Source organism: Pseudomonas sp. NFR02 (genome assembly GCF_900119375.1).
Classification (GTDB): Bacteria; Pseudomonadota; Gammaproteobacteria; order Pseudomonadales; family Pseudomonadaceae; genus Aquipseudomonas; species Aquipseudomonas paracarnis.
Genome location: NZ_FPJJ01000004.1, coordinates 515,962 through 563,119 on the forward strand (window position 1 = coordinate 515,962; position 47,158 = coordinate 563,119).

The 47,158-nt window shown below is 61.4% G+C and carries 44 protein-coding genes (1 of these 44 cut by a window edge); 16 read left to right on the forward strand and 28 right to left on the reverse strand.

Features of this window, described 5'->3' with window-relative positions; all coding sequences use genetic code 11:
• On the forward strand, nucleotides 1-448 hold the 3' portion of the coding sequence (locus tag BT199_RS15705) for a DUF4136 domain-containing protein (RefSeq protein WP_014716741.1). Its footprint begins 110 nt before the window's first position; the window shows 448 of its 558 coding nt (coding positions 111-558); its start codon lies beyond the left edge, outside the window; its stop codon occupies nucleotides 446-448.
• Between the two features lie 139 nt (nucleotides 449-587).
• Nucleotides 588-2,531, forward strand: a complete 1,944-nt coding sequence (locus tag BT199_RS15710) for a pilus assembly protein TadG-related protein (RefSeq protein ID WP_072434924.1) — start codon at nucleotides 588-590, stop codon at nucleotides 2,529-2,531.
• A 477-nt stretch (nucleotides 2,532-3,008) separates the two neighbouring features.
• Here the strand turns inward: BT199_RS15710 and BT199_RS15715 are convergent, their stop codons facing one another.
• Nucleotides 3,009-5,759 (reverse strand): PAS domain-containing sensor histidine kinase, encoded by a 2,751-nt coding sequence (locus BT199_RS15715; protein WP_072434926.1) that lies wholly within the window; start codon nucleotides 5,757-5,759, stop codon nucleotides 3,009-3,011.
• On the reverse strand, nucleotides 5,756-6,199 hold the full coding sequence (locus tag BT199_RS15720; RefSeq protein WP_014716745.1) for a TadE family protein: 444 nt from the start codon (nucleotides 6,197-6,199) through the stop codon (nucleotides 5,756-5,758). Before BT199_RS15720 ends, BT199_RS15715 begins: the two co-directional genes overlap by 4 nt.
• Nucleotides 6,200-6,270: 71 nt before the next feature.
• On the opposite strand from BT199_RS15720, the gene BT199_RS15725 reads away from it, so the two are divergent.
• Together BT199_RS15725 and BT199_RS15730 are read left to right on the forward strand one after the other, a co-directional pair.
• Entirely contained in the window at nucleotides 6,271-6,774 is a 504-nt protein-coding gene (locus tag BT199_RS15725) for a prepilin peptidase (protein WP_014716746.1), read from the forward strand.
• A gap of 71 nt (nucleotides 6,775-6,845) precedes the next feature.
• Entirely contained in the window at nucleotides 6,846-7,631 is a 786-nt protein-coding gene (locus BT199_RS15730; protein WP_072434928.1) for a response regulator transcription factor, read from the forward strand.
• 47 nt (nucleotides 7,632-7,678) lie between these two features.
• Here the strand turns inward: BT199_RS15730 and BT199_RS15735 are convergent, their stop codons facing one another.
• Genes BT199_RS15735 through cpaB form a run of 8 tightly spaced genes read right to left on the reverse strand, consistent with a single transcriptional unit; the run spans nucleotide 7,679 to nucleotide 15,102 of the window.
• On the reverse strand, nucleotides 7,679-7,948 hold the full coding sequence (locus BT199_RS15735) for a DUF3613 domain-containing protein (RefSeq protein WP_003188221.1): 270 nt from the start codon (nucleotides 7,946-7,948) through the stop codon (nucleotides 7,679-7,681).
• 10 nt (nucleotides 7,949-7,958) lie between these two features.
• Nucleotides 7,959-8,684 (reverse strand): tetratricopeptide repeat protein, encoded by a 726-nt coding sequence (locus BT199_RS15740; protein WP_019818344.1) that lies wholly within the window; start codon nucleotides 8,682-8,684, stop codon nucleotides 7,959-7,961.
• Between the two features lie 10 nt (nucleotides 8,685-8,694).
• Nucleotides 8,695-9,582 carry a type II secretion system F family protein gene (locus BT199_RS15745; RefSeq protein WP_019818343.1) on the reverse strand — a complete coding sequence of 296 codons (888 nt, stop codon included), beginning with the start codon at nucleotides 9,580-9,582 and terminating at the stop codon, nucleotides 8,695-8,697.
• Nucleotide 9,583: 1 nt separating this feature from the next.
• Nucleotides 9,584-10,465 carry a type II secretion system F family protein gene (locus BT199_RS15750; protein ID WP_072434930.1) on the reverse strand — a complete coding sequence of 294 codons (882 nt, stop codon included), beginning with the start codon at nucleotides 10,463-10,465 and terminating at the stop codon, nucleotides 9,584-9,586.
• Between the two features lie 9 nt (nucleotides 10,466-10,474).
• The gene (locus BT199_RS15755; protein ID WP_014716751.1) at nucleotides 10,475-11,746 is read right to left on the reverse strand and encodes a TadA family conjugal transfer-associated ATPase; all 1,272 of its coding nucleotides are present in this window, start codon (nucleotides 11,744-11,746) and stop codon (nucleotides 10,475-10,477) included.
• On the reverse strand, nucleotides 11,743-12,936 hold the full coding sequence (locus BT199_RS15760; protein ID WP_014716752.1) for a CpaE/TadZ family protein: 1,194 nt from the start codon (nucleotides 12,934-12,936) through the stop codon (nucleotides 11,743-11,745). Before BT199_RS15760 ends, BT199_RS15755 begins: the two co-directional genes overlap by 4 nt.
• On the reverse strand, nucleotides 12,933-14,138 hold the full coding sequence (locus BT199_RS15765; RefSeq protein ID WP_072434933.1) for a type II and III secretion system protein family protein: 1,206 nt from the start codon (nucleotides 14,136-14,138) through the stop codon (nucleotides 12,933-12,935). The genes BT199_RS15760 and BT199_RS15765 overlap by 4 nt, the downstream gene beginning before the upstream one ends.
• A gap of 19 nt (nucleotides 14,139-14,157) precedes the next feature.
• The gene (gene cpaB / locus BT199_RS15770) at nucleotides 14,158-15,102 is read right to left on the reverse strand and encodes a Flp pilus assembly protein CpaB (RefSeq protein WP_072434935.1); all 945 of its coding nucleotides are present in this window, start codon (nucleotides 15,100-15,102) and stop codon (nucleotides 14,158-14,160) included.
• A gap of 336 nt (nucleotides 15,103-15,438) precedes the next feature.
• Between cpaB and BT199_RS15775 the strand changes: the two genes are divergently transcribed.
• Together BT199_RS15775 and BT199_RS15780 are read left to right on the forward strand one after the other, a co-directional pair.
• Complete coding sequence (locus BT199_RS15775) at nucleotides 15,439-15,636, forward strand: Flp family type IVb pilin (protein WP_003188231.1); 198 nt, start codon at nucleotides 15,439-15,441, stop codon at nucleotides 15,634-15,636.
• Nucleotides 15,637-15,689: 53 nt separating this feature from the next.
• Entirely contained in the window at nucleotides 15,690-16,094 is a 405-nt protein-coding gene (locus BT199_RS15780; protein WP_072434937.1) for a response regulator, read from the forward strand.
• Between the two features lie 382 nt (nucleotides 16,095-16,476).
• Here BT199_RS15780 and BT199_RS15785 read toward each other — a convergent pair whose 3' ends face one another.
• The 4 genes from BT199_RS15785 to BT199_RS15805 form a co-directional block, all read right to left on the reverse strand.
• Nucleotides 16,477-18,159 (reverse strand): ShlB/FhaC/HecB family hemolysin secretion/activation protein, encoded by a 1,683-nt coding sequence (locus tag BT199_RS15785; RefSeq protein ID WP_020302458.1) that lies wholly within the window; start codon nucleotides 18,157-18,159, stop codon nucleotides 16,477-16,479.
• A gap of 186 nt (nucleotides 18,160-18,345) precedes the next feature.
• Complete coding sequence (locus tag BT199_RS15790) at nucleotides 18,346-20,190, reverse strand: collagen-like triple helix repeat-containing protein (protein ID WP_083535078.1); 1,845 nt, start codon at nucleotides 20,188-20,190, stop codon at nucleotides 18,346-18,348.
• Nucleotides 20,191-20,492: 302 nt separating this feature from the next.
• Nucleotides 20,493-21,341 (reverse strand): MaoC family dehydratase, encoded by an 849-nt coding sequence (locus tag BT199_RS15800; RefSeq protein WP_072434939.1) that lies wholly within the window; start codon nucleotides 21,339-21,341, stop codon nucleotides 20,493-20,495.
• A 2-nt stretch (nucleotides 21,342-21,343) separates the two neighbouring features.
• Nucleotides 21,344-22,696, reverse strand: coding sequence for a 3-oxoacyl-ACP reductase (locus BT199_RS15805; protein ID WP_072434941.1), 1,353 nt, complete (start codon nucleotides 22,694-22,696; stop codon nucleotides 21,344-21,346).
• A gap of 113 nt (nucleotides 22,697-22,809) precedes the next feature.
• On the opposite strand from BT199_RS15805, the gene BT199_RS15810 reads away from it, so the two are divergent.
• Both BT199_RS15810 and BT199_RS15815 read left to right on the forward strand, forming a co-directional pair.
• Nucleotides 22,810-24,087, forward strand: coding sequence for an acetyl-CoA C-acetyltransferase (locus BT199_RS15810; RefSeq protein WP_032902907.1), 1,278 nt, complete (start codon nucleotides 22,810-22,812; stop codon nucleotides 24,085-24,087).
• A gap of 134 nt (nucleotides 24,088-24,221) precedes the next feature.
• Nucleotides 24,222-25,121 (forward strand): PA4780 family RIO1-like protein kinase, encoded by a 900-nt coding sequence (locus BT199_RS15815; protein WP_014716761.1) that lies wholly within the window; start codon nucleotides 24,222-24,224, stop codon nucleotides 25,119-25,121.
• Nucleotides 25,122-25,339: 218 nt separating this feature from the next.
• Here BT199_RS15815 and cueR read toward each other — a convergent pair whose 3' ends face one another.
• The 3 genes from cueR to BT199_RS15835 all read right to left on the reverse strand — a co-directional run bounded on the left by cueR (nucleotide 25,340) and on the right by BT199_RS15835 (nucleotide 28,386).
• Nucleotides 25,340-25,741 (reverse strand): Cu(I)-responsive transcriptional regulator, encoded by a 402-nt coding sequence (gene cueR / locus BT199_RS15825; RefSeq protein WP_014716762.1) that lies wholly within the window; start codon nucleotides 25,739-25,741, stop codon nucleotides 25,340-25,342.
• Nucleotides 25,738-27,939, reverse strand: a complete 2,202-nt coding sequence (locus tag BT199_RS15830; RefSeq protein ID WP_072434945.1) for a heavy metal translocating P-type ATPase — start codon at nucleotides 27,937-27,939, stop codon at nucleotides 25,738-25,740. The genes cueR and BT199_RS15830 overlap by 4 nt, the downstream gene beginning before the upstream one ends.
• 66 nt (nucleotides 27,940-28,005) lie before the next feature.
• Nucleotides 28,006-28,386, reverse strand: a complete 381-nt coding sequence (locus BT199_RS15835; RefSeq protein WP_014716764.1) for a hypothetical protein — start codon at nucleotides 28,384-28,386, stop codon at nucleotides 28,006-28,008.
• Nucleotides 28,387-28,533: 147 nt separating this feature from the next.
• Between BT199_RS15835 and BT199_RS15840 the strand changes: the two genes are divergently transcribed.
• Both BT199_RS15840 and BT199_RS15845 read left to right on the forward strand, forming a co-directional pair.
• Nucleotides 28,534-28,731, forward strand: coding sequence for a heavy-metal-associated domain-containing protein (locus BT199_RS15840; RefSeq protein ID WP_014716765.1), 198 nt, complete (start codon nucleotides 28,534-28,536; stop codon nucleotides 28,729-28,731).
• 87 nt (nucleotides 28,732-28,818) lie between these two features.
• Nucleotides 28,819-30,012, forward strand: a complete 1,194-nt coding sequence (locus BT199_RS15845) for a multidrug effflux MFS transporter (RefSeq protein ID WP_014716766.1) — start codon at nucleotides 28,819-28,821, stop codon at nucleotides 30,010-30,012.
• 8 nt (nucleotides 30,013-30,020) lie between these two features.
• Here BT199_RS15845 and BT199_RS15850 read toward each other — a convergent pair whose 3' ends face one another.
• The 3 genes from BT199_RS15850 to BT199_RS15860 form a co-directional block, all read right to left on the reverse strand.
• Nucleotides 30,021-30,200 carry a hypothetical protein gene (locus BT199_RS15850; RefSeq protein ID WP_014716767.1) on the reverse strand — a complete coding sequence of 60 codons (180 nt, stop codon included), beginning with the start codon at nucleotides 30,198-30,200 and terminating at the stop codon, nucleotides 30,021-30,023.
• Nucleotides 30,201-30,346: 146 nt separating this feature from the next.
• The gene (locus BT199_RS15855; RefSeq protein WP_072434946.1) at nucleotides 30,347-31,360 is read right to left on the reverse strand and encodes a zinc-binding alcohol dehydrogenase family protein; all 1,014 of its coding nucleotides are present in this window, start codon (nucleotides 31,358-31,360) and stop codon (nucleotides 30,347-30,349) included.
• Between the two features lie 139 nt (nucleotides 31,361-31,499).
• A complete protein-coding gene (locus tag BT199_RS15860) occupies nucleotides 31,500-31,793 on the reverse strand; it encodes a putative quinol monooxygenase (RefSeq protein ID WP_003188253.1) in 294 nt (97 codons plus the stop codon).
• A gap of 117 nt (nucleotides 31,794-31,910) precedes the next feature.
• On the opposite strand from BT199_RS15860, the gene BT199_RS15865 reads away from it, so the two are divergent.
• From BT199_RS15865 to BT199_RS15875, 3 genes are all read left to right on the forward strand, one after another.
• Complete coding sequence (locus BT199_RS15865) at nucleotides 31,911-32,840, forward strand: LysR family transcriptional regulator (protein ID WP_032902910.1); 930 nt, start codon at nucleotides 31,911-31,913, stop codon at nucleotides 32,838-32,840.
• A 135-nt stretch (nucleotides 32,841-32,975) separates the two neighbouring features.
• Nucleotides 32,976-33,662 (forward strand): ArsR/SmtB family transcription factor, encoded by a 687-nt coding sequence (locus tag BT199_RS15870; RefSeq protein ID WP_072434948.1) that lies wholly within the window; start codon nucleotides 32,976-32,978, stop codon nucleotides 33,660-33,662.
• A gap of 201 nt (nucleotides 33,663-33,863) precedes the next feature.
• The gene (locus tag BT199_RS15875; RefSeq protein WP_014716771.1) at nucleotides 33,864-35,234 is read left to right on the forward strand and encodes an MFS transporter; all 1,371 of its coding nucleotides are present in this window, start codon (nucleotides 33,864-33,866) and stop codon (nucleotides 35,232-35,234) included.
• Nucleotides 35,235-35,360: 126 nt separating this feature from the next.
• Here the strand turns inward: BT199_RS15875 and BT199_RS15880 are convergent, their stop codons facing one another.
• Nucleotides 35,361-36,314: an adenosine deaminase gene (locus BT199_RS15880; RefSeq protein WP_038448751.1), complete on the reverse strand. Its 954-nt coding sequence runs from the start codon at nucleotides 36,312-36,314 to the stop codon at nucleotides 35,361-35,363.
• Between the two features lie 193 nt (nucleotides 36,315-36,507).
• On the opposite strand from BT199_RS15880, the gene BT199_RS15885 reads away from it, so the two are divergent.
• On the forward strand, nucleotides 36,508-37,599 hold the full coding sequence (locus BT199_RS15885) for a calcium:cation antiporter (RefSeq protein WP_003188263.1): 1,092 nt from the start codon (nucleotides 36,508-36,510) through the stop codon (nucleotides 37,597-37,599).
• A 135-nt stretch (nucleotides 37,600-37,734) separates the two neighbouring features.
• Here the strand turns inward: BT199_RS15885 and BT199_RS15890 are convergent, their stop codons facing one another.
• The 6 genes from BT199_RS15890 to BT199_RS15915 all read right to left on the reverse strand — a co-directional run bounded on the left by BT199_RS15890 (nucleotide 37,735) and on the right by BT199_RS15915 (nucleotide 43,727).
• Complete coding sequence (locus BT199_RS15890; RefSeq protein WP_072434950.1) at nucleotides 37,735-39,093, reverse strand: 8-oxoguanine deaminase; 1,359 nt, start codon at nucleotides 39,091-39,093, stop codon at nucleotides 37,735-37,737.
• Nucleotides 39,094-39,239: 146 nt separating this feature from the next.
• Nucleotides 39,240-39,926, reverse strand: a complete 687-nt coding sequence (locus BT199_RS15895) for an SDR family oxidoreductase (RefSeq protein ID WP_003188266.1) — start codon at nucleotides 39,924-39,926, stop codon at nucleotides 39,240-39,242.
• Between the two features lie 56 nt (nucleotides 39,927-39,982).
• Nucleotides 39,983-40,564, reverse strand: coding sequence for an IMPACT family protein (locus tag BT199_RS15900; RefSeq protein ID WP_014716775.1), 582 nt, complete (start codon nucleotides 40,562-40,564; stop codon nucleotides 39,983-39,985).
• Nucleotides 40,565-40,576: 12 nt separating this feature from the next.
• Complete coding sequence (locus BT199_RS15905) at nucleotides 40,577-41,236, reverse strand: TetR/AcrR family transcriptional regulator (protein ID WP_014716776.1); 660 nt, start codon at nucleotides 41,234-41,236, stop codon at nucleotides 40,577-40,579.
• A gap of 87 nt (nucleotides 41,237-41,323) precedes the next feature.
• On the reverse strand, nucleotides 41,324-42,718 hold the full coding sequence (locus BT199_RS15910) for a uracil-xanthine permease family protein (RefSeq protein WP_019817935.1): 1,395 nt from the start codon (nucleotides 42,716-42,718) through the stop codon (nucleotides 41,324-41,326).
• A gap of 88 nt (nucleotides 42,719-42,806) precedes the next feature.
• Nucleotides 42,807-43,727, reverse strand: a complete 921-nt coding sequence (locus BT199_RS15915; RefSeq protein ID WP_003188270.1) for a LysR family transcriptional regulator — start codon at nucleotides 43,725-43,727, stop codon at nucleotides 42,807-42,809.
• A gap of 126 nt (nucleotides 43,728-43,853) precedes the next feature.
• On the opposite strand from BT199_RS15915, the gene BT199_RS15920 reads away from it, so the two are divergent.
• Complete coding sequence (locus BT199_RS15920) at nucleotides 43,854-45,203, forward strand: omega-aminotransferase AptA (protein WP_003188272.1); 1,350 nt, start codon at nucleotides 43,854-43,856, stop codon at nucleotides 45,201-45,203.
• 39 nt (nucleotides 45,204-45,242) lie between these two features.
• Nucleotides 45,243-46,736: a CoA-acylating methylmalonate-semialdehyde dehydrogenase gene (locus BT199_RS15925; protein ID WP_014716778.1), complete on the forward strand. Its 1,494-nt coding sequence runs from the start codon at nucleotides 45,243-45,245 to the stop codon at nucleotides 46,734-46,736.
• 112 nt (nucleotides 46,737-46,848) lie between these two features.
• Here the strand turns inward: BT199_RS15925 and BT199_RS27305 are convergent.
• Nucleotides 46,849-47,158: hypothetical protein (locus tag BT199_RS27305; RefSeq protein WP_218189592.1), on the reverse strand; the 310-nt coding region annotated here is incomplete at its 5' end.

The window sequence follows — 47,158 nt, forward strand, 5'->3', positions numbered from 1 at the left end:
TTGGGCCTGGAAAGACCCGGCGTTGCAGTACCGTCCCGATGACCCGCGAATCAAGAGCGACCTCACCGAGCAACGCATCCGCCAGGCCGTGGGCGAACAGCTGGATCAGCGCGGTTTGCGTCCTGCGGCGGCGGGTACCAAGGCAGACCTGAATGTGCAGGCCTATTTGATTGTCGAAGACCGCCAGCAGCAAGTCACCACCAACTATGGCGGTGCCTGGGGCGGCCCGTGGAATGGTTATTGGGGCGCGCCGATGTACAACGAAACGCGCAATATCACCTACAAAGTGGCGACCATCCAGATCGACCTGCTCGACGGCAAGGACGGCAAACTGGTGTGGCGCGGCAGCGACGAACAAATGATGGCCAGCACGCCAAACCCCGAGGATCGCAACAAGGCCATCCGCAGCACTGTGACCAAGATCCTCTCCAACTACCCGCCGCGCTGATCTCCCTGTAGGAGCGAGCAAGCTCGCTCCTACAGTACTAGGGCATCTCCGCCAGTCGCCAATGTGGCGAGTTGCCAGCAACCTGTCGAAGCCTTGTCTACACTCCAGTGCAACGGAGAGTTAGCGCAGGAGTGCTTCGATGTCTCCCCGATTCGGTTCCAGACAGCGTGGTGCAATAGGCTTGATGGCGGCAGGCACCTTGGCCTTGGCTCTGGTGTTCACGTTGCTGGCGGTCGACAGCGGGCGCTTGTATCTGGAAAAGCGCAAGCTGCAATCCGTCGCCGACACCTCGGCGTTGGAAGCCGCTGGTCTGGGTGGCCAGTGCGGTACCAACACCACCGCGAACGCCTATGCCACGCAAAATGCGGCGCGCAACGGTTTTGTGGTCGGTAATGGCAGCACCCTGGCGGTGACATGCGGCACCCTGGCGACCAACGCCCTCAACACCCGTGTGTTCAGCGCCGATGCCACCAAGAGTGACGCAATCCGCGTGGTGGCCTCGCGCACCGTCCTGACCAGCATCGCCAATGGCCTGTGGAACCTGTTCAGCGGCGCGCCGATCAACCCGCAGATCAACTTGAGCGCCACCGCCGTCGCGGCGACACCGCCGCCCGTGGCGCAGTTGTCGATCCGCAGCAGCCTGGCCAGCGTCGATTCAGGCAAATCCCCGCTGCTCAACCTGGTGATCGGCAACCTGCTCGGCGGCAACCTTTCGCTCACGGCGGCGGGTTGGAACGGCTTGCTGCAGACCAACGTCAACCTGCTCAGTTACCTCGACCAACTAGCGATCAACCTGAACGTGAAGGCCGGTGACTACGATGCCTTGCTCAGTACCGCGGTCTCGGCGACTCAACTGATCGACGCTGCTGTGAAGGTCTTGCAGAAAAACGGCGCGGCGGCCACGGCGGTCATCAATGACGTGATTTCGATTCAAGCCATTGCACCTAACAGCAAGCTGTTAACGGTGGGAGACCTGGTCGACATCGCCACCGGCACGCCGACAGCGGCGCTGAACAGCAACGTGCAATTGTTTCAACTGCTGGAAGCGGTAGCGCAGTTGTCCAGTAGCAAGAATGCGGTGAGTGCGGCGGCGCAGGTCGCGATTCCGCTAGTGGGCAATGTGTCGATCCAGACCAAGGTCATCGAACCGCCGCAGCTGTCGGCCATTGGCAATCCAGCGTTGGCGAAGAAGGGCTTATTGAATACCCCGCCGACCGATCAGATTTTTGTACGCACTGCGCAAGTGCGTACGTTGGTGACTGTACAGGCGCCGATCATCAAGGCGGTTTCTGGCGTGGCGTCCATATTGTCAGGCCTGGGCACGCCGGTGTCCCAGGTGGTCAAGGGCTTGTTGAATCTCAACCTGCCGGCGGTGGTTGGCGGTGTGTTGTGCCTGGTGGCCTGCAATGTGGCTGACGTCGATGTCACAACATCGCTAGGCATTTACATCGAAGCCGGCAGTGCGCAAACCAATGTCACGGATTTCAATTGCGACTCGCCGGCTTCCAAGTCCTTGACAGTGAAAACCACCACGTCCCTGGCTACCTTGGCCGTCGGTACGGTGGATCCGGCGGCGGCTTTTTCTTCCTCCGCAGCAGTCAATGTACAGCCCGTCAGATTGATCGATTTTGGCGAGCGCTACTGCGTCGTCCTGACGCTGCTGTGCAGCCCCAACCGTACACCCAATGTGGGTGGCGGTTTGCTGTTGAAAGCCAACTCCACCATTGCCGCGCAAACCAGCACGATGGTGTTTGCGCCGGTGGCCGAGATGAATGCGCCGCCCACCTACAAGTTCGCGCCGGGTACCGCCAATATCGTCGGCAGCCTGGCGGCGACCCTTAATGGCTTGCAGGTGACTTATGCACCGCCCAGCGGCAGTGTTTCCAATGGTGCGCTGGCAGGGGTTGCCGGGCTGTTGGCGACTATCACTACGGCGGTGGTGGGGTTGATCCAGAACGTGCTGTCGCCGATTCTCGACCCTGTCGTCAACACTTTACTCAGCGCCTTGGGCATCAACCTGGGTAACGCCGAAGTCGGTGCCAATCTCTCTTGCCATATGGGCCGGGCTTATCTGGTGATTTAGCCTGTTGGTCTATCTGACGCGCCGCGTTCCAAATGTGGGAGCTGGCTTGCCTGCGATGGCGGCCTGACAGCCGACGCCGATCTGGCTGACACCCCGCGTTCCAAATGTGGGAGCTGGCTTGCCTGCGATAGCAGCCTGACAGCCGACACAGGTATACCGAGTACATATCCATTCCCGCGGTAACGGCCACTTATGGTTCCGCTTTTACAGCGGCTCACTTTTGAAAAGCCCAAAAGTAAGCAAAAGGCTCTTGCCCCACCACTCGGCACCTCGCTTAGGCTCGGTGTGCCCGCAATCCGCCAGTGATTTGGGGGGGCGCCGCCACGCGCCATCCATGGCGCGGGGCGGCTAAACCGGCATCCCTGCCGGTTTACCCCCCAAATCCCTGTCGAATTCCGGCCAGCGTGGTTTAACGGGGCGCTTCAGATCAAAAGCAGAGCAAGAGCAAGAGCAAGTGCGGCTCACTTCGCATCGTGGTTAGCTGATTGAGTTCTGCGCGATGGGCAACTCGACGCAGAATTTCGCGCCGGCCTCGCCGTTGGTAACGCTCAAGCGCCCACCCATATTTTCCACAATCCCATAGCTCACCGAGAGCCCCAGCCCGGTACCGACGCCGATTGGCTTGGTGGTAAAGAAGGGCTCGAAAATCCGCTCCAGCAAGCGCGGGTCTATCCCGCCGGCGTTGTCTTCGACCCAGATACGCACATGGCGGCTGTCGTGCTCGCTGTGCAGGGCAATCCAGGGGCGCAGGGCAGGGTCTTTTTCTCGCTGGCTGAGCAGGGCGTCGCGGGCGTTGACCATCAGGTTGATCAGTACTTGTTCCAGCTGGTCGACATAGCCTTTGACCTGCACCGAGAAGTCCGCAGGGCTGATGCGCACGTCCACACCTTTGCCGCGCAGGCCTTCGCTGAGCAGGGACAGAGTGCCCTCCAGCGCCTGCGCCGGGTCGAACGGTTGCTGCTCGATTTCCGAGCGGCGGCCGAACACGCGCATATGGTCGACCACCCGTGCTGCACGTTGCACTTGGGCGTCGATGCGCTGGAGTTTTTCCGTGAGGTAGTCGATTTGCACATCGCCATTGCCCAAGCGCTTGAGCACGTTGACGACGGCCATGTGCATCACGTTCAGCGGTTGGTTGATCTCATGGGCCAGGCCGGTGGCCATTTCGCCGAGGGTGGCCATTTTCGCGCTTTGGGTCAGTTGCTGCTGGGAGCGGCGTACTTCGGTGTTGTCGCGCCCCACGGCCTGCACCTCGATCAGGGCGCCGTGTTCATCGAAGACGCCACGGTCCGACCACACCCACCAGGCATGTTCGCGCCCCGGCAGTTGCAGGCTGATTTCCGCCGTGCTCACCGGGAATTCCGGGGTCAGTTGCTGGATGCGCTGTACAAAGGCGGCGCGTTGTTCATCCGACAGCCACTGGCCCAAGTCGATGCCTGGCAATTGCTCGGGCCGACATTCCAGGTAATTGGCCAGCGGCGTGTTGCCGAAGGTGAGGATCAGGTCGGGGCGGTAGCGACAGATCATCGCTGGCGAGTCTTCTACCAGGATGCGGTAGCGTTCTTCACTTTGGCGCACCTGCTCGGCGGCCAGGGTCGCTTCGGTGACGTCCAGCCACAGGCCTACGGCTTCCACCGGCAGGCCGAGGTCGTCGCGCAAAAGCTTGGCTTCGTCGAGCAGCCAGTGGTAGTTGCCTTGTTTGTCGCGCAGGCGGTAGCGGCTGCGCACGTTGCCTTCGCGCAGCAGTTGGCGGGTGCGTTCGAAGTAGCGTTCTCGGTCGTCGGGGTGGATCAGCGCCGCCAGGGTGTCGTGGTTGCAATCGGCCAAGGTCCAGCCCAGCAGCGGCAACAGGCTGGCGCTGAAAAACGCCGGGTGCAGCGCGCCGTTGACGTAGCGCTGCACATAGATGACGGCCGGTGAGCTGGCGATCAGGTTGTCCAGGCGCGCATGGGCGGCGGCGGCTTGCAGTTGCTGGTTCTGGATGTCGCTGATGTCGAGCATGAAGCCGATCCAGCGCCGTTCATTGCCGGCGCCCAGCACTTGGCCTTGTATGCGGTACCACAGGGGCGACTGCTCGGACTCGGTGCGTTGCAGGCGCACGCTGGTCAGCAGTGGCTTGCCCAGGGCTTGCAGGTCTTTCAGGCGGCTGTCGAGGGCCTGGCGGTCGGCGGGGTGGATAAGTTCGAGCCAGGTGCCGAGAGGTTGGCGGGTGGGGCCTTCGTCCAGGCTCAGGTTGCGCAGCAATTGTGGCGCCAGCTGGATCTCCTGGGTGGCGGGCAACAGTTCCCACCAGCCAGTGCCGAGCAGGCCTTGCAGGGCTTCAACCCGTTCCAGTTGCTGGTGGTGACGCTGTTCGCGCAGGCGGCCCAGCAGCGGCGCGGCGAGTGCTGCGCACAGGTTCAGCCAGTCACGCTCGCCGGTGTGGTGTGCCTGGCCGTTATAAAAACCACACAGCAGCCACGCGGCGGCGCCATGGCTGTCGCGGTACGGCACCAGGAAGCCGTCGGCATTGCCAAATACACCGTGCAGGCGCGGGTTGTCGCTGCGCCCCTGGACAATGTCCAGGCTCAGTGGCGTGTTGCCGTTGATGCTGTCTAGGCTGGTGCCCAGGTGTTGCCCGGTTTGCCATAAGGCCGGGGCGTCGTGGGCGGCGTAGTGGCTGTAGATGCGCCAGCCCTGGTCATCTTCGTCGAGCAGTGCCATGGCGACGCAGGGGATGCGCCAGCGCTGGGCCACGCTGCGCAGGTGTTCGCTGAACACCTGGGGTAAGCGGTTGAGGCTGCACACGCGCAGCTGTTCGCTCATCAGGGCGGCGAGTTGGTGGTTCTGTTCGCGTTGCTGCACCCGTACTCGGTCGGCCAGCAGGTCAGTGATGTCCAGCAGGTGCAGGGCCCAGCCGTCACCCTCCGGCTCGATCCAGCCGCGGGTATGCAGGACCTGGCCGGCAGCGCCCTGAAAGTCGAGGTCCAGGCCGTGTCGTTGCCACTCCTGCGGCGTGCCCTCGACACTCAGTGCGCTATCGGCACACAGCAAGGTCTGCAAGGGCGGGTTGGGCGCGTTAGCAAGATGCTGGGCAAGCAAAGGCCTCAAGGTGCCTGAGATGCTCAGCACCCGACCCAGGTTGTCCAATTGCACTTGCAGGCCCGGCGCGGGTGTTGCTGGCGCGTCCAAGGCCAGGGCGCTGCTGCGTCCGCGCAGGCGTGCGAACAATTTATCCCCCGTCGTCAAAACTGAAGGCTCGAGGTAGCAGTGAGGTTGGTGGGCAGGTTGGGTACGGTGCCCACCCCGGGCAATACCAGGGCCGGCAGGACCGCTTTGATATTGGCCGAGGGGTAGGTGATCTTCACCGTCAGCAAATTATTGGTGTAGGTGGCGGTGATATAGCCGGGCAAGAATTTCAATGAGCCGGGGATCCAGTTCAATTGGGCCTGGGTCGCATCCTTGGCGCGTTGCACAACCAGGGCCGAATAGCCTGCACCTGCAGTGATTGGGTCCAGGGACACACTGCGGCGTACCCCTTCAGCCGCCGCCTGGTGAAATGACTGCATCAACAGCAATGGCAAGCTGTAGCTGAGCATGCCGTAGAACACCGCAAAGAAAATTACGAAGACCAAGGCAAACTCGATCGCCGCAGCACCTTTTTGCTTTCTCGGGAGGCTCGATTTCATGACTGCGTCTACCCTGAGGCGAGTACTTGATATCAGCATAGAATCATTCAGCCAAAAGGGATGTTTTTTACGTGATCCAGACGCTAGTGATTGTGCTGTGGTTGGGCGTATGTGCCGTGCAGGATATTCGCCAGCGCCAGATTGCCAATACGCTGACCCTGGGCGTTGGGCTGCTGGCGTTGATCTACCTGCTGTGGGCGGGGTCGACGTGGCTGGGCGCGCCTCGCAGCGAGGGGGGGCTGGCCTTGGCCTTGGCGTTGGTGCTGACTTTGCCGGGTTATGCGTTGGGCCGCTTTGGCGCGGGAGATGTGAAGTTGCTCGCCGCCCTGGGGCTGGCCTCCAATATCGAGTACCTGCTGGGGGCGTTGATCGGTGCGGGCATCGCCATGGTGGCCTGGACACTTATGCATCAAGGGCTTAGCTCAAACCGCGTTGAACGGGGAGGGCAAGCGTCAACAAAACAGCCTTTTGCGCCCTTCGTTTTGACAGGTTTTGCCGGCAGCTGGTTTTGGATCCATCAGTCGCGCGAGTTGATTAATGCTATGTACATAGTCGGAAAGTACGTCTACGTTTAATCAGGAGTTGTGTAGGAATTTTCGTCAGAAAGGATAGGTCATCATTTGGCTTGCCAGGCATGGAGTAGCGCGTGAACAAGCTTACGTCCGCAGTAAAAGTGCTCGTAGTCGACGATCAACCCTTAATCGTAGAGGAGCTCTGTGAATTTCTTGAAAGCAGCGGGTACCGTTGTGTCCCGTGCGAGTCCAGTGAGCAAGCTGTCCAGCGTTTCAAGGAAGACCTTCAGATCGGTTTAGTGCTGTGTGACCTGCATATGCCGGACATGGACGGCATCGAGCTGGTCCAGGCGCTGCAACGCATCGCCGGCAAACATCGCGCGTTCGAAGCGATCATGCTTACCGGGCGCGCCGACAAGCAGGATGTGATCAAGGCCCTGCGTGCGGGCATCGCTGATTACTACCAGAAGCCGATCAACCTCGATGAATTGCTCGAGGGCCTCAAGCGCCAGGAAGCGGCATTGGAGGAGCGGCAGAAAGACCTGCAGCTGGGCACGCTCAACCAGAAGTTGCAGTACCTGTCCGAATCCATCAACGACTTGTATATGGACTTGGACAAGGTACGCCGAAACCCGACGCCTCAGGACCATGACGGGGACCCTTCGGCCGATGAAGCCGGGCCGTTGGAGATCCCGGCGATCTTCAATCAACTGTCACCGCGCCAGTTGGACGTGGCCCGCCTGGTGGGCAAGGGCCAGACCAACTACCAGATTGCCTGTGAGCTGGGGATTACCGAGAACACGGTCAAGCTGTATGTGTCCCAGGTATTACGCCTGACCCATATGCACAACCGCACGCAGTTGGCGCTGGCGTTGTCACCGAACAACTCGGCGATGCGCCAGCGAGTAACGGCGCACTAGCACCGCCCCCTGTAGGAGCGAGCTTGCTCGCTCCTACAGGGGGGATTTTATTTGCTGCCCTGCGCAGTCCCGCCTACTTTCTGATCAAAAAACTCCGGGATTGGATGCTTGTTGCTGTCCAGCCAGCGCTTGAGCGCCTGTTCGCGTTCTGCCGGCGTGGTTTTTTGCGGGTTGGCCGAGGCTGCACGCCCGCTCAGTTGCAGCGCCATCCAGTTTTCCGTTTCTGCCTGCCGGGGTGAAGATGGCCCCGCTTCGATGGCCGAAGCAAGGAGGGGCAGGGCCAGGCAGGCAAGGCCGGCAAGGTGGTGGAATTTCATCATCGACTCCCTATTTCACAGAGGCCGGCAGCGTGTCGCTGACCGCCGCTACCTGATCTTTGACTGGACGCTGCGGTGCCGTGCCAGCCTCCTTGAGGTGTTGCGCCCGTGCCTGGGCCCGGGTCACCTGATCAGGGCTCAACCCGAGTTGGCCGACCACTTTCGCGGCCTGCTCCCAATTGTCCTGATAGATCAGCAAGGTCACCAGGTTCACTGCCGCCAGTTGATCGCTTTGCTTGAGCTCGATGGCGGTCATGAATTCAAAGCGTGCGTCGTCCAGGCGCCGTTGATCGAGGTACACCACGCCCAGGTCATTGCGGATTTTTTCGTCGGTGGGCGCCAGCCGTGCCGCACGTTGCAGGTGAGCCATGGCCTGGCCGTTGTCGCCCTTGGCCGATGCCAGTTGCCCCAGGCCGTGCTCACCGTCGGCGGCCAGGCAGGTGCCCAGCAGGCTGCGGTACAACGGCTCGGCGTCAGCACGGCCCAGCAAGCGATAGGCACGGGCCTGGCGTTGACGAACCTGGGGCAGGGTGCTGGGCAGGTTCTGCAGGTTGGCGAGGCTGGCGTGCAGCTTGCCTTCGTTGGCCATGTCATCGGCCAGGTTCAGCGACAGCTCCTGGTCGGCGCTGGGCTTGGGGCAACTGCCCGGCGCCAGCAACCCGGCCCACGGAACCTGGCCATTGCTGGCACAACCGCCCAGCATCAGCAGGCTCAAGGCGACGATCAGTGGTTTCATGGCAGGCTCCTCAAAAATTATTCAAGGCTCGGGAGATGGCGATCATGGCCGGCCCCCCCAGCACGATCAGCAAGGCGGGAAACAGGAACACCATCATCACCACGGACATCTTCGCGGACATCTTCGAAATGTATTCCTGCAGGCGGGTCAGGCGGCGGTCGTCGAGCAACTGCTTGAGGGCCAGCAGGGATTTCATCGCACCGCCGCCTTGGTGGATCAACTGCTGAAGGATGATGCAGGTGTCGGTGAACTCATCCACGGCCAGCAGGCGTGCGGTCTTGCCCAACTCTTCGGACAGCTCCAGACCCGAGTCGACCCTTGCCAGGACCAGCCGCAGTTCATGGGTCAGGTCTGGCAGCAAGCGCTGGGCTTCGGTGCTCAACACCCGCAGCGATTGCTCAACTGCCATGCCGGATTCGAACAGGATGCGCAGCAACGGAATGAAGGTGGAAATTTCCCGAGCGATGCGCTCCTGGCGGTATTTCGCGCTGAGGGCCAGGATGCGTTTGGGCAGCAGGTAACCGATGCCCAGGGCAATTGCCGGGGCAATCCAGGGCGAGCCAGCATGGGGGAACAGCAGTTGCTGGCCGAGCAGGGTCAAGCCCAGTAGCACGATGGGCACACCGATCTGGAAAGCCGCAAACATGGAACGCTGGTTGGCTTTGCGCCAGCCGACGCGGTTGAGCAGGGTCTGGGTTTCGTTGTCCAGGCTGACCGAGCGCTGGGCCACGGCGCTGGCGCCCAACTGGCGCATCAGGCTGCCGAGTTTGTCCTCGCGGGTCAGTTGGCCTTGCAGGCGTTGGCTGACCAGGCGTTGACGGCGCTTCTGCTCCAGCAGGTTGCCGACGATCAAGGCGACGGCGGCGAGCGACAGCAGGATGCAGATCAGGATGGCCATCTCAAATACTCCGCAACATGCGCCACATGACGAAGGTGCCCGTGATGTCGAGCGCCACCGCGGCCAGCAGCAGGTAGCGCCCTGTACCGTCGTTCCACATGCTCATCAGGTAGCCTGGGTTGACCATCAAAAAGTAGCCGACCATGGCGATGGGCAAGCCCGCCAGCACATAGGCGGTCATGCGCGTTTCGCCGGTCATGGCCTTGAGTTGGCGCGCACCCTGTTCGCGCTCGCGGATCATCTTGATCAGGTTTTCCAGCAGCTCGCTGGCGTTGCCGCCGTAGCGGTGGTTGACCTTCAGGCCCAGGGCAAACAGGCGGAACTCATCGCGTTCGTAAAACTCGGCAAAGTCGCTGACCGACTCCGGCAGGCTCACGCCCATTTGCACGTTACGCTGGATGCGGCTCATCGCCTGTTTGAGCGGCGCTTCGGTGCTGTCGATCGCACCCAGCACAGCGTCCGCCAGGGTGCGCCCAGACTTGAGGCTGCGCACGCTGTGGTCCAGCAGCTGCGGCAATTGTTCGACCATGCGCTGCACTCGCCGTTGGTAGCGCCAGGCGATATACACCCGCAGCAGCAGCGGCGGCAGGATCAGCATGGCCAACAGTCCCAGCCCGCCGGCCAGCAGATAGCCCAGCAACATGCCCAGCGCCCAGCCGCTCAACCACAAACCCAGGCGGTCGGTGGGTTTGCCCAGGCCGGCGCGCTGGAACATGCGCTCCAGCGCGACCCAGCTGCCGTTCGGCTCCTGGGGCACCGGCTGGCCGTCGCTGAGCCGCTCCAGCACCCGATCGGTACCGGCCTGGCGCAGCCCTCGCTGGAACAGCCAGACGGACAGGCTGATCAACAGGATGCAAATGAGCAGCAAGACAAGTCCGGTCATAAGCCCTCTCTACAACGGCAATGCCGATTCACGCCGCAGCTTGTCGCCGGCCGGGTTGAGCGCTTCGCGCAGGAAGCCAAAACCGGTACGGCGGTCGAGGCGGAACAGGGTGTTGGTGACATACACGTCGTCGCGTACGCCCACCACTTCTACCACCTCGCTGACGCAACGGCGCCCATCGGGCAGGCGCGTCAGTTGGATCACCACATCCAGTGCGGCGCAGATCATCTGCCGCAGGGTTTTCTCCGCCACCACACGGCCGGTCAGACCCACCAGGGTTTCCAGGCGCAATAGCGCGTCCTGGGCATTGTTGGCGTGCACCGTGCTCATGGAACCGTCATGACCGGTGTTCATGGCCGTCATTACGTCGAGCACTTCGACGCCACGGATCTCGCCAAGGATGATGCGGTCCGGGCGCATCCGCAGGGCGTTGCGAATCAGGTCGCTGGCCTTGACCTCGCCATGCCCCTCGGCATTGGGCGGGCGGGTTTCCAGGCGCACCACGTGGGGGTGGCCCAGTTGCAGCTCGGCCACGTCTTCGATGGTGACCAGGCGTTCGTGGGGGTTGATCAATTGGCTGAGGATATTGAGTAGCGTGGTCTTGCCGGTGCCTGTGCCGCCACTGATGAGGATATTGCAGCGCTTGCCCACCGCTTCCTGGAAGAACTCGAAAATAGGGTGGTCGATGGTCTGCATCGCCACCAGGTCGCTGCTCTTGAGCATGTCCTTGCGAAACTTGCGGATCGACAGGCAGGGGCCGTCCAGGGCAATCGGCGGGATGATCGCATTGACCCGGCTGCCATCTGGCAAGCGCGCATCGACCATCGGTGACGACTCATCCAGGCGCCTTCCAAGGGGCGCGAGAATGCGCTGCATGACGCGTTCTACATGGTGCGCGTCGATAAAACGCAGATCGCTCTGATGGAGTACTCCGTCACGCTCGATAAACACCCGGTGCGGGCCGTTGACCAGAATCTCGGTGATCGACACATCGCGCAGCAGCACTTCCAGCGGGCCGAAGCCAGTCAGCTCGTCGACGATTTCCTCGGCCAGGCGCTCCATTTCATAGCGCGAGATCGCCAGGTGCATGCGCGTGATGTATTCGGCTACTTTGTCGATGACAAATTGCGCCAGGGATTGGCGCGAGCCTTCCAGCAGATTCTGGCCCGACTCTTCGATGGCATCGATGATGTAGCGATGCAGCACCAGTTTCAGGCCATCATGGTCGTTGTGCGCGGCGCTTCCACGGGCCGGGGCGCCGAAGAGTTTTTCGCCGTTCATCGACTCGCCCCCAGCAGGCGTTCGAACCAGCGTGTCGAGGGTTTATCCAAGCCTTCGGTACGTTTGGCCAGGCGCTCGCCCAGGTGACGCAGGGCTTGGGTCAACGCTTCGCGGGGGGCCAGGGTGAACAGGCTTTGCCCCTGGTTTTTGGCGTTCAGGCGCACTTCTGGGCTCAGGGGCAGCACGGCGATGCACTCCAGGCCGAAGCTTTTTTCCAGGGCTTCGGTGTCGGGGGCACAGCCTTTGATGTAGCGATCGACGAGCAGCTTGGCATGGTCGAGCTTCATGCCTTTTTCGCGCCACAGGTTCAGCACCGCCAGGTTACGCCGACAGTCGAGCACGCCCTGGTCGGTGCACCACAGCAACTTGTCGCAGTGGCTGACAAAGGTACGCAGGGCTTCGCTGTCCGCTTGCCCGGTGAGGTTGACCACGATGTGCTGGAAGTGCTGGCGCAAGGCGCTGAGCAACATGTACAGCTCGGCGGCGCTGGTCATTTCCAAGGGTTCATCGCTGGCGGCGTAGGCAAGGATCCGCAGGCCGTCGTCGGTGCTGGTGAAGGCGCTGTTGATGAGCGTGGCGTCCAGGCGGCGCAGGTGGCGCAAGGCGTCGCCGAAATTGAAGGTGCTGTCCAGGCCCAGCAGCGCCAGGCTGTCGCCCCTGGGCAGGCCGAGGTCGAGCATCAGCGTCTGCTGGCCGCTTTTTTGCACCACCATCGCCAAGTGGCTTGCCAGCAAGGCGCCATCGGTGTTGCCCTGGGCTCCGTAGAGCACGGTGAGGCCGCCGAGGTGGGCGTTCGGCGCGGTGGGCGGCAAGCGCTTGCTCAGGCGCCGCACCAGCCCGGCCACTTCGCTGGAGCGCGAGCCATAGGCGACAAAATCCCGGGCACCGGCACGCATGGCGTTGAGTACCAACTGGTTGTCCATGCCGTCGCCCAAGGCCACCACCGCCAACATCGGCTTGGCTTCCAGGGCGCCTTCGATCAAGGCGCTCTGAGCCACCAGGTGTTCACGGTCCAGGCCCACGAACACCAGGTTGGCGAAGGTCACGTCCACCAGTGCCAGCAATTCATCGAGGCTGCCGCCGCCCACGCTGATCACTTGGCCAAGGGGCGCCAGCGCGCCCTGGAGCCATTCCAGGTCGGTGCTGTTGCGGGTGATTGCCAGGAAGGTCTGGCTCAGGCTATCGCTCATTGGGAAAGTCCACTGCGACGGTCGAAGTTGCCGTTTTCCAGGAAGAACAGCCGGAACCAATTCGGGTCATAGGTGCGCAGTTTTTCGCCGGGCAGCGACGGCAACTGCGCATTGGCAGCCAGTGGCTGGACCAGATGCGGCGTGACAATCATCAGCAGTTCTTTTTCTTCGCTGTTGATATTGGAGTCGCGGAAAAACGCACCAAGGATCGGGATATCGCCCAGGCCCGGGAGCTTGGCGATGGTGGAGCGGTTGGTGCTGCTGATCAGGCCGCTGATCACAAAGCTTTCGCCATCGGCCAGTGACACACTGGTGTCGGTGCGCCTGACGGTCAGGGCAGGCACCTGGATGCCCTCAATCCGGATCGCGTTGTTGTAGTCCAGCTCGCTGACTTCCGGGGCGACCTTCAAGGCGATGCGGTTGTGGTCGATGACCGTGGGCGTGAGGGTCAGGCGAATGCCGAACTCCTTGTACTCAATGGTGATGGTATCGCTGCCGGCACTGGGCACCGGAATCGGCACTTCGCCGCCGGCCAGGAAGGTTGCGCTCTGGCCGCTCATGGCCACCAGGCTCGGGCGTGCGAGGGTGTAGGCGAAGCCACTGCTTTCCAGGGCGTTGATCAGCGCCTTGACCCGGCCACCGCCAAAACCGATGTTGAAGCTCTCAGCGCTCACCGGCAATTTGAAGATGCCCTCTGAAGGGGACAGCAAGCTTGGGCTGCCGAGGAAGAAATTGTTGCCCATGCCCAGGATCTTGGTGCTGGCTTCCTTGAGCTTGGTGCGGCTGACCTCGACGAAGCGAATATCGGTCTGCACCTGGCTGGGCAGCGTCGGGTCTTCGGAGGGCGATAGCGATTGGCTGGTCAGCGCCGAGGTGGCCTTGCCTTTAACGAACACCATGCTCTGACGCGGCGTGGTCGAGCAGCCGGTCCACACCATCAGGCTGGTGGCACCGCTGCCGACACCGGTGAGCAGAAAGTGGCGGTCGCCGTTGACCCGCACGTCGGCGATTTTCGGATCGCCGATAGCCAGGCGCGTAATCGCTACCGGCGATTGCAGTTCGGTTTGCAAGCCTTCGCCCACCTCGATCACAGCGGGCAGTTGGCCCAGGGTGTTGCAGTTGCCCGATGCGCCCATCGCCATGCCCAGGGGCAGGCACGGCAGCATCAAGGCCAAGGCCAATTGAGCGTAGCGTTGGCTCATTCAAGGCATCCTTGTTCAATCAGGGGGTAGGTTGTGCCGCCGCCGCGCCGCGAATCACTTCGACGCCCCGACGCTGGCCGGTGTCGGCCATCGCGGGGGGGATTTTTTTTGGCGGGCCGCTGAGGGCCAATTGGGTGAATTGGTAGAGGTCGCGGTTGGCGCTTTGCACCTTGTCCGGGGTGTCGCTTTCGCCGGCCCAGTAGCGGCTGAGCAATTGTTCGTCGGCACTGCGCACGGCCAGGCGCAGCGTGCCGGCTTGGGAGGCGAGCATCAGCCGGCTCAGCAAGGGTTCGGGCACCGCCAGCACCACACTGCGCGCGGCAGTGCGGCGTTGGGCAGCCTGGGCGCGTTCTTCGGCGGTGGCGGGTGGCGGCACGGCCGGGGTGCCGTCGTTGGCCAGTCCCAACTGGTCGCCGACGCTGAGCAGGCGAATCGCTGGGATGACCACCTGCGCCGACTGCTCGGCATTGGCATTGTCCTGGCGCAAGAACAGCAAGACATCGACGTAATCGCCGGGGCTCAACTGGCCACCGGCACCGATGACCTCATCGACGGCGACGGCCAGTGCGCGTTCGTTTGTACGAATCATGCGGGCCAGGGGGCCGCCGGCGGTGAAGCTCTCATCATTGAGCCAGGTGCCGGCACCCAGGGCCCGCAAGGGCGTGCGGCCGATGGCCTGGTCAACGCTGGTCAGGCTGCCAGCCGGCACGGTGCGCAGTTTTTCCACGGCGACATCGGCAGCGGTGAGGGGCACAAAAGGCGCAACCGCGTGCACCAGCACCACGACCGGCTGGCGGGTCTGGTCTTCCACGACAGCAACGGTTTTTTCAACGGAAATGACAGGTGCTGGCGAGGGCGCTACGGCGGGTGCCTGCGGACGGCTCAGCACCAGGCCCCAATACCCTGCAACCAGGGCTCCGATAAGCAGCAAGCCAGCCAGGACCATGCTGATACGACTGTTCATGACGGCGCTCCCTATCCTGTTGCACTGCTTTTATTCCCGTTAATCCAAACGAGTTAAATTCGCAACTGGGCTGTGATGAACAACTAACGATTTGGCTATTTGAAGGTAGCCCAGCTAGGACAAATTGCCATTACTGAATGAAAAATTTATCTGCGCGGTTAAAGCAGGGGCTGTAAATAACGGATTTGTGGGGCTGACGCGGCGACTAATACTTTATGATTAATTCGTTCTTACAGTTGTGAGTGTTAAATTTGTTGACAATGCTCTAGTGGCACACGGCAATCATTGTGCGGGCCAGCTGTATCGGCGCTTTGTGGCGCATGAAGGAGATCTCATATGATCCTTGACCTGTTCTTGAAATTTTACATTCACGCTCAGTTATTCCTGCGCCGTAGAGACGGGGCGTCGGCCATTGAATATGTGATTATTGTGGCGATAGTTGCGTTGGTTATCATTGGCTTTGGCACTGGACTTGGCGATAAAATCAAAGGTGTCTTCCAGAAAGTGTCAGACGCCTTGCCGGCGGCGACTTAACATGCAGCGTTGTCTGTAATTGTTTTGGCGATTCTCTTTATAAGGTACCGCCCATGACCCACCCTTCGTCATCCCGCCAACAAATCCTATTGGTGGATGACGAGGAGGATGCGCTGATCGAGTTGGCCGAATCCCTCGAAAACGAGGGATTCGTCTGTTTTACCGCGACTTCCGTCACCTTCGCCTTGCAAGAATTGACACTTCACCCCGATATCGCCCTGGTCATCACCGATCTGCGCATGCCCGAGGAAAGCGGTATCTCCTTGATCAAGCGCCTGCGCGAACACACCTCACGCTCGCATTTGCCTGTGATCGTGATGTCGGGTCATGCAGAAATGGACGATGTCAGCGATATGCTGCGCTTGCAGGTGCTGGATCTGTTTCGCAAGCCGATTTACCTGGCTCGCTTGCTCGATACCCTCAATAGCCTGTTTCCCCTCTCTACACCTGGTCGGTAACGGACCGGCACCGCTTATTAAATGTGGGAGCTGGCTTGCCTGCGATAGCGGTGGCTCAGTTAAAGATTCATTGACTGACACACCGCCTTCGCGAGCAAGCCCGCTCCCACATTTGGCTCGTGGGGTGCCAGGCACTTAGTCGTCGACTGTCCGGCCGTCATCGCAGGCAAGCCAGCTCCCACCGTTTGATCGCGGGGGCTCAGGTAGAGGGGGTTCGGCTGTCAGGTCGCTGGGATCTGTGTCGGGCACTGATTCTGTGAGCAACACAGACCCTTGTGGGAGCTGGCTTGTCTGCGATAGCGATGGTTCAGTTAAAGATTCATTGACTGACACACTGCCTTCGTGAGCAAGCCCGCTCCCACGTTGATTACAGGTGCCCTCATCACAGTTGATAACTGAAACTCAGCGTATATCGCGGCCTGCGATTAAAGCTGTCCAGGGCGATATCCGACATTGGCTTGGCCGCCTCCAGCGCGATGTTGTAGTACTTCTTGTCGCCAAAACGTAAACCCACCGCCGCCGAGGACATGTCGTTGGCCTTGACCGGCAGGTCGTTGAACCAGGATTTGGCGCGGTCGACTACGACGTAGGGTTGCAGGATCTTCACCCAGTTGCCGGTGCGGTTGAAGCTGTAGTTGACCTCGTACGCCACCCCCCAGCCCTTGTCGCCCGAGCCTTGGTCGTCCGGGTAGCCACGGCCGAAATTCTGCCCGCCGAAGGTCGCGCGTTCGCTGTCGGGCAGGGTGTTGTCGCTCCAGTACAGCGCACCCGACAACACGCCTTGCCAGTTGTCGAAGAACTTGTCGCTTTGCACGCCGGAAAGGCGCAGGCGGAAGAAGTCGAGGTCGGGTTTGGCCACGCCCAGGTCACTGCGGGCCTTGGCGCCCAGACCGTCGATGCCCTGGTACAGACCACCACTGATGATGCGCAGGCGTTGCGCGTCGGCTTTGCGCCAATCGCCTTCGAAGGCCAGGGCGCGCAGGTTGGATTCGATGTCGAAACGCAGCGGGTAGCCCACCAGTTTATAGCGCGTGGTCTGGTCGACCGCGTACAGGCGCGTGCCCAGGGTGAGCGACTCGGTGGGGGAGGCGATGAACGGATGGCTCAGGCCAATGGAGTAGCGGTCGATGGACTGGTGCGGCTTGAGTTCGAAACCGCCATCCAGTTGCACGCTGCTGTTGGGGTCGGCGCGATAGCGTTCGGCGGCGAGCGCCAGTTGGGTGCCCTCGGCGTTGATGAACTGGTTGTAGTCCACACGGTAGTAGTGTTCTTTGTCCTCGCCGGGTGGGAACAGGCCGCTGACGCTGAGCTGCTCGCCCATGGACGTCTGGGAATTGCTGGTGGCGCTCAGCAACGCTTGCGTGCCGCCACGGCTTTTTTGCACCAGGCTCATGCTGGTGGTGAAAGGTTTGCGGCTGGCCTGGATCTGCATGTGCGTGGCGCCATCAGTGGTGCCCGGTGGCGGTACTTGCGCCTGTACGCTGAGGCCGGGGATGCGGCTCATCAGCGTGGTGTAGCGCTCGAAAGTCTTGCGGGTCAGCGGGCGCTCAGCCAGGAGCTTCTGCGCGAGTTTATCGACGTAGGCCGACACCGAACCGATGTCGCCGGTTTGTTGATAGTCCTTGATGTAGCCCTCCACCAGTACCACGCGGACCAGGCCGTTTTCGAAATTCTGTTGCGGCAGGAACGCGTAGGACAGCAGGTAGCCATCCTCCTGGTAACGGCGGGTGATCCCACGGGTCGCTTCAATCAGTTGGGCGAGGTTGGTTTCTCGTCCAATCAACGGCGCATACACCTGTGCCGTCTCGGCGAGCGGGTAGACCGTTCCGCCTTCGATCTGCAACTTTCGAATAGTGACCTTGGTGTCCATCAACAGCGGCTGGCCGGCAGTCGGTGGCGCTTCAGGTACCTGGGTTTTCGACGAGGGTGGTCGGTAGGCGTCGGCGGGCAGGTTGGGCACCGGCAGGGTGCGGACAGTGTCGTTGCTGTTAAGAAAGCTGGGAAGGGTCTCGGCCTGGACGTAGGCACTGAGGGTGAGCAATAACAACGGCGTCAACACGCGCATAGGACACTCCATGGTCAACTGCAGCAGCGCTTCGGGCCCGCCGGGTTCTGGGACTCGGTTCGGGAGGGCGGCGATTGATAAAGCGTGTCGCCGCCCATAAAAAAGACGAGAGACTTATTAAAGGTCTCTCGTCTCAACCAAGCGTAGGCGCTGTAGGGGAGGCCGTCTAATCGGCCAGGTGCATTTCTATTTGCCGGTCAGGCCGTTCAACAAACCGCCCAGACCGCCAGTGGCCGTAGTGCCGCCTGTGGTTGTGGCCGTGCCGGTTGCTGTGGCGGTGGTGCCGATATTCAGGCCACCGAGCAAACCACCGCTGGTGCCGCCAGTGGTGCCGCCCGTCACCAGGCCACCCACCGAGGCGACGGTGCCGCCGACCGCTGTGACGGTGGTGCCTACCGCGTTGGTGATCGGGTTGGCGTTGGCCGCCGTCAGGTTGGTACCCAAGCTGCTGACTGCGCCGCCGACTTGAGTGACCAAACCATTCACCGGAGCACCCACACCGGTAGTCGTGCCGATGGTTTGCGTCAGGTTGGTGACGCCGCTGGTCACAGGATTGAGCGCTGCGCCGACATTGGCCGCCACGGTGGCGACCGGTGCGGTAGCTGCGGTGTTTGCTACACCTGTGCCACCCAGCACAGTGCCCAGCGACGCAACGGTGCCGCCGACTGCACCACCGGTCACACCCGCTGCACTGACAGTGCCGTTGGTGTTGCCCACGTTCAGGCCGGTACCCACGTTAGCCACCAGGCCACCCACCAGCTCTGGAATGCCGGGAGCCGAGGTGCCACCGGTTGGGGCCACATAACCGCCCGATTTATCCAGTGTGCCACCGACGCCAGTGAGCACGGTGCCGACAATACCGGTGACCGGGTTGCCCGTGCCGCCAGTGCTGGCGACTTGAGTACCCAGGCCAGTGACAGCCGAACCGACTTTATCCAGTACGCCATTGAGTGGAGCGCCCAGGCCGGTTGCGTTGCCCAGGTTGCCGGTGGTGTTTTCCACCAGCGACACTACAGGCACCACTACTTTGCTGCCTAAGGTATTGGTCAATGAACCCAGTGGGCCCGTGGTGCTGGCCGTGCTGAGGGTATCGCCGAGCATGGTGACGGTGGTGCCGACTTTATCCACAACGCCACCTACCGCAGTGCCTACTCCGCCTGTCACACCGCCGACGACGGGTACTCCCCCGAGGGTGGTTGACAGTGATTGGCCGGTGGTCGAGAGGCCGCCGCCCAAATCGGCCACCCCATTACCTACGCCTGCTACCGTGGTGCCCAGGGAGTTGGTGTTGGTGCCCAGTGAGCCCAAGCCGGCGGTTACGCCAGTGCCGATGCTGTTAACAGCGGTGCCTGCCGAGGTGACCAGGCCGCCAGCGGTTGCGCCGACGATGGGTACGCCATTCAACGTCGAACCCAGGTTACCGACCGCTGTACCGACATTGCCGACTGTGGTGCCAAGGGTGCCGGCGATCTGGCCGGTGACCAATGGGGTGGTTGTCGAACCAGTGCCGCCGCCAGTGCCGCCACCAGTACCACCGCCAGTGCCGCCGCCGGTGCCGCCACCAGTACCACCACCAGTGCCGCCGCCGGTGCCGCCACCAGTACCACCGCCAGTGCCGCCGCCGGTGCCGCCACCAGTACCACCGCCAGTGCCGCCGCCGGTGCCGCCACCAGTACCACCGCCAGTACCACCGCCAGTACCGCCGCCGGTGCCGCCGCCAGTGCCGCCACCAGTGCCGCCACCAGTACCACCGCCGGTGCCGCCGTCACCACCGCCCGTGCCACCACCGGTCCCACCGCCAGTTCCGCCGTCACCGCCGCCTGTGCCACCACCGGTCCCACCGCCTGTACCGCCATCACCGCCACCAGTACCTCCGCCTGTGCCGCCTCCGGCGCCTGCACCCGCATCCGGCGATGACGCCGCCACGCTGGATTTATGCCCGCCACCACCGCTGCTGCAGCCGCCCAGGCTCATTGCCAGAACGAGGGCCAGCGCGGTACTTGCTTTCCAAAACACGACTTGAGTTTTCATGATTGAGTTCCTTGCACCTGGTACAACCTTGGTTGTTTCAAACCCTCGTTATTTCTTTGGATAACGATAGGTTTGTCCGTGTGGCTATCTCAGGCCAGGGCACTCTTTCACGCAATGCTCAACTTGGTATTAACGATTTATATACACCCGGGCTTAGTCGGCTTAGGAACTAATACCAAAGGTGTAATGGGAGGGTGTTTCGGATTGTTTAGATGATTAAAATCAAAGGCTTGTAAAAAACGGCGGACCTCTCAAGGTCCGCTATAACTTAGGGTGTATATATACAATTAATCAGGGGGTTTTCAGGAAATCGGCTGCCACTTGCCCCGCATGTGTTGAATATCCCCAGCGCCTTTGAGTTCCAACCCTCCGCTGGAACCGGCCGCGCTACTTATTAATATCACTTCACTGGGCAGGCGCACCGGCTTCATGAACTCGACGTCAATTTCAATATTGGCGGCCGGCAAGTGTTCTGCCAGCGCCGCGAGGGTGCGGGCCTTGTTCCACAACCCGTGGGCGATGGCCTGGGGAAAACCGAACAGCTTGGCGGTAGGCGCACTAAGGTGGATGGGGTTGTAGTCGCCAGACACGCGTGCGTAGCGGCGGCCTATGTCAGTGGGCGCTTTCCAGCGCGTCAATTCGGTGAGCGTGCCTGGGGTTTGCAATCCGCTCTCCAGGGCTTCGCCTTCCAGCTTCACGCCCCGGCATAACATTTGGCTTTCGGCTTCCCACAAGAGCCCAAGGGCATCCTCTATAACGGTGACGATGTCAAAGGTGGCCCCCTTGGGATGGGGGCTGAGATTGCGTGCGTAGACACCGACACTCACGTCACCGACTCCACCTAAAGGCCGATGAATACGGATGCGATTGCGCAGGTGGATCAACCCCAGCAGCGGAAATGGAAAAGTCTTGTCCGTCAGCAATTGCAGTTGCAGGCCGAACGCGAGGATATGCGGATAAGTCGCGGGCAGCATCGGGCTGTCAGCAAAGCCGCATACCTTGCGATAAGCCGCAACCGCGCCGGGATTGACACTCATCCGGCAGCGCAACCCACGTTCGGGCAATGTGCTGCCGGTGATCTTGCGCTTGAGCGCCGCGCGCCAATACAGCGGCAGTAGAGACGGGGTGCTGTCCAACGTTTGCCATTGCATGCTTACGCTCCCAGAAGACTTTGCCCACACACTCGCAGCGTCTGGCCGCTGACCGCACCGGAGCCCGGCTGGCTCAGCCAGGCGACGGCTTCGGCCACATCCTGGGGCAAGCCACCTTGACCCAGGGAGCTCATGCGGCGCCCGGCCTCACGCAGGGCGAAGGGGATATGCGCGGTCATCTGGGTTTCGATAAACCCAGGCGCAACGGCGTTGATGCTGATCCCACGTTCCTTCAACAGCGGCGCCCAGGCTTGAGCCAGGCCGATCAATCCGGCCTTGCTTGCGGCATAGTTGGTTTGCCCACGATTGCCGGCGATGCCACTGATGGAGGCCAGCAACACCACCCGAGCGTTGTTTTGCAGGGTGCCGTTGTCGAGCAGGGCCTTGGTCAGCACTTGCGCAGCCTTGAGGTTGACCGCCAGCACTGCGTCCCAGTATTCCGGGGTCATGTTGGCCAGGGTTTTGTCGCGGGTGATGCCGGCGTTGTGCACCAGGATGTCGAGCCCGTCTGGCAGGTGCTCGATCAGTTGGCGTGCGGCATCTTCAGCGCAGATATCCAGCATCACCGTGCGCGCATTCAGGCGTGCGGCCAGGGCTTCAAGGTCGGCCTTGGCCTGGGGCACATCGAGCACAATGACCTCGGCGCCGTCGCGGGCCAGGGTTTCGGCGATGGAGGCACCGATGCCTCGAGCGGCGCCGGTAACCAATGCCTTGCGCCCGGCCAGCGGGCGCGTCCAATCTTGCACCGGGGTATCGCAGGCCGCCAGGCGAATCACCTGGCCGGAGATATAAGCGCTTTTGGGCGAGAGGAAAAACCGCAGCGCGCCTTCCAACTGATCTTCGGCGCCGTCGCCCACGTACAGCAACTGCAGCACGCCACCGCTGCGCAGCTCCTTGGCCAGGGAGCGGCTGAAGCCTTCCAGGGCGTGCTGGGCGCTAGCGGCGAAGGGGTCGCTGAGGCTTTCCGGCGCTCGGCCAAGGATTACCAGGTGTGCACTGTGGTCGAGATTTTTCAGCAGCGGTTGGAAGAATTCGCGCAGTTGCTTGAGCTGCTCGGTGTGTTGCAAAGCACTGGCGTCGAACACCACCGCCTTGAGCTTGGGGCCGTGTCCTGGAATCCACGCGGGCGCTGTCGAGGCTTCGGCGCCGTAGCTGTAGACGGCGTCGGTGAGTCGGTTGGCAAATGCCAGCACCTGGGTTGCCAATGCGCCACCGCCCAGCAGCAGGGCGCCTTCGACCGGGCGCAGGCGCCCGGCTTGCCAGCGTTCCAGGCGTACCGGTGACGGCAGGCCAATGGCGGCGACCAGGCGATGGCCGAGGCTTGAGTTGGCGAAGTCGATATAACGGTCAGACATGGAACGCTCTCCGAAGGCTGGGGTTCAAAGGTTGACCACACTGGGGTGGCAGTCGTTCGATTGAGCCTAGGCTAGGCTTGATGATTCCACCCACCACCACAAGGGAGCTTTCCATGACTCAATTGCGCCGTGTAGCGATCATTGGCGGTAACCGCATTCCTTTCGCCCGTTCCAATGGCCCCTATGCCACGGCGAGTAACCAGGCGATGCTGACTGCCGCGCTGGAGGGCCTGATCGAGCGCTACAACCTGCACGGCCTGCGCATGGGCGAGGTGGCCGCCGGCGCGGTGCTCAAGCACTCCCGTGATTTCAACCTGACGCGTGAATGCGTGCTCGGCTCGCGCCTGTCACCGCAAACCCCTGCGTACGACATCCAGCAAGCATGCGGCACCGGGCTGGAGGCGGCGCTGCTGGTGGCCAATAAAATCGCCCTGGGCCAGATTGAATGCGGCATTGCCGGCGGGGTGGACACCACCTCGGATGCACCGATTGGTGTGAATGAAGGGCTGCGCAAGATCCTGCTGCAAGCCAACCGCAGCAAATCCCTGGGAGATAAATTAAAACTCCTGTTACAACTTCGTCCTCATCACCTCAAGCCGGAACTGCCGCGCAACGGCGAACCGCGCACCGGTTTGTCCATGGGGCAGCACTGCGAGCTGATGGCCCAGACCTGGCAGATCCCCCGCGCCGAGCAGGACCAGCTTGCGCTGGAGAGCCACCAGAAGATGGCGGCGGCCTACGCCGAAGGCTGGCACAACGATTTGCTCACGCCCTTTCTCGGCCTCACCCGCGACAACAACCTGCGCCCCGACCTGACCCTGGAAAAACTCGCCAGCCTCAAGCCGGCCTTCGAGCGCAGCGAAAAGGGCACGCTCACCGCCGGTAACTCCACGCCCCTGACCGATGGTGCCTCTCTGGTGCTGCTGGGCAGCGAGGCGTGGGCCAAGGAGCGCGGCCTGCCGATCCTGGCTTACCTGCGCGATGGCGAAGCAGCGGCGGTGGATTTCGTCCACGGCGCCGAGGGCCTGTTGATGGCGCCGGTGTATGCGGTGCCACGCTTGCTGGCGCGTAACGGCCTGACCTTGCAGGACTTTGATTACTACGAGATCCACGAAGCCTTCGCCGCCCAAGTGCTGTGCACGCTCAAGGCCTGGGAAGACGCCGACTATTGCAAGACCCGCCTGGGCCTGGACGCACCGCTGGGGTCGATCGACCGCAGCCGGCTCAACGTCAAGGGCAGTTCCCTGGCGGCGGGCCATCCGTTTGCCGCCACCGGTGGGCGGATCGTCGCCAACTTGGCTAAATTGTTGGATGCGGCGGGCAAGGGCCGTGGGCTGATTTCCATCTGTGCCGCCGGTGGCCAAGGCGTGACGGCGATTATCGAACGCTGATTGCCGATAAAATTGGCCCATTGAATGCATTCTCAAGGGGTCAGAGGTCAGTAGCCTCTCCCCCCGGCGAGCCGATTGCCGTATAACGAGTTCCACACGCGTGTTTGGTAATACAGGACCCACAATAAAAGCTGATGAAGACTCCTAAACGCATTGAACCCCTGATCGAAGACGGTCTGGTCGACGAAGTGCTGCGCCCTCTGATGAGTGGTAAAGAAGCAGCTGTTTATGTGGTGCGCTGCGGCAATGAATTGCGTTGCGCCAAGGTTTACAAGGAGGCGAATAAACGAAGTTTTCGTCAGGCATCCGAATACCAGGAAGGCCGTAAGGTCCGTAACAGCCGCCAGGCACGAGCCATGGCCAAGGGCTCCAAGTTCGGCAAGAAAGAAACCGAAGATGCCTGGCAGAACGCGGAAGTGGCGGCGCTGTTTCGCCTGGCCGGTGCGGGCGTTCGCGTGCCCCAGCCGTTCGACTTTCTCGAAGGCGTGCTGTTGATGGAACTGGTGGCCGACGAATACGGCGATGCGGCGCCGCGTCTGAATGACGTCGTGCTGGAGCCGGACCAGGCGCGCGAATACCACGCCTTCCTGATCTCCCAGATCGTGCTGATGCTGTGCACCGGCCTGGTGCACGGTGACCTGTCCGAGTTCAACGTACTGCTCACGCCTACGGGCCCGGTAATCATCGACCTGCCCCAGGCGGTGGATGCGGCGGGTAACAACCACGCGTTCAGCATGCTGGAGCGCGACGTTGGCAACATGGCTTCCTACTTCGGGCGTTTTGCCCCGGAGTTGAAGAAAACCAAGTACGCCAAGGAAATGTGGGCGCTGTATGAAGCCGGCACCTTGCACCCGGCCAGTGTATTGACCGGTGAGTTCGACGAACCGGAAGAACTGGCGGATGTGGGCGGTGTGATCCGCGAAATCGAAGCGGCGCGGCTGGATGAAGAGCGTCGCCAGGCGATTCGCGCAGCGGATGACGCGCCACCGAGCAAAGTGCCGGACGAGCCACCGCCGCCGCCTTGGATGCAGTAACTCACAATGTGGGAGCTGGCTTGCCTGCGATGCAGGCACCTTGGTGTATCAGTGACACCGAGGTGATGCTATCGCAGGCAAGCCAGCTCCCACATTGATCGTTCCCACGCTCTGCGTGGGAATGCATCCCTGGACGCTCTGCGTCCCAAAGCGTGACGCGGAGCGTCGAAAGCGGCATTCCCACGCGGAGCGTGGGAGCGATCATTGCGTACGGTCTGTCAGGCGCAGCAGTTGCCCGCGGCCAACTCCTTGAGGATCGGGCAATCGGGCCGGTGATCGCCTTGGCAGTGCTCCATCAGGTCCTGCAAGGTATCGCGTAGTTGCCCCAGCTCACGAATCTTGTGGTTCAGCTCGTCGATGTGCTGGCGCGCCAGGGCTTTTACGTCGGCGCTGGCCCGCTGCCGGTCCTCCCACAGGGTCAGTAACTTGCCGACTTCTTCCAGTGAAAACCCCAGGTCCCGCGAGCGCTTGATGAACGTCAGGGTGTGCAGGTCGTCGTGGCCGTACACCCGGTATCCGCTGTCGGTGCGGTGGGCGGTTTTCAGCAGGCCAATGGCTTCGTAGTAGCGAATCATCTTCGCGCTTAGCCCGCTGGTGCGGGCGGCTTGGCCGATGTTCATGGGCGTTGATCCTCCAAGTCCTTGGGTTTCCAGGTTTTCAACAGCAGGGCATTACTCACCACGCTGACGCTGGACAAGGCCATGGCGGCGCCAGCCAGTACCGGGTTGAGCAGGCCGAAGGCGGCCAGGGGAATGCCGATCAAGTTATACACAAAGGCCCAGAACAGATTCTGTCGAATTTTCGCGTAGGTCTTGCGGCTGATCTCCAGGGCGGCCGGCACCAGGCGCGGGTCGCCACGCATCAAGGTGATACCGGCGGCGTGCATGGCCACGTCGGTGCCGCCGCCCATGGCGATGCCGATATCGGCAGCGGCCAGGGCTGGTGCATCGTTGATACCGTCGCCGACCATGGCTACCACGCCGGTTTTTTTCAGCTCGGCCACGGCAGCGGCTTTATAGGCGGGCAGTACTTCGGCATGCACATCGTCGATGCCCAAGGCCTCGGCCACCACCCGTGCACTGCCGTGGTTATCGCCGGTGATCAGGTGGCTGCTGATGTGCTGCGCCTTGAGTTGTTGCACGGCTTGCAACGCGCCGGGCTTGAGCGTGTCGCCAAAGGCAAACAGCCCCAGCACGCGCGGCTGCGCACCTTGCTCGATCAGCCAGGACAAGGTGCGGCCTTCGGCTTCCCATTCCTTGGCACGCGGGCCCAAGTCGCCTGCGTCCAGGCCGGTTTCTTCCAGCAAGCGGCGATTGCCCAGCGCCAGTGGCCGACCGTCGAGCGTACCGGCAATGCCGCGCCCGGTGAGGGATTGGCTGGCGCTCACATCGGCCACGTCCAAGCCTCTTTCGCGGCAAGCATCCAGCACGGCCTTGGCCAGTGGGTGCTCACTGCCGCGCTGCAAGGCGCCGGCCTGTTGCAACAATAGGGCTTCGTCACCATCCACGGCCGCCAAATGCGCAATGTTGGGCGCGCCTGAGGTGAGGGTGCCGGTTTTGTCGAACACCACGGCGCTCACGGCGTGGGCACGTTCCAGGGCTTCGGCGTCCTTGATCAAAATGCCATGGCGCGCGGCGACGCCGGTGCCGGCCATGATCGCGGTCGGCGTGGCCAGGCCCAAGGCACAAGGGCAGGCGATCACCAATACGGCGACCGCATTGATGATGGCGGTTTCCAGGGAGGCGCCATACAGCCACCAGCCCACGACGGTAATCAGCGCCAATACCAGCACAGCCGGCACGAACACCTGGCTGACTTTATCCACCAGTTTCTGAATCGGTGCCTTGGCGGCCTGGGCGTCTTCGACCAGGCGGATGATGCGCGCCAGCACGCTTTCTGCGCCCAGGGCCAGGGTGCGCACCAGCAAACGGCCTTCACCGTTGATGGCGCCACCGGTGACCGCATCGCCGGGTTGTTTGGCCACCGGCAGGCTTTCGCCACTGATCAGCGCTTCATCGGCATGGCTCAGGCCTTCCACCACTTCACCGTCCACCGGGAAGCGTTCGCCGGGTTTGACCAGCACCAGGTCACCATGCTTCAACGCACTGATGGCGACGTCTTCTTCGCGGCCGTCCTGCACGCGGATCGCCCGTTCCGGCCGCAAGGCTTCAAGGGCGCGGATGGCGCTGGCGGTCTGGCGCTTGGCGCGGCTTTCCAGGTATTTGCCCAGCAGTACCAAGGCGATTACCACCGCCGAGGCTTCGAAGTACAGGTGCGGCGTCACGCCTGGGGCGGCGGTGAGCCATTCATAGATACTCAGGCCGTAGCCGGCACTGGTGCCGATCGCCACCAGCAGGTCCATATTGCCGGCGCCGGCGCGCACGGCTTTCCACGCGGCGACATAAAAGCGCGCGCCCAGGATGAATTGCACCGGTGTGGCCAGGGCAAACTGTATCCAGGCGGGGAGCATCCAGTGCAGGCCGAAGGGTTCTACCAGCATCGGCAGCACCAAGGGCAACGCCAGCAGAATGCCCGCCACCAGCGACCAGCGCTCGCGGCGCAGACGTCGGGCTTGATCGGCGTCGGTGGCGGTTTCGCTTTGGGGCAGGGTGGCGGTGTAGCCGGCTTTGTCGACAGCGGCGATCAGCACGCTGGGGTCCATCTGGCCCTGTACTTCGATGTGCGCGCGTTCATTGGCCAGGTTGACGCTGACACGTTGCACGCCCGGCACCTTGCCCAGCGCGCGTTCGACCCGCCCGGCACAGCTGGCACAGGTCATGCCGCCGATGGGCAGGTCAAAGGTGGTGGATCCATTCATGGGGCAGTCCTCCAGAAGAAGTTGCCACTAGGATCAACCTTAACCTGTGGGGAAGGTCAAGCCCCTTCAGTATTCCAATGCCGCGGCTTTGAGGTACATGCCGTCCGGGCCCTGGGCAATGCGTAATTTGCGTACGTCACCGGCTTTCAAGGTGATGTTCTGCGCGGGTGGCGCGAGCATGCCTGGCAGACAGCCGGGGGCCTGGCTCGGCAACACTTTCAGGCGCAACGACACATCGCCAGGGGGAAGGTTGAAGGCGGTGGCCTGTTCCTGGAACAGACGCCCGGCCAGTTGGTCCTGGATATACAGGCCGATCTCGCAGTGGGTCGGCACTTCCAGGCGTTCGCGGGAAATAATCAGCACCGCATAATCTTCAGCAGCGAGGGCCTGGGGCGCAGCGGCAGGCAAGCTCATCAGGCCGGCAAGGGCAAAAAACAACCAGCGCATGGCGAATGCTCCGTGGTTCACAGCTAGGGAGGTTGAAGCTTGGCCGACGTCGCCGCCGAATACCAGCCCGGCAGAAATACTGAGAACTTGACCTTGCCATCATGGCAAGCTCGACACTGGGCTCAACCTCATCAAAGGAGTCATGTCATGCAAATATTCAGCGTTGAAGGAATGACCTGCGGCCACTGCGTTAAAGCGGTGACCCAGGCGGTACAGAGCAAGGATCCGGCGGCGAGTGTAAAGGTGGATTTGGCAGCGAAAGAAGTGGGTGTGGAAAGCCGCTTATCTGCAGATGACGTGATCGGCCTGATAACCGAAGAAGGCTACAGCGCCAAGCTGGCGTGATTTTTCTGATCGTTAGCCACCTAACGTAATGTTCATGGCACCCAAGCGCGGCTAGACTGTTGAGCTGCCGACTCACTTGGGTGTCTGATGAACCTTCGCATAATCCTGATTCTGGGCGCCTTGAGCGCCTTCGCGCCGTTGGCGATCGACTTTTACCTGCCGGGCTTTCCGGCAATGGCCACGGCCTTCGCCACTGATGAAAAACATATCCAGCTGACCCTGGCCGTGTATTTCGCGGGCCTGGCTATTGGCCAATTGATCTACGGGCCGCTGGCCGACCGCTTTGGCCGGCGCGTGCCGCTGCTCAGCGGCGTCACCCTGTTTACCCTCGCGTCTTTCGCCTGTGCGTATGCGCCGTCCCTGGAGTGGCTGATCGGTGCACGCTTCGTGCAGGCCCTTGGCGGGTGTGCGGGCATGGTGATTTCCCGGGCGGTAGTTAGTGACAAATGCGATGCCGTGGGCTCGGCCAAGGTGTATTCGCAACTGATGCTGGTGACCGGCCTGGCCCCGATCCTGGCGCCATTGGCCGGTGGCCTGATGGTCGGCGTGTGGGGCTGGCAGTCGATTTTCCTGGCGTTGTCGTTATTCAGCGTGATGGCGGCCATCGCCGTGGCGGTCGGGTTGCCGGAAACCTTCCCGGCCGATCAGCCGCGCCAGCCGTTGTCGGGCTCGTTGCGCCGCTACGGCTCGCTACTGTCAGACCGGGTGTACCTGGGCTATGCCTTGACCGGCGGCATCTCGATTGCCGGGATGTTTGCCTACATCGCCGGCTCCCCCTTCGTATTTATCAAGCTCTATGGCGTGCCGGCCGAGCATTACGGCTGGTTGTTCGGCTCCAACGCCGCGGGCTTTATCCTGGTGGCGCAACTGAACGCAAGATTGCTCGCCAAGCGCGGCCCCGCGTTTTTGCTGTCGCGCACCGTGTGGGTGTACGTGGCGGCGGCGTTGACGCTGTTGGGAATTGCCGCGTTGCGCACCGAGGCGCTATGGCCGTTGCTGGTGCCGCTGTTTATCTGCATCGCCAGCCTGGGCTGCATTTTGCCGAATACCTCGGCCTGTGCCATGAGCGGGCAGGGGGCTCGGGCCGGCAGCGCGTCGGCGTTGCTCGGTTGCATTCAGTTTGGTGTGGCGGCAGGCGCGGCGTCGTTGGTCGGTGTGTTGCACAACGGCACGGCGATGCCGATGGCCATGGTCATCTGCCTCTGCGGGGTGCTGGCGGTGACCATTGCCATGGCGACCCAGCGCCTGCAACGGGCAAGGGCCGTACAGGCGCAGGTCTGACGTTCGGTTCAGCCAGCGGAACGTTGCTGGTTGAGGGGGAAGCGGTGGGGAGCCTGGATCCGGGCCTGCAGCGTGTCGGCGAAGGCCCGGGCCTCGGCTTCACTGCGAAAGGTGATGGCCTCGCCGTCGAGACGAACTTGCCATTGGCTGCCGGGGGATTTTGCTAACGCTTTTATCAGGATTTTCATTGCTGACTTCCTCACGTAAAAGAATCGTGGCAAAGGCGGCCAATATAAACCTGAACGGGCTCATAAATATGACAAGGATCAACTCTCGGACTAATGGTGTCGTCCATTACCTACGTGGATAACGGACGACACTGACAGCCGTTTTTTCAGAACCCTTCCAGCACGATCTTGCCCTTGGCCTTGCCGCTTTCCAGCAGGGCGTGGGCGCGGCGCAGGTTCGCCGCATTGATCACGCCGAAGTGCTCGCCTATCGTGGTTTTCAGGGTGCCGGCGTCGATCAGTTCGGCCACGCGGTTGAGCAGGTTGTGCTGCTCGATCATGTCTGGGGTCTCGAACATCGAACGGGTGTACATGAACTCCCAGTGCAGCGACAGGCTCTTGCGCTTGAGCTTGCTCACATCCAGGGCCTTGGGATCGTCGATCAACGCCAGCTTGCCTTGGGGTTGCAGCGCTTCGACCAGTTGGTCCAAGTGATGCTCGGTCTGGGTCAGGCTGGCAACGTGGGTGACTTGCCCGTGCCCGGCCTGTTTCAACACTTCGCTCAGCGGCTGGCTGTGGTCGATCACCATGTGCGCTCCAAGAGCCTTGGCCCATGCCTGGGTTTCGGGGCGAGAGGCAGTGCCGATGACCTTCAGCGCCGTGAGCTGGTTGGCCAGTTGAGTCAGGATCGACCCCACGCCACCGGCAGCGCCGACGATCAGCAGGCTCTGGCCTTGATCGTCTTTGCCTTCAGCGACCTGCAAGCGTTCGAACAACAGCTCCCACGCAGTGATAGCGGTCAGCGGCAATGCGGCCGCTTCGGCAAACCCCAGGCTTCGGGGCATATGGCCGACGATGCGTTCATCCACGGTGTGCAGTTCGCTGTTGCCGCCTGGGCGTACCAGGGAACCGGCGTAGTACACCTTGTCGCCGACTTTGAATAACGTCACGTCACTGCCGACCGCCTTGACCACACCCGCCACGTCCCAACCCAGCACCTTGGCGGCGCCATTTTCCGGGGCGACGTTCTGGCGCACCTTGGTATCCACCGGGTTGACCGAGATGGCTTTGACTTCCACCAACAGGTCACGGGGGCCGGCAACGGGGGCTGGTAATTCGATGTCTTGCAGGGATTCTGGATCGTTGATCGGCAGTGAGGCGTAGTAGGCAATGGCTTTCATGATGACTCCAAGTGAATACGGTCAAGGTAGGAGCGAGCTTGCTCGCGAAAAACGTTAACGATGACGCGGTGTTTCTGGTTTAACGCGTCGGTCTTTAGGTTTTCGCGAGCAAGCTCGCTCCTACAGAAAAAAGGCGGGATCAGGCGAGAAATTTCAGGCGCTTGAGTTCGAAGTGTTCGATCACATCGGCGGCCTTGGCGCGAAAGCTCTGGATATGCGCGCTCTGGTCGTGGTCGGCCAGCGCAGCGTCGTCGCTCCAGCGCTCGAGCATGTAGAAGGTCTCGGGGTGTTGCAGGTCCTGGTGCAGGTCGTACTGCTCGCAACCGGCTTCCAGGCGGGTCGGTTCCAGCAGGCCGCGCAGCAGGGTTTCCAGGGTGGCGTGCTGGCCGGGTTTGGCGATCAGCGTGGCGATGACATTAAAAGCGGTGGACATAGTCGACTCCTGGCACGGGCTAACGGGATGGGCAGATGATTGGCTATTTCCCACGCCGATAAAAGCGGCTAAAACAGCAGGCTGTTTCAACCAAATATTGATAATGAGCGGGTATGCATGCTGCGTTTTGATGATTTGCAGTTGTTTGTGCGGGCAGCGGACTTGGGCAGCCTGTCGGCTGCGGCGCGGGTCATGGACCTGTCACCGGCGGTGGCCAGTGCTGCACTCAAGCGTATCGAACAGCAACTGGGCACGCGCTTGCTGGCGCGCTCTACCCGCAGCCTTCGGCTGACGGCCGAAGGTGAGGGCTTTCTGGAGTACGCACGGGCGTCACTGAGTGCGCTGGATGAAGGGCGGCGCCTATTGGCCAGTGGCCAGGATCACGTCAGTGGTGTGCTGCAATTGTCGGCACCCTCGGATTTTGGCCGCAACCAACTGTTGCCGTGGCTGGATGCGTTCCAGCAGGAGCATCCGCAACTGAACGTGCGCCTGTTGCTCGGTGATCGCATTGCTGACTTGTTCCGTCAGCCCGTGGACATTGCCCTGCGTTACGGCGAACCCGAAGACTCCAGCCTGATTGCGCTGCCCATTGCTGCGGACAATATTCGCGTACTCTGCGCCGCCCCCAGTTACCTCGCCCGGCATGGCGAGCCGCGGCATCTGGAACAATTGGCCCAGCACAATTGCCTGCTGTACATGCTCGGCAGCCGCGTCCACGACCACTGGGGTTTTTACGATGGCAAGCGCCACGTAAGCCTGACGGTCAGCGGCGATCGCTTCAGCGATGACGCTGATGTGGTGCGCCGCTGGGCGGTGGCGGGCATGGGCATCGCCTACAAGTCTTGGCTGGATGTGAGCACCGATGTGCTGGCCGGGCGCTTGCGTTTGATCCTGCCGGAACTGCAGGGCGAGCGCACCCCGCTCAACCTGCTGTGCGCCCACCGTGCGCAATTGAGTAAACCCATCAATCTGCTGCGGGACATGCTCGTGTCCCGCTGTGCGACATTGACGGCGCAGCGACCGGGACGCATGGTTTCCCGTCAATAGCCTGCGCCACGCTCGGAAGTTTCACTCGTATCCTGTCCTGATCTGCACTGTCAGACGCCGCGGAACCTACTGCCCGCGCACCTATACTTGGGCGTCAACCGCAGCAGAAAAAATGGTTTAACAGGGAGTGAATACATGGGAGCAGCACCTTGCATCAGCCAGATCGCCAGCTTGCTCGCCGAGCCTAAACGCACGGCCATGCTCTGGGCCTTGATGGACGGTTCGGCGAAATCTTCAGACGAGCTGGCAGCGCTGGCCGGTTTGTCGCCGGCGTCAGCCAATGCACACTTGGCGCGGCTGACCGGCAGCGGCCTGTTGCGGATCGAGGCACGGCGAGGCCAGCGCCTGTTTAGGCTAGCGGCCGCTGATGTCAGCACCGCCATTGATGCATTGGCCAGCACCACCATGGCCAGCGCGGCCCGCAGCACCCCGGATGTTTTGCCACCGGCGCTGCGAGCGCCGCCGTTGCTGCGCCGCGCCCGCTGGTGCCACGGCCACCTCGGCGGTGAACTGGCGGCGCAGCTGTATCAACGGATGCTTGAGGCCGGATGGATCGAGCGCCATGAGCAGCGTACCGAGGTGACGCCCAAGGGCGTGCAGGCGTTGGCGGAACTGGGCATTTTTACCCAGGCATTGGCATCGCCGCTGGCCTGCGACTGTTTCGACTGGAGCCAGCAACAACCCCATCTGGGCGGTGCGCTGGGGGCGGGCTTGATGCAGCTGTTTTTGCAGGCGAACTGGATCAGCGTGATCAACGAGTCACGGGCCCTGTCGGTCAATGACGGGGGGCTTGAGCACATAGCTCGCGTTGCCAAGCTGTAGGAGCGAGCTTGCTCGTGAAAAACTTGAGGGCGCCGCGTTTTATCCAGATGCCCCGCGTTATCGTTAACGTTCTTCGCGAGCAAGCTCGCTCCTACAGGTGCTGGCGTCGCTCTCAGCTGTCGTCAGGTCGCATTCAGCAATAGCCGGCGTAAACGATGCCGCACACTCGCCAAGGGGATTTTTTCATACGAGGGGTGCGGCATGGGTAGGCAGGGTTATAGCGCGGCGGAACGCCTGGAACGGTTGCCCATCAGCGGTTACCACCGAGTCATTTTCATCATCATCGCCCTGGCGTTTTTCTTCGACTCCATGGACCTGGCGATGATGACCTTCCTGCTGGGCTCGATCAAAGCCGAGTTTGGCCTGAGCACGGCCCAGGCCGGGTTGCTGGCCAGTTCGAGTTTTTTCGGCATGGTGGTGGGCGCTTCGCTGTCCGGGATGCTTGCTGATCGCTTCGGGCGCAAGCCGGTGTTCCAGTGGAGCATCGTACTCTGGGGCCTGGCGAGCTACCTGTGTTCCATGGCGCAGACGGTGGAGACGCTGACGTTGTTCCGGATCCTGCTGGGCATTGGCATGGGCATGGAGTTTCCCATTGCCCAGTCGATGCTGTCGGAGCTGATCCCCGCCAAGCGACGCGGCCGTTACATCGCCTTGATGGATGGCTTCTGGCCGTTGGGTTTTGTGGCCGCGGGCGTGTTGTCTTACTTCTTGTTGCCGGTGATTGGCTGGCGCGACATCTTTCTGGTGTTGGCGATACCGGCGGTGTTTGTGCTGGCCATCCGTTTCTTTATTCCGGAGTCGCCGCGTTGGCTGGAACAGGCTGGGCGCCATGAGGCGGCGGACAAGGTCTTGCTTGGCATCGAGCAGAAGGTGCGCGATTCCCTGGGCCGCGCCGACTTGCCGGAGCCGATTGCCCTGCCACGGATCGAGAGTGCGCCGGGGACGTTTTTCTCCGCGTTCCAGCAGCTGTGGTCCGCGCAGTACCGCCAACGCACGATGATGATCTGGAGTGTGTGGTTCTTCGCCCTGCTTGGGTTCTACGGGCTGACGTCGTGGTTGAGTGCGTTGTTACAGCAATCGGGTTTTGCTGTGACTCAGTCGGTGTATTACACGGTGATCATTTCCCTGGGCGGAATCCCAGGCTTTTTGATGGCCGCGTGGTTGGTCGAGCGCTGGGGGCGCAAGCCCGTGTGCGTGGTGACCTTGCTGGGCGGCGGGGTGATGGCGTTTGTGTATGGGCAGAGCGCAGTGTTTGGCGGCAACGTAAGCCTGCTGATCACCTCGGGGTTGTTGATGCAGTTCTTCCTGTTTGGCATGTGGGCGGTGCTGTACACCTACACGCCGGAGTTGTATCCCACCTCGGCACGTGCGACCGGCTCGGGGTTTGCGTCGGCGATTGGGCGCGTGGGCTCGTTGCTGGGGCCGTTGGTAACCGGACTGGTATTCCCGATAACCGGGCAGGGCGGGGTATTTGCCTTGGGTGCGCTGTGCTTTGCGGTGGCGGCGCTGGTGGTGTGGTTGTTCGGGATGGAGACCAAGGGCAAGACCCTGGAAGAACTCACCCAGGCTTAAAGCTGATGGGGCCATGTGGGAGCCGGGCTTGCCCGCGATAGCGGTAGGTCAGGCAATAAGAGGCTGGCTGATACACCGCTATCGCAGGCAAGCCAGCTCCCACAGGTTGAGTCCAGGTCTATTCAGTTATGGCTTCACGAGCCGCGCATCCAGGCTGTTCTGCGCCAGGCGTTTGGCCTGGTCCTGAGTCATGCCCAGGCTGGTGTGCAGCGCATGGAAGTTCTCAGTGACGTAACCGCCGAAGTACGCCGGGTCATCCGAGTTCACGGTGACCTTTACGCCACGCTCGAGCATGTCGAGGATGTTGTGCTGGGCCATGTCGTCGAACACGCAGAGCTTGGTGTTGGACAGCGGGCACACGGTCAACGGGATCTGCTCGTCGATGATGCGCTGCATCAGGCGTTCATCTTCAATGGCTCGCACGCCGTGGTCGATGCGCTGGATTTTCAACAGGTCGAGGGCTTCCCAGATGTACTCGGGCGGGCCTTCTTCACCGGCGTGGGCCACGGTCAGGAAGCCTTCGTGACGGGCACGGTCGAACACGCGCTGGAACTTGCTCGGTGGGTGGCCCATTTCCGAGCTGTCCAGGCCCACGGCCACGAACGCGTCACGGAATGGCAGCGCCTGGTCGAGGGTTTTCTGCGCTTCGTCTTCGCTCAGGTGGCGCAGGAAGCTGAGGATCAAACCGCTGGTGATGCCCAGTTGCTGCTCGCCGTCTTTGAGTGCGGCGGCGATGCCGTTGAGCACCACTTCGAACGGCACGCCACGGTCGGTGTGGGTTTGCGGGTCGAAGAACGGTTCAGTGTGAATCACGTTCTGGGCCTTGCAGCGCAGCAGGTAGGCCCAGGTCAGGTCGTAGAAATCCTGGGACGTGCGCAGCACATCGGCGCCCTTGTAATACAGGTCGAGAAACTCTTGCAGGTTGTTGAAGGCGTAGGCCTTGCGCAGGGTTTCGACGTCGTTCCATGGCAGCGCAATCTTGTTGCGCTCGGCCAGGGCGAACAGCAGCTCAGGCTCCAGCGAGCCTTCCAGGTGCAGGTGCAATTCAGCCTTGGGCAGGGCGTTGAGCCAATCGTACATTTTTAAATTCTCATCAGGTGCAATGGCGGCATTCTACAGGCCATGGCTGAAATAATCGGCAAAACCTGACCAGCAGGAGAGTATTTCTGTCACTCACGCAAGGGCGGCCTGAACTAAGGTGTAACGAAACGTTAGTGGCTCGGCGCAGTCTGTACCCCATCAATGACTGATTCGCTGTATGAAAAGGCCCGGAATGCTCACATCCCTCAAGCAAGAAAAATTCATGCTGCTGGCGCTGATTGCCGCCATCGCCGCCTATCCGCTGGAACACTGGATGCTCCACAGCGGCCAACTGGTCGCGCTGCTGGCCGGCTTCGCGCTGATCGCGTTTATCGTGATGGCATCGATGCGCGTGGCTCATCACGCCGAGCAGTTGGCGGAAAAAGTCGGTGACCCCTACGGCACCATGATCCTGACCCTCGCCGCGGTATTGGTGGAGGTGGTGATCCTGGCGATCATGATGAGCAACGAGCCATCGCCGACGCTGGTGCGCGACACCATTTACTCAGCGGTGATGCTCGATATCAACGGCATCCTCGGCCTGGCCGCGCTGATGGGCGGCATCAAGCATGGCGAACAGTCCTACAACGATGACTCGGCGCGCACCTACAGTGTGATGATTCTTACTGCCATGGGGGTGTCGATGGTGGTGCCGGAATTTATCCCCGAAGCGGATTGGAAAATTTACTCGGCCTTCACCATTGGCGCGATGGTGGTGCTTTACACCTTGTTCCTGCGCATGCAGGTGGGGCCGCACAGTTATTTCTTCAGCTACAGCTATCCGGAAAAACGCCGTAAGAAACAGCCGGAAGACGAGCACGCGCCGTCTGTCAGCCTGACGTTTTCCATTGCGACCCTGGTGTTTGGGGTGATCGTGATTGGCGCGCTGGCCGAGGTGATGTCAAAGACCCTCGACCTGGGCCTGGAAGGGACCGGCGCACCGCCGGTGATTACCGCGATTGTGGTGGCGGCTATCTCGGCCGCGCCGGAGATCCTCACGGCACTGCGCGCCGCGTTGGCCAACCGCATGCAATCGGTGGTCAACATCGCGCTGGGGGCTTCGTTGTCTACGGTGATCCTGACGGTGCCGGTGATGGAAGCCATGGCGCTCTACACCGGGCAGCCGTTCCAGATGGCGATGACGCCGGTGCAAACGGTGATGGTGTTTATCACCCTGATCGTCAGCGCGATCAACCTCAACGACGGGGAAACCAATGCGATAGAAGGGATGACGCATTTTGTGTTGTTTGCGACCTTTATCATGCTGTCGCTGTTGGGGCTATAACCCGATTTGAAAGGCGCCGCAGACCCAATGTGGGAGCGGGCTTGCTCGCGAATGCGGTGGTTCAGTCACAGATGTACTGACTGACACAGCGCATTCGCGAGCAAGCCCGCTCCCACATTTTGATTGGTGCCTGGCTTAGGTGCCTGCGATCAACTGGCGCGCTGCCTGGCTGTGATCCGCGATCAAGCCTTTCAGATCCAGCCCTTCGACTTGGCCGTCGATCACCCGCCATTGACCTGCGATCATCACCCGGTCTGCCCGGTCCGCACCGCACAACAGCAGTGCGGAAATGGGGTCATGGCTGCCGGAGAAGCGCAGCTCATCGAGCTTGAACAGTGCCAGGTCCGCCTGTTTGCCTACTGCCAACTCGCCAATATCCGTGCGCCCCAGCAACTGCGCCGAGCCCTTGGTGGCCCAGCCCAATACACCTTCGGGGGTGATCTTTTCCGCGCCGTAGCGCAGGCGCTGGATGTACAGGGCCTGGCGTGCTTCAAGGATCATGTTCGAGGCGTCGTTGGAGGCGGAGCCGTCCACGCCCAGGCCGATGGGGGCGCCGGCGGCGAGCAGGTCCAGGGTCGGGCAGATGCCGGAGGCCAGGCGCATATTCGAGCTTGGGCAATGGCAGATGCCGGTGCCGGCTGCGCCCAGGCGCGCTATTTCGTCCGGGTTGAAGTGAATGCCGTGGGCCAGCCAGGTGCGCGGGCCAAGCCAGCCGACGCTGTCGAGGTAATCCACGGTACGCAGCCCGAAGCGTTGCAGGCAGAAATCTTCCTCATCAAGGGTTTCCGCCAAATGGGTGTGCAGGCGCACGTCCAACTGGTTGGCCAGCTCGGCGCTGGCTTGCATGATTTCGGGGGTGACGGAAAACGGCGAGCACGGCGCCAGGGCGATCTGGATCTGCGCACCGTCACCGCGCTGGTGATATTCGCGGATCAGGCGCTGGCTGTCTTCGAGAATCACTTGGCCTTGCTGCACCGTTTGCTGCGGCGGCAGGCCGCCATCGGCTTCGCCCAGGCTCATGGAACCGCGGGTGAGCATGGCGCGCATCCCCAGTTCACGCACGCTGTCTACCTGCACATCAATGGCGTTTTCCAAACCATCGGGGAACAGGTAGTGGTGGTCGGCCGCCGTGGTGCAGCCCGAGAGCAGCAATTCGGCCAGGGCGACTTTGCTGGCCAGGGCGAGTTTTTCCGGGGTGAGTCGCGCCCATACCGGGTACAGGGTTTTCAGCCAGGGAAACAGCGGCTGGTTGACCACCGGGCCCCAGGCACGGGTCAGGGTTTGATAGAAGTGGTGGTGGGTGTTGATCAGCCCAGGCAGCACCACATGCTCGCGGGCATCGAACACCTGCGCGCAAGGCTGCGCAGGCGCTTGCCCTTGGGCCAGCACTTCGGTGATGACACCGTCTTGCAGCACCAGGCCGCCACGGGCATCGAGGCCATTGGCGGTGAAAATCGCGAGGGGGTTTTTTAACCAGATACGGGTCGCAGGCATTGGCCGGCTCCTCTGAATGATGGGTTCAGGTTTGCCAGCTCAGTGTTGCCCTGTCTGCTGATCCAGGGTCGCCGGGGAGGGCGAGGAGGGCAGTTTACGCGTGGATCGTTATCGACGGCAATTGGTCGATAACGACCCTTTGCCACTTACCAGGCGATGGTGTCGCCTTTGTAGTCGACGAAGTGATGGCCGCCTTTGCCGGTGTAGGCATTTACCTGGTCCACCAGGCCGCGCACGCTGGTCTCGACGTCGATGTGGGCGTTTTCGCCGCCCATGTCGGTCTTCACCCAGCCTGGATGCAGCGACAGCACCGTCGGTTTGGGCTCGCCCAGTTGCGTGATAAAGCTGTTGGTCATCGAATTGAGGGCGGCCTTGCTGGCTTTGTACAGCGCCAGGTCCGAGCCGTCGGGAATGGTCACGCTGCCCAGTACTGAACTCATGAAGGCCAGCACGCCGGTGTCTTTGCGGATCTGCCCGACAAAACGCTGGGCCAGGTTGATCGGCGCCACGGCGTTGGTAAAGAACAACTGGCCGACTTCCGCCAGGGTCGCGTGGCCGGGCTCCTGATTGGCCGGGCCTTTGACGCCGGCGTTGACGAACAGCAGGTCAAAGGTGCGATCTTTCAGGCGTTGGGCCAGGGCGATCACGGCTTGCTGATCGTCCATGTCCAACTTCTCGATCTGCACCGGCCCCACGGCTTTCAACGCATCGGCCTTGTTGGGATCGCGCACGGTGGCGGTCACGTCCCAGCCGTCCTGGAGCAGTTGCTTGACCAGGCCAAGGCCCAGCCCGCGCGAGGCGCCGATGATCAGTGCGGTTTTTGGCGTAGACATGAAAGGCTTCCTTTGAAATCGCGGTTCAGGGAGTTCAGCGCATAACAGTAGCAGTTTCAGCGTTCGAGCAGGATGCGCCCACGGCTCAGGTCGGCGAGCTGGGTTTGCAGGGTGTCGATGTGCGCCTCCCCCAGGGCGAGTTGCAGTTCTACGCCGTTGGCGGTAAAGGTTTCTTCCACCACAAGCCCGCCGAGTTCAGCGACACGCAGCTTCACCAGGTTCAGTTCGGAGAAGCCACAGGCGCAACGCAGGGGGACGCGGCTGATCAGCTCGATGCGCTCGGCATTTTGCAGGCATTTATTGGCCCCGCCGCCATAGGCGCGGGCCAATCCACCCGTGCCCAGTTGAATGCCGCCGTACCAGCGGATCACCAAGACGGCCACCTGATCAAAGCCCTGGGCCTCGATGGCTGCAAGAATCGGGCGCCCGGCGGTGCCTCCGGGTTCGCCGTCATCGCTGCTGCGGTATTGATCGCCCAGCTTCCAGGCCCAGCAGTTGTGCGTGGCGTTGAGGTCGCTGTGTTGCTCGAAAAACGCCTGGGCGTCCTGCGGGCTGGTAATCGGCGCCGCCAAGGTGATAAAGCGACTTTTGCGTATTTCTTCACGAAACTCGCAAAAGCCGGTGAGCGTAAAAGACATAAATCGCTTCGTTTATAGGGCTGGCTTGATGCCGCAGCCTTTGAGAATGATATGGATCAGGTTGGTGCCAGCATCTTCCATGTCCTGCTTGGTCAGCTTGGTGCGACCGGTAACACGGCAGATCTGGGTGGCGAAGTCAGCGTAGTGCTGGGTGCTGCCCCACAGCAGGAAGATCAGGTGCACAGGGTCGACGGGGTCCATTTTGCCGGCGTCGATCCACGCCTGGAACACTGCGGCACGGCCACTGAACCAGGCCCGATAGTCCTGGCCGAAATATTCAGTGAGGCATTCGCCACCGCTGATGATCTCCATGGCGAAGATCCGCGAAGCCTGGGGTTGGCGGCGCGAGAATTCCATCTTGGTGCGGATGTAGCGAGCGAGCGCCACGGCCGGGTCGTCCTCGGCGGTCAGCGCGTTGAAGGTGCTGTCCCACAGTTCGAGGATATTGCTCAGTACCGCGACGTACAGGCCCAGCTTGTTGGTGAAGTAGTAGTGCAAGTTGGCCTTGGGCAGCCCGGCACTGGCAGCGATGGTGTTCATGCTGGTGCCTTTGTAGCCATGACGCGCGAATTCATCTTCAGCAGCCTGGAGAATCGCTTGTTCGTTCTTTTGCCGAATGCGGCTGGCGGGTTTACCGGCGTGGTTGCTGTGGGCAGGAACTTCGAGGCTCATGGAGGTTTCCGTGCTGATCGATAGAGACGACGTGTGCACAGATAACCCACCCTCAAGCCTCAGACAAGTCCTGATGCAATAAAACCGTCAAAGCGGCTCCAGGCTGTCGCGTTCCGGGCTGTGGTTTGCGGCGGCGGTACTTGCCTTGGCCTCCGGCAGTAACAGGCACAGCAGGATGGCGGTGATACCGCCGCTGGTGATGGCGGAGTCGAACAGGTTCTGCACCAGTGTCGGCATCAGGTGCAGCAGGTTAGGTTGCGCGGCGATACCCAGGCCAACGCCGAATGAGGTGGCGATGATCAGCATGCTGCGTCGGTCCAGCGGTGCCTGGGCAAGGATGCGCACGCCGGCCGCCGCCACGCTGCCGAACATCACCAGCGTGGCGCCGCCCAGCACCGGCTTGGGGATTTGCTGCAGCACGGCGCCGATCAATGGAAACAGGCCCAGACAGAACAGCAACACGCCGATGTACAAACCGACGTAACGGCTGGCCACGCCGGTGAGCTGGATCACGCCATTGTTCTGCGCAAACGTGGTGTTGGGGAAGGCGCTGAAGGTGGCGGCGATCATGCAGCTCACCCCATCGCCGAGCACGCCGCCCTTGAGCCGGCTTATATAAGAAGGGCCGCTGATGGGCTGGCGGGCAATCATGCAATTGGCGGTGAGATCGCCGACGGTTTCGATGCTGCTGATCAGATAAATCAGCGCAATCGGCAGGAAGGCGCTCCAGTCGAAGTTGAAACCAAAGCGGAATGGTGTAGGCAGGCTGACCAATGGCAGGTCAGGCAACGCCTGGGGAGTCAGTTTGCCGCTGAACCACGCCGCGAGGCTGCCCAGGGCCAGGCCGATGATGATGGCCGACAAGCGTACCCAGGGCGTGTTCGAGCGGTTGAGCAGGATGATCGTCAATACAACGAACAGGCCCAGCGCCAAGTTGGCGGGAGCGCCGAAGTCCGGTGCATTGAAACCACCGCCGAGGTCGGTGATGCCTACTTTGATCAGGCTGATGCCGATCAGCGTAATTACGATGCCGGTCACCAGGGGAGTGATCACGCGGCGCAACTGGCTGATAAAGCGGCTCAATACAATCTGCACCGCCGCGCCGAAGAAGCACACGCCGAAAATCATCGCCAGAATGTCTTCCGGGCTGCCACCGCGTTGCTTCACCAGAAAGCCTGCTGACAATACGGCGCCGAGAAACGCAAAGCTGGTGCCTTGCAGGCAGATCATGCCGGCACCGATGCCAAACGGCCTGCGTGCCTGGATGAAGGTGCCTACGCCGGAAACCATCAACGCCATGCTGATCAGGTAGGGCAAGTGGGCGGTGAGGCCGAGGGTGGAGCCAATAATCAGCGGCGGCGTAATGATGCCGACGAACGCCGCCAGGACATGTTGCAGCGCCGCGAGGAGAGCGGGGAGTGGTTTCGGCCGGTCGTTGAGGCCGTAGATCAGGTCGCTGGGGCTGGAGGATTCTGGGGGCATGGCGGGTCAACTCAAGGCGGACGGTTCAAGGTCCTTGAACCCTTGCAAAAAGCTGTCCATATGCTCAGCTTTTTGTGCAAGGCCCGAGTTAGCGGGTGGCGGCCAGGCTTTCGAGGAAGCTTTCCAGCACCAAATGAGGGCGACGGCCCTTGCGCGTGACCGATGCCAGGCTCAAATCGTAAAAACGTGTCGCCGGTTTCAGCGCACGCAGTCGGCCTTGTTGCACCCATAGGCTGGCGTAGTGATCGGGCAAATAGCCGATATAACGCCCGGTGAGAATCAGGAACGCCATGCCTTCACGGTCTGACGCACTGGCGGTGCAGTTGAGCGCCTGGTAATGGGCCTGGATTTCCGCGGGTAAGCGGAAGGTGGGGGCGATGGCATCCTGGCTGTCGATGCGTTCGTCGTCGAGTTGCTTGTTGTCGGCGTAAAACAGCGGGTGGCCGACCGCGCAATAGAGCAAGGAGCGTTCGCTGTACAGCGGCTGGTATTCCAGGCCCGACAGTGCGCTGGCCTGGGGCACCACACCGACGTGCAGGCGACCGTCGAGTACGCCTTGCTCCACTTCATTGGGGGCGATCATGCGGATCTGGATCTGCACGTCCGGGCCGCGTTCCTTCAACTGCGCCAATGCGTGAGTGATGCGCATATGGGGCAGGGTCACCAGATTGTCGGTGAGGCCAATGATCAACTCTCCGCGCAAATGTTGGTGCAGGCCGTTGACCTCGGTGCGAAAACTTTCCAGGGCACTCAACAGTTGCAGGGCAGACTGATAGACCTCGCGGCCTTCTTCTGTCAGAGAGAACCCGGCGCGGCCGCGTTGGCAGAGCCTCAGCCCGAGCCGTTGTTCAAGGTCGCTCATCTGCTGGCTGATGGCCGAGCGCCCGATGCCAAGGACGGTTTCCGCTGCCGAGAAGCCGCCGCACTCCACCACGCTGCGAAAGATGCGCAGCAAGCGAATATCGAAGTCACTGACTTGGGCCAAAGGGTCGGGACGACGGCTGCTCATAGTTTAGTGAAGGCCTGACTGAAGGTTAGAAGAGTTGGATTTCACCGACTTTATCCCCGTGGCAATTTAGCTGCAACAACGCTTTTTCAATCCCGACGCTGCCTTTTGCCCTGCGAGGTTTTGCTGATGAACATGCCCGAAAACGCCCCATCGTCACTGGCCAGCCAATTGAAGCTGGATGCGCACTGGATGCCTTACACCGCCAACCGCAACTTCCAGCGCGATCCACGCCTGATCGTGGCCGCCGAGGGTAGCTGGTTGACCGATGACAAGGGGCGCAAGGTCTATGATTCGTTGTCGGGCCTGTGGACCTGTGGCGCCGGGCATACGCGCAAGGAAATCCAGGAAGCGGTCGCCAAGCAATTGGGCACCTTGGACTACTCCCCAGGCTTCCAATACGGTCATCCCTTGTCCTTCCAGTTGGCGGAAAAGATCACCGACCTGACCCCAGGCAACCTGAATCATGTGTTCTTCACCGATTCGGGCTCTGAATGTGCCGATACGGCAGTGAAGATGGTGCGGGCCTACTGGCGCCTCAAAGGTCAGGCCACCAAGACCAAGATGATTGGTCGAGCCCGTGGTTACCACGGTGTGAACATTGCTGGTACCAGCCTGGGCGGTGTGAACGGTAACCGTAAGCTGTTTGGCCAGGCGATGATGGACGTCGACCATCTGCCTCACACCTTGCTGGCCAGCAACGCCTTCTCCCGGGGCATGCCGGAGCAGGGTGGTATTGCCTTGGCCGATGAGTTGCTCAAGCTGATCGAGCTGCATGATGCGTCGAACATCGCAGCCGTGTTTGTCGAGCCGATGGCCGGTTCCGCTGGCGTATTGGTGCCACCGCAGGGTTATCTCAAGCGCCTGCGCGAAATTTGCGACCAGCACAATATCCTGTTGGTGTTCGACGAAGTGATCACAGGCTTTGGCCGCACCGGCTCGATGTTCGGTGCCGACAGCTTTGGCGTGACACCGGACCTGATGTGCATCGCCAAGCAAGTCACCAACGGCGCGATCCCGATGGGCGCGGTGATTGCCAGTAGCGAGATCTACCAGACCTTCATGAATCAGGCGACGCCGGAATACGCCGTGGAATTCCCCCACGGCTACACCTACTCGGCGCACCCGGTGGCCTGCGCGGCGGGCTTGGCGGCATTGGACCTGTTGCAGAAAGAAAACCTGGTGCAGAGCGTAGCCGAAGTCGCACCGCACTTTGAGAATGCGCTGCACGGTTTGAAGGGCAGCAAGAACGTGATCGACATTCGCAACTACGGCCTGGCCGGTGCGATTCAGATTGCCCCGCGTGATGGAGATGCCATCGTGCGTCCATTCGAGGCCGGCATGGCATTGTGGAAGGCCGGTTTCTATGTGCGTTTTGGCGGCGACACCCTGCAGTTCGGGCCAACCTTCAACAGCAAGCCGCAGGACCTGGACCGTCTGTTTGACGCGGTCGGCGAAGTGCTGAACAAGATCGACTGATTTCTCCTTCTATATAGAACAATTTTTCAGGAGCCCTGCATGAGCCTTATCCAGCATTTGATCAACGGTGAGCTGGTCAACGACAGCGGTCGTAGTGCCGACGTCTATAACCCGTCTACCGGCCAGGTGATTCACCAGGTGCCGTTGGCCAGCCGTGAAACCATTCAACAGGCGATTGACTCAGCCAAGGCGGCGTTTCCGGCCTGGCGCAATACGCCGCCGGCCAAGCGTGCCCAGGTGATGTTCCGTTTCAAGCAACTGCTGGAGCAGAACGAAGCACGGATCTCGCAGTTGATCAGCGAAGAACATGGCAAAACCCTGGAAGACGCCGCGGGTGAACTCAAGCGTGGGATCGAGAACGTGGAGTACGCGTGCTCGGCGCCGGAGATTCTCAAGGGTGAATACAGCCGCAACGTAGGGCCGAACATTGATGCGTGGTCGGACTTCCAGCCATTGGGCGTGGTAGCGGGTATTACCCCGTTCAACTTCCCGGCGATGGTGCCGTTGTGGATGTACCCGCTGGCGATTGTCTGCGGTAACTGTTTCATCCTTAAACCTTCAGAGCGCGACCCGAGTTCGACGCTGTTGATCGCGCAGCTGTTGCAGGAAGCCGGGCTGCCCAAAGGCGTGCTCAGCGTGGTGCATGGCGACAAGGGCGCGGTGGACGCATTGATCGAAGCGCCTGAAGTCAAAGCCTTGAGCTTTGTAGGCTCGACGCCGATTGCCGAGTACATCTATTCCGAAGCGACCAAACGTGGCAAGCGTGTGCAGGCGCTGGGCGGGGCGAAAAACCACGCGGTGCTGATGCCGGATGCAGACCTGGATAACGCTGTGAGTGCCCTGATGGGCGCGGCGTATGGTTCCTGCGGTGAGCGTTGCATGGCGATCTCGGTGGCTGTGTGCGTGGGCGATCAGGTGGCGGATGCATTGATTGCCAAGCTGGTGCCACAGGTCAAGGCGTTGAAGATTGGTGCGGGCACTTCTTGCGGGCTGGATATGGGCCCGTTGGTGACGGGGCAGGCGCGAGATAAAGTCAGTGGCTATATAGAAGACGGTGTGTCGGCGGGGGCTGAGCTGGTCGTTGATGGCCGTGGCTTGAGTGTTGCCGGGCATGAGCAAGGTTTTTTCCTCGGTGGCAGCTTGTTTGACCGCGTCACCCCTGAGATGCGTATCTATAAAGAAGAGATCTTTGGCCCGGTGTTGTGCGTAGTGCGGGTGGATAGCCTGGAAGCGGCGATGCAACTCATCAACGATCACGAATACGGCAACGGTACTTGTATCTTCACCCGTGATGGTGAAGCGGCGCGTCTGTTCTGTGATGAGATTGAAGTCGGCATGGTGGGTGTTAACGTGCCGCTGCCGGTGCCGGTTGCGTATCACAGCTTTGGTGGCTGGAAGCGTTCGCTGTTTGGCGACTTGCATGCCTATGGGCCGGACGGGGTGCGTTTCTATACTCGTCGCAAGGCGATCACCCAGCGTTGGCCGCAACGGGCCAGCCATGAAGCGTCGCAATTCGCCTTTCCCAGCCTGTAAGGCTCGGTAGGTAAAAGGCCGGCCCCTTGGGGCCGGCCTTTGCGTTGTTGGAGCTTTTTTGACTTATATGACAGAAATGTGAAAAAGAAGGTTGACGGCAGATTCTGGAAGCCTATAATTCGCCCCACTTCCGGCGCAGTCGAAACGGAAAACTCCTTGGTAAACAATGAGTTACGCAGTTCTCGACAGCAAGTTGCTTCAGTTCATCGAAGCCAAAAGGAAGTTGAAAAAGAGGTGTTGACAGCAGCGTGTAACGCTGTAGAATTCGCCTCCCGCTTACGAGAGATCGCAAGCGCAAGTGGTTGAAGTTGTTGAAGAAATCTTCGAAAACTTCTGAAAATAACCACTTGACAGCAAATGAGGCTGCTGTAGAATGCGCGCCTCGGTTGAGACGAAAGATCTTAACCAACCGCTCTTTAACA

Excerpts from the sequence above, each read along its gene's own strand:
- BT199_RS15710 (WP_072434924.1), top strand. The coding sequence starts at position 588 with ATGTCTCCCCGATTCGGTTCCAGACAGCGTGGTGCAATAGGCTTGATG.
- BT199_RS15720 (WP_014716745.1), bottom strand. The coding sequence starts at position 6,199 with ATGAAATCGAGCCTCCCGAGAAAGCAAAAAGGTGCTGCGGCGATCGAG.
- BT199_RS15735 (WP_003188221.1), bottom strand. The coding sequence starts at position 7,948 with ATGAAATTCCACCACCTTGCCGGCCTTGCCTGCCTGGCCCTGCCCCTC.
- BT199_RS15740 (WP_019818344.1), bottom strand. The coding sequence starts at position 8,684 with ATGAAACCACTGATCGTCGCCTTGAGCCTGCTGATGCTGGGCGGTTGT.
- BT199_RS15745 (WP_019818343.1), bottom strand. The coding sequence starts at position 9,582 with ATGGCCATCCTGATCTGCATCCTGCTGTCGCTCGCCGCCGTCGCCTTG.
- BT199_RS15750 (WP_072434930.1), bottom strand. The coding sequence starts at position 10,465 with ATGACCGGACTTGTCTTGCTGCTCATTTGCATCCTGTTGATCAGCCTG.
- BT199_RS15755 (WP_014716751.1), bottom strand. The coding sequence starts at position 11,746 with ATGAACGGCGAAAAACTCTTCGGCGCCCCGGCCCGTGGAAGCGCCGCG.
- BT199_RS15760 (WP_014716752.1), bottom strand. The coding sequence starts at position 12,936 with ATGAGCGATAGCCTGAGCCAGACCTTCCTGGCAATCACCCGCAACAGC.
- BT199_RS15765 (WP_072434933.1), bottom strand. The coding sequence starts at position 14,138 with ATGAGCCAACGCTACGCTCAATTGGCCTTGGCCTTGATGCTGCCGTGC.
- cpaB (WP_072434935.1), bottom strand. The coding sequence starts at position 15,102 with ATGAACAGTCGTATCAGCATGGTCCTGGCTGGCTTGCTGCTTATCGGA.
- BT199_RS15775 (WP_003188231.1), top strand. The coding sequence starts at position 15,439 with ATGATCCTTGACCTGTTCTTGAAATTTTACATTCACGCTCAGTTATTC.
- BT199_RS15780 (WP_072434937.1), top strand. The coding sequence starts at position 15,690 with ATGACCCACCCTTCGTCATCCCGCCAACAAATCCTATTGGTGGATGAC.
- BT199_RS15785 (WP_020302458.1), bottom strand. The coding sequence starts at position 18,159 with ATGCGCGTGTTGACGCCGTTGTTATTGCTCACCCTCAGTGCCTACGTC.
- BT199_RS15790 (WP_083535078.1), bottom strand. The coding sequence starts at position 20,190 with ATGAAAACTCAAGTCGTGTTTTGGAAAGCAAGTACCGCGCTGGCCCTC.
- BT199_RS15800 (WP_072434939.1), bottom strand. The coding sequence starts at position 21,341 with ATGCAATGGCAAACGTTGGACAGCACCCCGTCTCTACTGCCGCTGTAT.
- BT199_RS15805 (WP_072434941.1), bottom strand. The coding sequence starts at position 22,696 with ATGTCTGACCGTTATATCGACTTCGCCAACTCAAGCCTCGGCCATCGC.
- BT199_RS15810 (WP_032902907.1), top strand. The coding sequence starts at position 22,810 with ATGACTCAATTGCGCCGTGTAGCGATCATTGGCGGTAACCGCATTCCT.
- BT199_RS15815 (WP_014716761.1), top strand. The coding sequence starts at position 24,222 with ATGAAGACTCCTAAACGCATTGAACCCCTGATCGAAGACGGTCTGGTC.
- cueR (WP_014716762.1), bottom strand. The coding sequence starts at position 25,741 with ATGAACATCGGCCAAGCCGCCCGCACCAGCGGGCTAAGCGCGAAGATG.
- BT199_RS15830 (WP_072434945.1), bottom strand. The coding sequence starts at position 27,939 with ATGAATGGATCCACCACCTTTGACCTGCCCATCGGCGGCATGACCTGT.
- BT199_RS15835 (WP_014716764.1), bottom strand. The coding sequence starts at position 28,386 with ATGCGCTGGTTGTTTTTTGCCCTTGCCGGCCTGATGAGCTTGCCTGCC.
- BT199_RS15840 (WP_014716765.1), top strand. The coding sequence starts at position 28,534 with ATGCAAATATTCAGCGTTGAAGGAATGACCTGCGGCCACTGCGTTAAA.
- BT199_RS15845 (WP_014716766.1), top strand. The coding sequence starts at position 28,819 with ATGAACCTTCGCATAATCCTGATTCTGGGCGCCTTGAGCGCCTTCGCG.
- BT199_RS15850 (WP_014716767.1), bottom strand. The coding sequence starts at position 30,200 with ATGAAAATCCTGATAAAAGCGTTAGCAAAATCCCCCGGCAGCCAATGG.
- BT199_RS15855 (WP_072434946.1), bottom strand. The coding sequence starts at position 31,360 with ATGAAAGCCATTGCCTACTACGCCTCACTGCCGATCAACGATCCAGAA.
- BT199_RS15860 (WP_003188253.1), bottom strand. The coding sequence starts at position 31,793 with ATGTCCACCGCTTTTAATGTCATCGCCACGCTGATCGCCAAACCCGGC.
- BT199_RS15865 (WP_032902910.1), top strand. The coding sequence starts at position 31,911 with ATGCTGCGTTTTGATGATTTGCAGTTGTTTGTGCGGGCAGCGGACTTG.
- BT199_RS15870 (WP_072434948.1), top strand. The coding sequence starts at position 32,976 with ATGGGAGCAGCACCTTGCATCAGCCAGATCGCCAGCTTGCTCGCCGAG.
- BT199_RS15875 (WP_014716771.1), top strand. The coding sequence starts at position 33,864 with ATGGGTAGGCAGGGTTATAGCGCGGCGGAACGCCTGGAACGGTTGCCC.
- BT199_RS15880 (WP_038448751.1), bottom strand. The coding sequence starts at position 36,314 with ATGTACGATTGGCTCAACGCCCTGCCCAAGGCTGAATTGCACCTGCAC.
- BT199_RS15885 (WP_003188263.1), top strand. The coding sequence starts at position 36,508 with ATGCTCACATCCCTCAAGCAAGAAAAATTCATGCTGCTGGCGCTGATT.
- BT199_RS15890 (WP_072434950.1), bottom strand. The coding sequence starts at position 39,093 with ATGCCTGCGACCCGTATCTGGTTAAAAAACCCCCTCGCGATTTTCACC.
- BT199_RS15895 (WP_003188266.1), bottom strand. The coding sequence starts at position 39,926 with ATGTCTACGCCAAAAACCGCACTGATCATCGGCGCCTCGCGCGGGCTG.
- BT199_RS15900 (WP_014716775.1), bottom strand. The coding sequence starts at position 40,564 with ATGTCTTTTACGCTCACCGGCTTTTGCGAGTTTCGTGAAGAAATACGC.
- BT199_RS15905 (WP_014716776.1), bottom strand. The coding sequence starts at position 41,236 with ATGAGCCTCGAAGTTCCTGCCCACAGCAACCACGCCGGTAAACCCGCC.
- BT199_RS15910 (WP_019817935.1), bottom strand. The coding sequence starts at position 42,718 with ATGCCCCCAGAATCCTCCAGCCCCAGCGACCTGATCTACGGCCTCAAC.
- BT199_RS15915 (WP_003188270.1), bottom strand. The coding sequence starts at position 43,727 with ATGAGCAGCCGTCGTCCCGACCCTTTGGCCCAAGTCAGTGACTTCGAT.
- BT199_RS15920 (WP_003188272.1), top strand. The coding sequence starts at position 43,854 with ATGAACATGCCCGAAAACGCCCCATCGTCACTGGCCAGCCAATTGAAG.
- BT199_RS15925 (WP_014716778.1), top strand. The coding sequence starts at position 45,243 with ATGAGCCTTATCCAGCATTTGATCAACGGTGAGCTGGTCAACGACAGC.